This window comes from Hymenobacter cyanobacteriorum (assembly GCF_022631375.1).
Taxonomy (GTDB): Bacteria; Bacteroidota; Bacteroidia; order Cytophagales; family Hymenobacteraceae; genus Hymenobacter; species Hymenobacter cyanobacteriorum.
This window is the reverse complement of sequence record NZ_JALBGC010000001.1, coordinates 1151364-1207669: the sequence shown is the minus strand read 5'-3', so window position 1 is coordinate 1207669 and position 56306 is coordinate 1151364. Positions and strand designations below refer to the sequence as shown.

Below are 56306 nucleotides of genomic sequence, written 5' to 3'. Positions count from 1 at the left end.
GGGCCACGGAGGCCACGTAGCGCACGTCGGCCATGTTGTCGAGGCCGGCGTACACGTCGTAGCCCAGGTGACCAAACAGCTTGTTGCGCACGCCGATTTTGCTGTTGAGCAGCCAGTAGGCCGCCGCGTAGCGGGCGTTGTTGTCGGTCATCGGGGTGCGGTCGGTGTACTGGGCCGTCAGGTTGAGGTAGGCGCCGAACCGGGTATCCACATCGAGCCCGCCCGTGAACAGGTTTTTGAACGAGCCCGTCACTTGCTTGCCAGCGAAGTCCCCCAAAATGCCCTTGTAATCCTTGAATTCGGCATCGGTGTACGAATAGCGTACAAACGGCCGGAGCTGCCGCAGCTGGCCGGCGGCCTCCGCCCGCACGAGGTTGCCCGATAAAGCCAATTCCAACCCTTTATACTCCGATGCCCCCGAGTTTACGTAATAGGTAACCCCGCCGCTGGTTTGCGCCACGAGGCCGTTTTTCACCCGCATGTAGAACAGTGTCAGGTCGTAGTCGATGAGGTTGCGTAGCGCCCGACCCCGCGAGCCCAGTTCGAAATTGTCGTTGGTTTCGGGCTTCAAGTCGGGATTAACGGGGCCGGTTGGGAGCGAAAGCTGGCTGCTGATGGGCGGCGAAAACCCCGTGCTGTACTGCGCGAACACTGAAACCAGGTTGCTGAATGAGTGCAGCACCGCCACGCGTGGCGTGTAGGTGGGTTTAAATTGCCGGTAGCCGGTCAGGCTCTGCGCTGGATTATTTCTGACGAGCAGGTCCTGAATGTCGTAGGTTACCACGTTGTAGCTCACGCCGGCCGTTACGGTCGTGTGCGCAGTTACGTTAGCTTCGGCCTGCGCAAACACGTTGGTTTGGGTCGACCTCACTTCCTGGTCCACGTTGGGAGCACCAGTTTCATTGCCCACGGTTTTCGAGAAGGTGTAGCGCTTATTCACGTCCTGGTTGGCCAGGTATTCGGTGCCCACGGCAAAGTGGGTGGCGATGCTGCCCAGCGTAGGCGAGTAGGTGAACAAGCTGCGCACGCCGCGCTTGCCGCGCTGGGTGTGGGTGTAACCGGGCTCCGCTGGGCTCAGCGAGTAGGAGTTGGATGTAAACAGCGTCGTCGTATTGGCGAAGTTGTTGGCGAAGCGGTAGGTGTGCGTGAGCCCCAGGCGAGTGATTTCGGCGTCCACGCCGATGTCGCGGTTTGTGTAGGCCGGGGCCGTTTTGGTGTAGCTGGTGAAGAAATCGGTGCTGTCCAGCTCGCCCGCGAAGTTGTCGTGCACGTTGGTGTAGGTGCCCAGGATGCTCACTGTCTGCTTGTCGCTCACGTAAAAGTCGCCAGCCACGGTCACGTAGTCCTTGCGGGTGTTGCTGTGCGCGTCGCGGAAGCCGCGGCTTTCCTGGTGGCCGTAGTTCACCAGCAGGTTCACCTTGTCGGTGCCCACACCGATGCCGGTATTGGTCCGGAACAGGCCGTATTCGCCCACCGTGGTGCCCAGCTGAATGCTGGTGCCCGGCGCCGCCTTGCGCGTCTGGAACGACACCACGCCGCCCAGCGTAGCCCCGTAAATCGTCGAGGCCGGCCCTTTAATCACCTCAATACGGCCTAGCGTGGTGTAGTCCAAATCATCGAGCGAAGTCGTGCCATCGGCTTCCGACAGCGGAATCCCATTCTGGTACAGCTTGATGCCGCGGATGCCAAAACGCCCATACGTGCCGCCAATGCCCCGAATCACGAGGTTCGACTGTGAGGCCACGCTGCGCACGTTCATGCGCACGCCGGGCACTTGGTTCAAGGTGTTTTGCAGGAAAATCGTGTTGTTGCGCCGCAATTCCGGCTCCGTCACGATGCTGAGCGCGGCGGGCGTTTCGAGCAGCTTACGCTCGGTGCCCGTGCCGTAGCCAATCACCTGCACTTCGCTCAGGCCGGTGTTGGAGGGCTCCAGGGTAATATTCAGCGGCGTGCCGGCGGCTTTCAGGGCCACTTCCTGCGGGCGGTAGCCCAGCAGCTGCACGCGCACGGCGCGGAATTCGGTGGGCGCGCTCAGCGAGAAACGGCCCTCGGCATCGGTAGCGACGGAAGTGGTTTGACCGGGTACAATAACCACGGCCCCCACCAAGGGCTGGCGGCTCTGCTGGTCGAGCACGGTGCCAGTGGCGGTGAATTGCGCCCAGGCGGGCACGCTCAGCAAGACGATTGCCGCCAGCAGCAGCAACCGGGTATAGAAAAATTTCATATCCAGAAAAAAACGGTTAGAACGCCCTGGCCGCCGGCCGTTTCGCATCGAAACAGTTGGTGGTGGGCATCAGCATTAATAAAAGGGGAGAGAAGCGCGTGCGGAAAGCACTCGCCCAAGGCAGCATCCGCTGGACGCATTGTTCCACGGGTGCCCATGCCGGAATAATAACGGCATAGCTAATGCCCGAAAATAGTCAATCAGTCAGTCGGTTAGGCGACTGTCACTTGCCGTGGTGGCGCGAAGGGTGCGCTGAGCGGGCGCGAACACGGCACAGCTGTGTACTCAGGGTAAAGCCGTTGGGCCCTCGTGAGCGCACGAGTGCTTGCCGGCGTTTCCGCGGCGGGCAACAGGTATAGTTTGGCCAGGTAATCCAGCACTTTCTGAGCCGACTTGCGGGTGCCGGCATCGGGCTGCGCAAACTCGCGCACGTGCTCGGCCAGGCTGGCCAGCAGGTGCTCTTCGCCGCGGTCGGGCCAACAGAAGTAAATGGTAGAATCGGGGCGGGCGTGCTGCCGCACCACGTCGAACAAGTGGCCCCGGTATGAAAACTCCCCGGCCTCGTGCCACACCAAATCGGTTGCTTCCGCGTGTTGCGCCACCGCCACGCGCACCAGCGCCCGGTCAGGCAGGGCCGCCCGTCGCCGGGCCTCGGCCACGCGCCGAAACTCGTGCTGCCGCCACAGCGCAACCGGGTACACCCCCACCAGATTGTAGAGGAACACGGCCAACAACGCAAAAACGGAAAGCTGCTTCAAGAAGAAATATTTGGGCCGTTAAAAATACAGCATAAATGGCGGCCTCGCACCAAAGCCCAGCCGCCAGCCGCCGAAATTGGCCGTTTCGGGCCGTACTTTTGGCCGGTTGATGGTCTTCTTGAAACCCGTTGTGATGTCTAAACTTTATCTGCTGTGCCTGCTGCTGGGTACGCTGCTGGCCCGCCCGGCCGCCGCCCAGCTCTACGACGTGCGCCCCGGCGACGTGAGCTATAATAAAAACCCGCGCCCGGCCTTCAAGGTGCAGGTCGATGGCACGGCCACCGACGTGCGCGACTTTTTCCAGAGCTGGATGAAGAGCAGCTACAACGTCAAATTCAAAAGCGGCGGCGTGCTGGGCTTCATGAAAAGCGACGTGCTGACGGCCCGCCAGACGCCCGCCAGCAGCATTTCGGGCAAGCTTGTCGACCTCTACGCCACCATCACGGCGCCGTCCGACTCGGTGGCTGAAGTATCGGTATTCGGTGGGTTCGACGATAACACGTTCTTCTCGCCCGACAAAACCAAAACCGAGTACGAGGCCTTGCGCACCATGGTGCAGAGCTACGCCGGGGCTGCCCGCCTGAATGCCTACCGCGCCATGGTGGCCGAGGGCGAGAAGAAAGTGAAAGCCTCCGAAAAGGAAAAGGAGCGCCTCGAAAAGGAGCGCCTGAGCCTGCAAAGCAACACCACGGCCAACCTCAAGCGCATTGAGGAACTGAAGAAGAAAAACGCCGAAAACCTCACGCAGTCGCGCGCCGACTCGGTCACGCTCATCGGCACCAACACGGTGCTGGAGCAGAACCGCCTGCGCCTGCAGCGCCGCCGCGACCGCCTCACCGCCCTCGACCGCAAAAACTAGCCCCGCGCCCGGCCGTATTGCCTCTTAATGGAAAACTCCTCGTCGCCCCTCGATACCCTGCGCCAGCTCAAGGAAATGCTCGACTCCGGGGCCCTCACGCCCACCGAGTTTGAGGCCCTGAAGCAGCGTCTGGTATTCACGTCTGCCGCGCCCGAACCGGCTGCCCCGAACACGCTGCCCACCGCAATTACTGCCCCGCCCGCGGCCCCGGCTCCACTGGCCAGCAACGCGCCGGTCCCGCCGCTGCCTGTTGAAACGCCACCTTTTGCTAATCTTCACTCAGCCAATGTGCCCGCTGTTTCGCCGGAAGCCAAAGCGGATGAGTGGGTCTTTGAACCCGCGCCCGAACCGGCCTTGACGCCTGAAGCGCCGGCGGCTTTTCCTGACCGCTCCGGCTACCCCGAGCCTGGCCCATTCTTCGACGATAGTACTCCCGATGTTGCCGGCCCGCCCGCCGAGCGTAATTCTTCGCTGGGCCTGGTGCTGGCCATCGGGGCCGTGCTGGTGTTTCTGGCGGTAGTGGCTTACCTGGGCTTCACGCGTCCCGCCTCCGAGCACATTTCCAGTACCAGCCAAACGGCCGCCGACTCAGTAGCCACCCCCATCGAAACCGGCCCGCAGGTGGCTCCACTGTCCACTACCACCGCCGCACCCGAAACCGTACGCGTCGCGCCCACCAATCCGGCTCCCGTCATTCAGCCCCGCGCAGCGGCTCCTGTAGCCGACTCGGTAGCCCCGGCCGTCAAATCACCGGTTGCTGATTCTGCTGGCAATCAATAGCCCGCCGCCAATAATGGCCGTGCTTGTCGGCTTATGGGCTAACGCCCAGCTGTTTCGGCCGTATGCAATACCCCCGCCTCGCTAGGCGGGGGTATTTTTTTGCTCTTTCTCCCCATACACCATGCTTTCTTCTCGTCCTTTTGCCGCTGGCAGCGCCGTGCTGCTGGCTACTACTGGCCTGCTGTTGGGCAGCTGCTCGTCGCCGGCCAGCAACGCTGATACCGCTGCCCCGCCCGCCGCGGCCGATTCTACGGCTACTGCCGCCAACCCCACTGCCCCGGCCAACTCGCCTCTGCAAGTGGTGGCCGAATTTACCGACCCGCAGATGGTGGGCGTGGCCGTGGAGCCGGGCGGCAAAATCTTCGCCTGCTTCCCGCGCTGGGACTACAACCCCGCGTACCCCATTGCCGAAGTCGGCCCCAACAACACCCTCAAGCCCTATCCCAATGCCGGCTGGTGCATGTGGAACGACTCGGTAAAATCGGAGCCCCTCAAGCACTGGATTTGCCCCCAGACTGTGCAAACCGACAAGCAGGGCATGCTCTGGATTCTGGACCCCGCCGCGCCCGGCCTCAAGTTCACCGTGCCCGGCGGCCCCAAGTTGGTAAAAACAGACCCCAAAACCGGCCAGGTCCTGCTCACCATTCCCTTCTCCGAAGCCGTGGCCCCGCGCAAGTCCTACCTCAACGACGTGCGCATCGACCTGCAGAACAACTACGCCTACATGACCGAATCGGGCATGGGCGCGCTGGTGGTTACCGATTTGAAAACGCTGAAATCGCGCCGCCTGCTGGCTTCGCATCCGTCGATGAAGGCCGAGAAAGGCCTGGTAGTGAAAGCCGCTGGCCACCCGATGCTCGATTTGCAGGGCAAGCCTGCGCAGTTCAACGTCGATGGCATTGCCCTGAGCACCGACAATAGCTACCTGTATTACTGCCCGCTCACTGGCCACAAGCTCTACCGTATCAAAACCGCCGCCCTGCGCGATGCCGCCCTCACCGACGCACAGCTGGCTCAGCAGGTCGAAACCGTGGGCGAAATTCCGGCCACCGACGGCCTCGAAATCGACGCGGCCAACAACGTTTACCTCACCTCCTTCGAAAACAGCGCCCTTATGCGCCGCACGCCCGCCGGCAAAATCGAAACCTTGGTGCAGGACGACCGCCTGCAGTGGCCTGATACCTACAGCCTCACCGCCGACGGCACGCTCTACGTCGCCACGTCTGCCATCCACAAAACGCCCACCTGGAACAAAGGCGTGGGCCAGCCCCGTGCCCCGTTCCGCATCTTCAAAATGGCGCTGCCGAAATAACGGGCGCATTTTGACCAACGAAAAAGCCCCGCGCTGCCTGAAGCAGCGCGGGGCTTTTTATATTGATAGTGAATAGTTTATCGGCTGGCGAAGGCGGGCCGCTCTTCTACCTTCTGAATCTTGACCCCCTTCTGAAAAATATCGAACTTCTCGCTCACGTGCGTCAGCACGTCCATGCAATGGCGGTGGCGGCGGTTCATGGTATCGTGGATGGTGTAAATGCCATCGAGCTCGGGCGAGATGCCGCGCACGCGCACCTTATCGCCGAAGTTAAACTTACCGCCCCAGGGCTTTAGCAAATCGCGCGACAGAGCCATCCAGCGCTTTTTGCTCCCATAGTGCGGTTTGATGCGGGAATTGTCGGCCGTCACAAACGGCTCGCTGTCGGTTTGGCCCGGTACGGCCTGGTAAGCAGTGGCCGTTACGGTGTAGGTCGGGCTGCGCACTACCAGCTTATTGACACGAGCTAAGCGGCGGCTTTTGAGGCGGGTAGTGCCTGCCGGGGCAAAAAATCGGGTGATGCTGGTGCTGGCCCGGGCCGCTGGTGCGGTGTGAAATAAGGGCGCGGCCAAGGCGGCGGCAGCCAGGACGATATCTATAAGTAGTCGTGCATTATTCATTAAAATAAGGTTCGTTCGTGCGCCATTGAGCCCGGCGTTATGGGTACTGCCCGGCCGTTTCAGGCTGGGCAGAAAGGTCTTAACGAATAACTATCCACATTAGTTTTAACTAAATAAATTATCCAATTGAAAACGCGCTTGCTAGGCCGTTTAGCTATAACATAGGCAAAAGTTTATATTGTGTCACTCCCTACGATGCAATTGTTCTGATAGGGTAAGGCCAACGGATTTGCTGCCGGCCCGTAACATCATGGCTAAGCAAACGGGCTATTTTCGATAACTTGACGCAGCAAGCAAAGCACACAGCAATAGATTTGGACATTCATGAAATTGACTGTCAGATTTATTCGTGTACCCGGGTGTAGGTTTTTGCCTGATTGTTAGGCGTAATACCTTTACGCCACCTTACTTAAGCTGAATTCCCAATGGACGCCTATTCCTATATCGCCAACGCCGACGCGGCGGCCATCGAAACCTTGTACCAAGCCTACCAGCAGAACCCGGAATCGGTAGATTTCGGCTGGCGCAAGTTTTTCGAAGGTTTCGATTTCTCGCAGCAGTTCCCCGAAGGCGCTTCGGTATTGCCCGGTGCGGCTCCGGCTGCCAATGGCACACCTGCTGCTAACGGCACTGCCGCTGCGCCCAAAGCTGCTCCGGCTGCTCCGCAGGCCGATGATTACGGCGTACTCAATACGTTGGCCTCGACCAACAATGCTCCCGAAGGCTTGAGCAGCGGCGAAGTTTCCTCCGATAAGGAAACGGGCGTGCGCAACCTCATCCACGCCTTCCGCAGCCGCGGCCACCTGCGCGCCAAAACCAACCCGGTGCGCGAGCGCAAAGACCGCAAGCCCCGCCTCGACCTCGCCGATTTTGGCCTGAGCGAAGCCGATTTGGATACAGTGTTTAAGAACGGGGAAGTGCTGGGCCTTGGCGGCCAGGCCAAGCTGCGCGACATTGTGGCGGCGCTGGAGAAGATTTATACCGGCGCCATCGGCTTCGAGTACATGTACATCCGCGACCCGCAGGTGCTCGATTGGTTCCGCGCCAAAGTGGAGCGCGACTCGTTGGCCTTCAACCCCGGCGTGGAGTACAAGAAGCGCATTCTCAAGAAGCTGAACGAAGCCGTCGTGTTCGAGAACTTCCTGCACACCAAATTCTTGGGGCAGAAGCGGTTCTCGCTCGAAGGGGGCGAAACGACCATTCCGGCCCTCGATGCCATCATTGGCAAAGGCGCGGAGCTGGGTGTAAAGGAAGTGATGATTGGCATGGCTCACCGCGGCCGTCTCAACGTGCTGGCCAACATCATGGGCAAAACGTACGAGCAGATTTTCTCGGAGTTTGAAGGCACTGCCGTGCCCGACCTGACCATGGGCGACGGCGACGTGAAGTACCACATGGGCTACTCGTCGGAAGTGGAAGCCAGCGGCGGCCAGAAGGTGAACCTGAAGCTGGCCCCCAACCCCTCGCACCTTGAGGCCGTGAACCCGGTGGTGGAAGGCTTCGTGCGGGCCAAAATCGAGCACCAGTACGGCGGCGACTACCACCAGATTCTACCCATCCTCATCCACGGCGATGCAGCACTGGCCGGCCAGGGCATTGGCTATGAGGTGACGCAGATGTCACAGCTCGAAGGCTATAAAACGGGCGGCACCATCCACTTCGTGATTAACAATCAGGTTGGTTTTACGACTGATTTTGAAGACGCGCGCTCGTCGATTTACTCGACTGATTTGGCTAAAATCATCGATGCGCCGGTGGTGCACGTGAACGGCGACGACCCCGAGGCCGTGGTATTTGCCGTGCAGCTGGCCACCGAATACCGCCAGCAGTTCCACGCCGACATCTTTATTGATATGGTGTGCTACCGCCGCCACGGCCACAACGAGTCGGACGAGCCCAAGTTCACCCAGCCCACGCTCTACAACCTCATCTCGAAGCACCAGAACCCGCGCGAAGTGTACAACGCCATGCTGGTGCAGCGCGGCGACGTAGATGCCGAACTGGCCAACCAGATGGACAAGGAGTTCCGCGATACCCTGCAGGCCCGCCTCGACATGGTGAAGCAGAAGCCGCTGCCTTATAAGTATCAGGCCCTCGAAAACGAGTGGCGCAGCCTGCGCCGCAGTACGGCCGAGGATTTTGAGCAGTCGCCCGAAACCGGTATTCCGGCTGAAGTGGTGGACAAGGTGGCCAAGGCCCTGACTACGATTCCCGACGGTTTCAAGCCCATCAAGCAGATTGATAACCTGCTGAAGGAGCGCCGCAACATGTTCTTCGAGAACTACGGCACCTGGTCGCGCATGCCCGAGGGCTGGATGCGCGACTACACCAAGAAATACGACGGTACCCGCGTGCTGAACTGGGCCGCCGGCGAGTTGCTAGCCTACGGCTCGCTCCTTACCGAGCAGCACATTGTGCGCGTGAGCGGCCAGGACGTGCAGCGTGGCACCTTTTCGCACCGCCATGCGGTGCTGCACGATGCCGAAACGTCGGCCCCGTACAACTCGCTCAACTTCATGGAGGGCAACAATGAGAAGCTGAGCATCTACAACTCGCTGCTGAGCGAGTACGCGGTGCTGGGCTTTGAATTTGGCTACGCCATGGCCAACCCCACGGCGCTGGTGGTGTGGGAAGCCCAGTTCGGCGACTTCGCCAACGGTGCCCAGACCATGATTGACCAGTTCATCGTGTCGTCGGAAAGCAAGTGGCAGCGCATGAACGGCGTGGTGCTGCAGCTGCCCCACGGCTACGAAGGCCAGGGCCCCGAGCACTCCAACGCCCGTCCCGAGCGATTCCTGCAGCTGGCCGCCGAGAACAACATCATCGTGGCCAACATCACCACGCCGGCCAACTTCTTCCACGCCCTGCGCCGCCAACTCACGTGGAGCTTCCGCAAGCCGCTGGTGGTGATGTCGCCGAAATCGATGCTGCGCCACCCGCTGTGCATTTCGCCCATCGAGGAGTTCACCGGCGGCCGTTTCCGTGAGGTTCTCGGCGATGATTTCGCCGAAGCCAAGAAGGTGAAGCGTGTGCTGCTGTGCTCGGGTAAGGTGTACTACGACCTGCTCGACGAGCAGCGCAACTCCAACCGCACCGATGTGGCCATCGTGCGCCTCGAGCAGCTGCACCCCTTCCCCAAAAAGCAGCTTGACGCCGAGCTGGCCAAGTACGGCAAAGCCAAAATCTATTGGGTGCAGGAAGAGCCCGAAAACATGGGCTACTGGAACTACCTGCTGCGCTTTATGCGCCGCGAGCTGGAGGACGTGGTGGCCCGCAAGCCCTCAGCCTCGCCGGCTACCGGCTACAACAAAATCCATGTGAAGGAACAGAAGGAACTGGTCGCCCGCGCCTTCGACAAGCCCAAGGAAGCCGTGGCCGACGATAACATCAAAGCCACTGCCGAAGCCGCCAAGAAGCAGGATTAAGAACTGCAGTAAGCTGCTTGCCACCTCTGGCTTCCTATTCTCATTCATTTTCAGAAAGACACCCTTTTCCGCCACCCTAGTTTATGGCCCTCGAAATCAAAATTCCCGCCGTTGGCGAATCCATCACCGAAGTCACCATTGCCAAGTGGCTCAAGCAAGACGGCGACGCCGTGAAACGCGACGAGGTTATCGCCGAACTCGAATCGGACAAAGCCACTTTTGAGCTGCCCGCCGAAGCCGACGGCGTGCTGAAAATCCGTGTGGCCGAGGGCGAAACCATTGGCATCGGCACCGTGATTGCCGACCTGGATGGTGCTGCCGCTGGTGCCGCGCCAGCGCCCGCCGCGGCTCCCGCCGCCAGCGCCCCAGCCGCCGCACCCGCAGCCGCCCCGGCTGCCGACCCCATCGCCAAGGGTGAAGAAAACCCCGCCGCCAGCGACCAAGCTGGCTACGGCGGCAAGCCCGAAGGTGGGGCTGCCCCAGCCGATGCCGCTCCGGCCACCATGCCCGCCGCTGGCGGTGGTTCGGTCGAAATGAAAATTCCTGCCGTGGGCGAATCCATCACGGAAGTGACGGTAGCCAAGTGGCTGAAAGAAGACGGCGCGCAAGTGAGCCGCGACGAGGTAATTGCCGAACTCGAATCGGACAAGGCCACCTTCGAGCTGCCCGCCGAAGCCGCCGGTACCCTGCGCCACGCCGTGAAGGAAGGCGAAACCATCAGCATCGGCGCCGTGATTGCGCGCATCGAGGGCGGTAGCGGCGCGGCTGCTCCGGCTCCGGCGGCAGCGGCTCCGGCCGCTGCTGCGCCGGTAGCGGCAATGGCTACCGCTCCCGCTGCTGGGGGTGCGGCTACCTACGCTACGGGTGTGCCTTCGCCGGCCGCCGGCAAGATTCTCGATGAAAAAGGTGTGGCCGCTGCCGACGTAGCCGGCACCGGCCGCGATGGCCGCATCACCAAGGAGGACGCGCAAAACGCGCAGGCTAAGCCGGCCGCGCCCGCACCGGTAGCGGCTCCGGCCGCTGCTGCTCCGGTGGCTTCGGCCCCGGCTGCTGCGCCCGCTGCGGGTGGCAGCCGCGAGGTGCGCCGCGAGCGCATGAGCAACCTGCGCAAAACGGTGGCCCGCCGCCTCGTAACGGTGAAGAACGAGACGGCCATGCTCACCACCTTCAACGAGGTGAACATGCAGCCCATTATGGACCTGCGCAACAAGTTCAAAGACAAGTTCAAGGAGAAGAATGGCGTGGGCCTGGGCTTCATGTCCTTCTTCACCAAAGCCGTGTGCATTGCCCTGAAAGAGTGGCCCGCCGTGAACGCGCAGATTGACGGCACCGACATCGTGTATTCGGATTTTGCCGACATCAGCATTGCCGTATCGGCCCCGAAAGGGCTGGTGGTGCCCGTCATTCGCAACGCCGAGCAGCTCAGCTTCGAGGGCATCGAGAAGGAAGTGGTGCGGCTGGCCGGCCTGGCCCGCGACAACAAGCTCACCATCGAGCAGATGAGCGGCGGCACGTTCACCATCACCAACGGCGGCGTGTTTGGCTCCATGCTCAGCACTCCGATTATTAATGCGCCGCAGTCGGCTATTCTGGGCATGCACAACATCATTCAGCGGCCCATCGCTGAGAACGGGCAGGTGGTGATTCGGCCCATGATGTACCTGGCCCTGAGCTACGACCACCGCATCATCGACGGCCGCGAATCGGTGTCGTTCCTGGTGCGGGTGAAGGAGCTGCTGGAAGACCCAACGCGGATGATGTTCGGCGTATAGTCAAAGCCGGTTTAGAATATTTCAAAGACCTGTTCTCTTATTGGGAACAGGTCTTTTCCGTTTTTGGGACTGTTTCCAAGATATAAAACGGGTTTGGAGTGTATTTTGTGCAAAAACAAGCCAATACAGTAATTGAATTATTATTAGAACCTGTACCTTTGTTCTCTTTCTACAAGAGTTGCTTTATCGATTATGGGAAAATTCATTACGCCGAATTGCCAGGAATGCCCAAATCGCAAGGGCCCCCTGATGGGCTGCTGCCAGTTGGAGGAACTGGACCTTATTTCGAGCAGCAAAGTGTCGCAGAGCTACCAGAAAGGGCAGCGCATTTTTCAGGAAGGCAGCCCGGTGCTGGGGCTGCACTGCGTGAACCAGGGCAAAATAAAGGTGACCAAAGCGAGCGGCGACGGCAAGGAGCAAATTACCCAACTGGCCAAGGGCGGCGACGTGCTCGGCTTCCAGGCGGTGCTGACCGAAACGCGGTACACCACCTCGGCCGTGGCGATGGATGACTGCGTGGTGTGCTTCATCCCGCGCTCCGACTTTTTCCGGGTGTGGCAGTCCAACACCCAATTTTCGGCCTCGCTGATGCAGATAATGGCCAAAGCCCTGGGCGCGGCCGAAGTGCAGATGCTGCACCTGGCCTACAAGCCCGTGCGCGAGCGGCTGGCGGGCGCGTTGCTGCTGCTGGCCCAAACGTTTCGGCGGGATGACGACGTGGAGCCCTTCAGCATCTCGATTGCGCGCGATGACCTGGCCTCGCTGGTGGGTACTGCCAAGGAAACGGCCATCCGGCTTTTGTCCGAGTTCAAGGAGGCTGGGCTGATTGCCGCCCGGGGCAGCGAAATCACTATCCTGAACCTACGCGAGTTAAGCCAAATAGCCTCGCGCTACGATTAGCGCACCAGCGCCGCAACTTTATTAAGGCCCCAGTGGAGCACAGTTGTGCTGCGCTGGGGCTTTCTGTTTTTTACAAGCATTTATCGGAATATTAAAATTTAAAATAAAATTAGTTTAGTTATATTAATTGCAAAGTGTATTGATGCGAAATTGACTTAAATCATAACGAAAAATGACCTAAGTCATTTTTATGAGGGCCGGATGAGTGGGAGCTTTGTGATAATAAAAACACGCAATTATTATTACGTAACTGCTGAATAAAACGGATTTAGAGTCGGAGACATTTTTTATCTGAATTACGGTTTAATCGATTTACAGCAAAGAAACAGTGGCCCTGCTGCTGCGCGAAAGCCCGACTGACATAAATGGGGCGGTAACTAAAAAATTATATTTCATAGGCCAGTTGAAATTTCTGTTTTCAACGGTTGATGCGCCTTTCAATCTCTGTTGGCAAATACAGTTTTAACTCGTGGTCAGGCGTTCACTGGCGAAGAATCCACCCCGGAAACCGCAATTTTTTAAGCAGCCGTTACCTAATTCGGTCAGCTCATTCTCAAGCATTTCAACTCAACCCATTTTCCTAATCCACCCAATTCTTATGGCTTACTCCACCAATTCGCCCGCCGGCAAAGTAGTACAAGATGTGTTGAACGACCTGCCAGGCCTGCTGGCTGTGGCCGTGGTCGACATTAACTCGGGCATGGCCCTGGCCTCGCACTCGAACTCGCCGAGCCTGAACCCCGAAACCGCCGCTGCTTACAACACCGAAGTGGTGAAGCAGAAGCAGAAGGCCATGTCGGCCCTCAAGCTCACCGGCGAAAACATCGAGGACATCCTCATCACGCTGTCCAACCAGCTGCACCTCATTAAGTTGGCCGGTACCAAGTTTATCTACCTGGCCGTGAATTCGCGCGACACCAACCTGGCCATTGCCCGCGAGGTGCTGCGCAGCTCCGCCGAGCAACTCAACTAATTCTGCCTGAAGGCCGGCGCGGGCCCGCGCCAATTGGCGTAACCGCGCCCGCTGCGCCCTATGAAAATACCCTTTCTCAAGCAGCTGCAGCGCTTGACGGGGCCCACCGCCCAGGAAGTGGAGCTGGCCGCCCCCGGCCCGGCCCGCGAACCCATCGAGCGCGCCATGCGGCACCTGCTGGCCGAGCTGCCCGACCTGCTGATGGCCGCCGTGGTAGAGGTGAGCACCGGCAAACCGCTGGCTACCTACACCGCCGAGCGCAGCCTGCGCCCGGCGGCCGTGGCCGGCTTCAACGCCGAGGCGGTGCGGCAGGTGCAGGCCTCGCTGCGGGCCATGGGCGCCACGGCCGAGCGGCTCGACGAAATGCTGTTTACGCTACCCTCGCAGCTGCATTTGTTGCATCTGGCCCCGAGCGGGCGGGTGTTTGTGTACCTCGCCGTGGAAAGCCGCGATACCAACCTGGGCATTGCCCGCGCCGTGATGCGCGGGGCCATTGCGCTGGTGGAGCCGGCGGCCACAACGGAGTAGTTAGGCCCGTGGCTGGCCGGTGAAGCCACAATATTTCTTTCACCTTTTTTCCTTAACCCACATGAAGCTTACCGCTACTCCCTTCGACCCGCAGACCGGCGAATTGCTGCCGGTGTACCGCGACGCCTACCTGCGCGGCGACCTCGCCCGGTCGTCGGCCCGCGCCGTGGAAGACTACCTGCGCAAGGATGCCACCCAGGCCCACAGCACCGTGACGCGCTGGCACGAAATGGCCACCCAGGAGGCCGAAGCCGCTGCGCCCACTACCTGGGTGCAGAAGCAGCTGCTGTTCATCCGGGAGCAGCCGCAGCGTTTCCGCCGCCGGGCTTTCTCGATGGTGGGCATGGCCGCACTGGTGGCCGGCGTATCAATGGCGGGCACGCGCCTGCCGTCGCACAATGCGGTGGTGCCGCCCGTATCGGCCGGCGAGCTGCTGAAGCTGGAGACGGCCAGCGCCGCCGCCGCCGAAGCCAGCGTGACGCGCATGGTGACGGTGAGCGGCCGCATTCTGAACGAAAAAGGCCAGCCGCTGGTGGGCGCTACCGTGTTGCGCAAAGGCACGCACTTTGGCGCCAGCACCGATGCCAACGGCAACTATGCCCTGCGCGTGCCCGCCGCTGAGGCCGCCACGGCCACCCTGCAATACGGCTACGCCGGCTATAACGACCGCGAAGTAGCCGCCAGCGAAGCTGCCCAAACCGGCGTGAGCCTGCAGCCCCGCGCCGAGAAGCGCAAGCACTGGCTGTTTTTCTAAATCGTTGTTTTTTAGTTGCCTAGTCGTGTTAATCCTCCGTGAAAGCAAGGACCTACCGGAAGCACGTTGCCAATAAGCTCAAAGAATCTTCTTTATCCCTTTCCCCTCCCTCCGCCACTATGGCCTATTCTAAAAACAGTCCGGCTGGTAAAGCCGTCGATGCCATCATCACCGATTTGCCCAGCCTGGTGGCTGTGGCCGTAGTCGACATCAATTCGGGCATGGCGCTGGCTTCGCACTCGAACTCGCCGAGCCTGAACCCCGAAACGGCCGCCGCCTACAACACCGAAGTGGTGAAGCAGAAGCAGAAAGCCATGGCGGCCCTGAAACTGACGGGAGAAAAGATTGAGGACATTCTCATCACGCTCAGCAACCAGTCGCACCTGCTCAAGCTGAACTCGGCCGGCAACAAATTTATCTACCTGGTAGTGAACTCGCGCGAAACCAACCTGGCCATTGCCCGCGAGGTGCTGCGCACGCACGTGGAGGAAATTAACTAGCCTCGATAACGGTTTTATTACCGCATAAAAAAGGCCCGCTCGGTGTTGAGCGGGCCTTTTTTTGCGCTTTTCCCGTCCATATCTGGTCGTGGTGAGGAGTTGCCGTCAGCGGGTGGGGGACGCGTGTTCAACCCTGCCGCCGGAGCTGCGTTAAGCCGACTTCACTTCCGAATTTTATGAAACGAGCTAAATCCAAACCCCAGCCCCGCCCGGCCAAGTTCTGGCCCACCATCGGCTTTTCGGCCCTCGCCGGCATGCGCAGCATGAGCGCGCCGGCTTTTCTGAGCCACTACCTCAGCAATAATCCGTCGTGGCTGCTGCTCAACTCGCCGCTGCGGGCGCTGCAAAAGCCGCTGGTGGCGCGGGGCTTCAAGCTGGCCGCTGCCGGCGAGATGGTGATGGATAAGCTGCCCGGCACCCCCGACCGCATTGCGCCGCCGGTGCTGCTGGGCCGGCTGCTGGCGGGCGCGCTGGTGGGGGCCACGGTGTACAAGTCGCGGGAAGGCAGCAGTGCCGCCGGCGCGGTGGTGGGCGGCCTGGGGGCCGTGGCGGCCACGTTCATCAGCTACGCGCTGCGCATGGGCATCAGCAAGCAGGCCAGCTGGCCGGTGGCGGCCGTGGGCGTGGGCGAAGATGCGCTGGTGCTGGGCAGCGGCGCGGCGCTGCTGCGGGCGCAGCCGGGTCAGCGGGGCCGGTAGTTCAGCTTCGGTTAAAACAAAAACGCCCCCGGACGGCTCGTTGGATGACGGCCGGCCCGGGGGCGTTGGTGTTGGGTGGGAATCGGGAAATCGGGGATTAATCGACGGGCAGGGGGTGGTAGTGGGGCATGCCTTCGACCAGCGCGGCGGCCACCTGACGGGCCACCGATTTGGCGCGGCCGGCGCAGCGGCCGGCAAACTGCTCTTCCACAGCGGCATCGAACAGCTGCACCCAGCGGTTGTGATGCGACGTAGAGCGCGGCAGGGCTAGGTGCGCGGGCACCGGCCGGGGCGCGGAGGTGGGCCGCGCCGACAGCAGTTCCGTCGACCAGAACTCGTAGAAGCTGGTGAGGTGGCGGGGCCAATGCACGTGCGCCGCTGCCCGGAAGGCCGGAGCCAGCAGCTCGTCGTGGTTGGCTTTGTGGTAGAAGGCATCTACCAGGGCCTGCACATCGCGCGCAGACTGAATATCGGGCAGGGGAGTAGTGATGTCGGACATGGCAATATGGTGGGAGTAGGAACCTAAGGTACGCCCATACGCAATGTCCGAGCAAACGGTTGCACAATTATTTTGGTGCAATTTTTTTACCGCCCAGTACCACCAGGCCCACGGCCAGTACAATGAGGGCCGCACCGCCCAGCATTTGCGGGTTCAGCACTTCGCCGGCAAAGGCCCAGCCCAGCAGCACGGCCACCACGGGGTTCACGAAGGCGTAGGTGCCGGCCAGGGCGGGCTCGACGGCCCGCAGCAGCCAGATGTAGGCCGAGAAGGCCACGATGGACCCGAACGTGACCAGATAGGCAAACGCCAGCCACGATTTGGTCGTCACCTGCGCCAACGTGAAGCCGTCGGCCTCGCCGCGCACCAGGCCCACCACCAGCATGGCTGCGCCGCCGCACAACATCTGCATGCCGCCCGAGGTGAAGGGCGACTGCGCCGGCTGGTGGTTTTTAGCATAGAGCGAGCCGATGGACCACACCAGCGAGGCCAGCAACACCACGCCAATGCCCAGGCCCTGGTGGCCCGGCACTTTCACGGGCGTGGCCGTGGGGTGGGCCGCCAGCAGGTACATGCCCGCCATGCCCGCGCCCAGGCCCAGCGACACCCACTTGGTGGGCCGCGGCGAAATGCCGCTCAGCCACCCCAGCACCGCCAGAAACATGGGCACCGTGGCCACCAGCAGCGCCGTGATGCCGCTGGGCAAATACATGACTCCCAGCGTGGTGCCGCCATTGCCGAAACCCAGTAGGCACACGCCGATAAAGGCCCCGTAGGCCCAGCCGCGCCGCGTGGGCGCCGGCTCACCCCGCCAGCGCATGAAGCCGTAGAGCAGCCCGCCGGCCAGCCCGTAGCGCGTGCCGGCCATGAGCAGCGGCGGCATGCTGGCCACGGCGAACTTCATCACCAGATAAGTAGAGCCCCAGATGAGGTAGACGAGGGCAAAGGCGGTAAGGAGGGCCGCTTTTGAGGGCGCGGCGGTAGCAGTAGAATCGGGCATGGTATGGCGTAAGGCCGCCGTAAAAGTACGGCTGGGTGCTAGCGCGAACTTTGTCGTTCGCGTTTCTGCGCAGCAATTGCTGGCGGTGCGTGAGATACGAGCTGCAAAGTTCGCGCTACGAACCGGCCTTGTGGATTGGTGTTGTTGCTTTGCAGAATGAAAAGGAAAACCCTGCTACCAACGCTGTTGCTACTGGCGAGCTTCGGGCCGGCCGCGGCCCAGCTGCTCCAGCCCAAACCGGCTGCCTACACCCGTGCCGATTCGCTGCGCGGCAGCCTCACTACGCCGCTGCGCACCTGCTACGACCTGAACTACTACCACCTTGATGTGAAGCTGGACCCGGCCAAGCGGTTCATCAGCGGCTCCAACCTGTTTCGCTTCACTGCCACCCAGGATTTTACGCGGCTGCAGTTCGACCTCTTTGCCAATTTGCAGGTTGATAAGGTGCTGTACAAGGGGAAAGACGTGCCTTTCACCCGCGAGGCCAATGCGGTGTTTGTCACCTTCCCGAAGCCCATTGCCAAAGGCAGCCGCGACGAGTTCACGGTCCAGTATTCCGGTAACCCCACAGTGGCCAAAAAAGCGCCCTGGGACGGCGGTATGGTCTTCACCCAGGATGCTGCCGGCAAGCCCTGGGTGGCCACCGCCTGCCAGGGCACGGGCGCCAGCATCTGGTGGCCCACCAAAGACCAGCAGGCCGACGAAGTGGACAGCATGCTCATTAGTATCAGCGTACCCAACGGCCTGAAAGACGTTTCGAATGGCCGCCTGCGCAAAACCACCAAGCTTAAGGATGGCTACACGCGCTTCGACTGGGCCGTGCGCAATCCCATCAACAACTACGACGTGGCCCTGAACGTGGGCGACTACCAGCATTTTTCGGACTCGTACCAAGGCGAAAAAGGTCCTTTGACGCTTGACTACTGGGTGCTGCCCGAAAACGTGGCGAAGGCCAAAACGCAGTTTGCCGCCAACGTGAAGCCCATGCTGAAATCGATGGAAGCATGGTTTGGCCCTTACCCGTGGTACCAGGACGGCTACAAATTGGTGGATGCCCCGCACCTCGGCATGGAGCACCAGAGCGCCGTGGCCTATGGCAACAAGTACCAGAACGGCTACCTCGGCCGCGACCGCAGCAACACCGGCTGGGGCACCAAGTGGGACTTCATCATCATCCACGAAAGCGGGCACGAGTGGTTCGGTAACAACATCACCACCAAGGATATTGCCGACATGTGGGTGCACGAAAGCTTCACCACCTACTCCGAAGCCTTGTTCGTGGAAACCCAGTTTGGCAAGCCGGCTGGTCAGGAATACATCCACGGCCAGCGCCGCAACATTTCGAACGATGAACCCATCATCGGTCCCTACGGCGTAAACAAGGAAGGCTCGGGCGACATGTACGACAAGGGCAGCGCCATGCTCAATACCCTGCGCACCGTGCTGAACGACGACGCCAAGTGGCGGCAGCTGCTGCGCGGCCTCTCGGCCAAGTTCTACCACCAGACCGTGACCGGCCAGCAGGTTATCGACTATTTCAACCAGGAAAGCGGCCGCGACTTCACCAAAGTATTCGACCAGTACCTGCGCCACGCCAGCCTGCCCATCCTGGAAATCCGCTTCGAGGACGGCAAAACCCTGGCCCGCTGGGTGAGCGAAGTAGAGAAGTTCGACATGCCGGTGCGCGTGCGGCTGAAGGGTGGCGAGTACCAGTTTATCAAGCCCACCGCCCGTTGGGCAGAGATAAAAGAGCTGGCTGGTGCCAACAAGGAAACGCTGGAGGTGGATACGTTCAACTTCTACATCGGCGTGCTGGTTGATTAGGGCAGAACCAACAATAAGCACGTCACGCTAAGCGCCGCCGAAGCATCTCTACCGTGCAACCAATTCCAATTGATAGGAATAGTATTGCGGTAGAGATGCTTCGGTGGCGCTCAGCATGACGTGCTTTTATTCCCGGCTTAGCCTCAAAACCGCCGCGCCCGCCGCTGCTGTGCCGTACCTTCGCCCGAGCGTACAATCATCGAATACTTCCTCATGAATCAATACGACGTCACCGTCATCGGCTCCGGCCCGGGCGGCTATGTAGCGGCCATCCGCTGCGCCCAACTGGGCCTCAAAACGGCCCTCATCGAGAAATACCCCACCCTGGGCGGCACCTGCCTCAACGTGGGCTGCATCCCCAGCAAGGCCCTGCTCGACTCCTCCGAGCACTACCACAACGCTCATTCGGTGTTTGCCGAGCACGGCATCGGCCTCGAAAACCTGACGGTGGACATGAACCGCATGATTGACCGCAAGGCCGGCGTGGTGAAGGCCAACGTGGACGGCATTGCCTACCTGATGAAGAAAAACAAAATCGACGTGCTCACCGGCGTCGGCTCTTTTGTTGACAAAACGCACATCAGCATCGCGCCCACCGAAGGCGGCGAGGCCCAGCAGATTGAAACCAAAAACGTCATCATCGCCACCGGCTCCAAGCCCACGGTGCTGCCGTTCATCGCCCAGGACAAGGAGCGCATCATCACCAGCACCGAGGCCCTGAACATCCGCGAAGTGCCTAAGCACATGATTGTGATTGGCGGCGGCGTGATTGGCCTCGAAATGGCCTCCGTGTACGCCCGCCTCGGCGCGAAAGTATCGGTGGTGGAGTTCATGGATTCGCTCATCCCGACCATGGACCGCGGCCTGGGCAAGGAGCTGAAGCGCGTGCTGGGCAAAATAGGCATCGAGTTTTTCCTAAGCCACAAAGTGACCGGCGCCACCCGCGAGGGCGACAGCGTGACCGTGACCGCCCTCAACCCGAAAGGGGAGGAGGTGAAATTTGAAGGCGACTACTGCCTGGTGGCCGTGGGCCGCGTGCCCTACACCGCCGGCCTCAACCTCGAAGCCGCGGGCGTGGAAATGGAAGAGCGCGGCCGCATCAAGGTCGATACCCACCTGCAAACCAACGTGCCCGGCATCTACGCCATCGGCGACGTGATTCGGGGCGCCATGCTGGCCCACAAGGCCGAGGAAGAAGGCGTGTTCGTGGCCGAAACCATCGTGGGCCAGAAGCCGCACATCAACTACCTGCTCATCCCCGGCGTGGTGTACACCTGGCCCGAAGTAGCCGGCGTGGGCTACACCGAGGAGCAGCTCAAGGAGCAGGGCAAGGCCTACAAAATCGGCAGCTTCCCCTTCAAAGCCAGCGGCCGCGCCCGCGCCAGCGGCGACACCGACGGCTTCGTGAAGGTGCTGGCCGACAAAACCACCGACGAAATCCTGGGCGTGCACATGATTGGCCCGCGCATCGCCGACCTCATCGCCGAAGCCGTGACCGCCATGGAGTTCCGCGCCTCTGCCGAGGACGTGGCGCGCATGAGCCACTCGCACCCCACCTACGCCGAGGCCATGAAAGAAGCCTGCCTGGCCGCCACGGAGAACCGGGCCATTCACATGTAATTGCGCCCGGTGCGCAGAACCACTATGTGGCTTCTCAACCTCCCTGCCTGCGGCCGCTTCCTGATGGGAGCGGCCGTATTGCTTTCGCTGGACGCTTGCAAACACAACTCTGCGAAAACAACGGAAGCAGCCACTTCTGCCACCGGTAGCGCGCTGGATACCAGCCGGGCGGTGAGGCCGACCGCCCAACTGCCACCAGCCGCGCAAGCCAGCCAACCCACCCAGGCAGTCGGCGACAGCATCAGCCCGGTTATCCTCCGAACCTGGCCCTTGAGCAGGCCGCAATGGGACAGCCTCAACACGGAATGGAACGATACTACCCGGCTGGTGCGTAGCCAAGTCGTGAACTTCGCCGGATTCCGGCTCGTCCAGGAATCCGGCGAACGGCCCCGCCTGTTCCACCGCGTTGCCAGTGGCGGGGCCGAATGGATGGAAATAGACCTGTCATTAGTCGCTTCCGATACGGAGGATGCGCCCCAATGGGGCGCGGAATCGGGCGACCACTCGATTGATACAGTTAACCTGGACGGTCGCGGGGCTGCGGAACTCGTGCTGCGGCTGCATCCGGCGTCGTACGGTACGGGCAGTGGCACCGCATGGGACCAGGTAAGTGTGCTCGATGTGACGTCGACCCCAACGCCAACCCTGATTTTCCAGGCCTTATTGGCGGCCGAAGACGAAGCATTGGGCGGGTATGCCATGATGCACGGCTACAAAATTGAGCCGGGAGAACAGTTCACGGGTTGCAAGCGCAGTTTCAGGGTGCAGCACCGGGAACTGCTGCTCGGGCCGGTCAAAACCATCGGCAATACGAAACCCGGGGATTGCACCCTAACCAAGCTTTCTGCCGGCCGCTACCGCTACCAGCACGGCAAGGTGCTTCGGGTTGGGAAGTAACTGCTGAAACGGCAAGCGGCTAAAGCTACGGGAGCTTCAGCCGCTTTTTGCTGATAAACTGTTTCAGGCAGCTTACGCCAGCGCAGTATTCGGCCGGGTCAGGTCCAGTACGTCGCCGATACCGTATTCATCGAACCGGTCGAGCAACGCGTCCACGCCCTGTTCCATTTTTAGGTTCATCTCCTCGTGGTAGATGGGGTAGAGCGTGTAGAAATGCACCTTTTTGTAGGGGCTGATTTCCAGCGTTTGAAACTCTTCGGGCAGGCTCAGCGCCGTGAGCACCAGCATGCAGCCCAACTCGGTGTCGTTGGCGAAAGGCTCGGCCTCTTCGCCGTTGGGGATGGTGTGGCCGAAGCCCAGCCAGGTGCCGTACTCGTGTGGCAGGCGGGCTAGCATTTTCAGCCAGCGAATGGGCCAGTACACGTTTTCGTCTTCGAAAGCGGCCGCGGTTTCTGCCGAGTCGGTAGGGATGTTCCAAGTGCTGGGCAGCAGGATGCACAGCTCGGCAAATGGCGGAGCTTCGTCGAGGGGAGCGCCGGGCGGCACCTGCATGGGCCGGTCGCTCATTCCGGAAGTGACGAGCGTGAAAAAGGGAAAGTCGGCGCTGGGCGGCACGATGTGCACGTCGAGGTGCACCTTATCCGAAAGGAGCTCGTGGTACACGCCGCTCACCGGTCCCAGATGGCGCTCGATGTGGTCAGAGATGGCCGCGATGGTTGCTTCGTCGCCGCCGGCCAGTTCGAACGGGGCCGGTGCCTGGCCCTCGTAGCGGTAGATGGGCGAGCCCGAAGGCGACAGCTCCGGCTCGTCCTGGCCGGGGCTGGTGGGGGAGGTTGGCGTGTCAGGCATGTGTTACGCTTAGGTTTGAGTTTTACGTCAGGTTACGGCCGGTTTACGATTGAGGCAATGTTGAGAACCAAGATAGGGCAGCAGAGGCCGGAACCAGCTTCTTAATCAGCAGCCCTGCTCCCATGGAACGCATCGCCCGACGCCGCACCGCCAAGGCTGCTGTAGCACCACCAGTAGCTTTTGAAGGCCCACCAATTGGCCCTGACGCTAACCCATCAATCAATGGTCGTAGCTCACGACGCGGGTGATGCGCCAGGTGCCGGCCTGCTGCTGCCACACCATCACGAACTTGGAGTTGCCGCAGTCCTGGCGGCCGTTTTCCAAGTGGCAGAACCGTTGGGTGGCGATGTGCATGGCCCCGTAGTTTTTCACGGGGTATACTTCGAGGGTGCCCGCCACCAGCGTGCGGGTGATGTCGGGGCTTTGGGCGAAGAGGCGCGCGAAGCCTTCTTTGGTCTGGGCGAAGTTGCTCAGGCCGCCTTTGTCGTGGTAAAACTCCACGTTGTCGGCGAAGTAGGCCATGAGCTTATTTACGTCGTGGGCATTGAAGGCGGCAAACATTTCCGTATCCAGCCGGGCAACCGTTTGGTAGAGCTCATCCTTGGTTGTCGGCTTCGGGGCAGCCGCCGGTGGTGGGCTAGCCGGCCCGGCTTTGCGCGGCGTGCTTTGGGCGCGGGCGGTGGTGGCTGAAAGAGCCGAAAGCATCAGGAGCAAGAGGATACGACGCATAACAAGGACGGTGGGTTTCGTGCTAATTTATGGCCGGGCGGGCCAGCTATAGACGGAAAATAGGCATCTTGCATTGCCTGCTGCAGCGGGCAATTCCCACTGAGACGCTACCCCATGCCCCGCCCCGACGCCCACCCCCAGTTCCAGCCCGCCAGCCGCGCCGAGTGGCGGCAGTGGCTGGCCGCGCACCACGCCCAGCTGCCCGGCGTGTGGCTGGTGTACTGCAAAAAAGCCAGCGGCTTGCCCAGCCTGAGCTACGCCGAAGCTGTGGAAGAAGCCCTCTGTTTCGGCTGGATAGACTCGCACCCGCGCAAGCTTGACGCCGAGCGGTCGCAGCAGCTCTACACGCCGCGCCGGGCCCGCAGCGGCTGGAGCAAGGTGAACAAGGAGCGGCTGGCGCGTCTCGAAGATGCTGGCCAGCTCATGCCCGCCGGCCTCGCCGCCATTGCCCGTGCCAAAGCCAACGGCGCCTGGGAAACCCTCGATGCCGCCGAAGCCGGCCTCGTGCCCGAGGATTTAGCCGCCGCCCTGGCTACTGATGAAGCCGCCGCCCGGCACTTTGCCGCCTTCGCGCCTTCGTCCCGTAAAGCTATTCTAACCTGGGTGCTGAGCGCCAAACAGCCCGAAACCCGCGCCCGCCGCGTGGCCGAAACGGTGCGTCTGGCGGCCTTGGGCAAGCGGGTGAATTTCGATAAGGGGTAGGAGAGAAGCAGGAAAAAAACAGTCATGCGGAGCGCAGCGAAGCATCTCGCGGGCAGCAGTAAATCAAAACACTCGCACGATTGGTTTGCTGCTGGCCGCGAGATGCTTCGCTGCGCTCTGCATGACGTTCTGCCCGTCCCCATCTTTGCCCCATGCTCTCCGAACCCACATACCTTACGGCCCGCATGGCGGCCCCCATGGTCGAAGCCCACTTTGCGCGGCACCGCGCCGCCAGCATGGAGGACGAAAAGCGCCTCGCCTCGCCGCCCGAAGCGCAGTGGATTGAAGCCGTGATTGACGTAGCCTTCTGGGCCAGCCTGGGGCGTGAGGAGGGCTACTCGCCGCGCATCTCGCTGGCGCTGCTGCCGCTGGAGCAGGCTCGGCAGCCGCTGGTATTCGGCCAGCGCCGCCGCCTCACGCCCGCCAACCTGCTGAAGCTGGCGCCGGCCGTGGAGCAGCCCGGCCTGCACCTGGGCGTGTGGCACGATGTCGACGGCCTCTACGTGTGGGGCACGGCCACGCGGGTGCCGCCGCTGTGCTTCGTGCTCGAAGTGGTAGAGCCCGGCCTGCTGGTGGTGAAGCACCGCCGCGCCGGCGGCTTCGGCAAGTTTGTGAACGTGGCCGTGCTGCGCGGCGACCACCTGCAGCTCATCGACGAAACCGACGGCGGCCTGAGCGACTGCGCGGCCCTGCGCGCCTTTTTGCCCGGCCGCAGCCTGCCCGCGCCCGACACCGGCGAAACCGACAACGTGCTGCTGGAGCTGGCCGCCGCCATGCGCGCCCACGGTCGCGGCGGGCTGGTGCTGGTGGTGCCGCCCGGCTCCGGGCAGTGGCAGCAGTCCATTGTGCAGCCTCTGAATTACCCCGTGGCCCCGGCCTATACCGGCATCCGGGCTGTGCAGCGGCCGGGGCAGTCGAAGCGCAAGTGGCAGGCCAGTTTGCGGCGCAACATCGGCATTGTGGGCGGCTTCACGGCCGTGGACGGGGCCACGGTCATCACCCGCGAATACACGCTGCTGGCCTTTGGGGCCAAGGTGGCGCGGGCCAAAACCAGCACGCCCGTCGAGACAATGGTGCTGACCGAGCCGGTGGTGGGCAGCGAGCCCCGCCACCTGCACCCGGCCCAGAACGGCGGCACCCGCCACTTGGCCGCTGCTCAATTCGTGCACGACCAGCACGATGCCATTGCCCTGGTAGCGTCGGTAGACGGGTTTTTCACGGTCTTCGCGTGGTCGGATGACTTGCAGCAGGTGCACGCGCACCGCATTGATGTGCTGCTGCTGTGAGAACAAACAATGAGAAGGTGGAGCGTAATAGCAAACCCGGTCTGGCGCGCTATTATCTGGCCTGTATTTTTGGCTGGGGCACAGTAGTTTCGTGAGTTGTTCTTCCTCTCCTAAAAAACGCCAATGCCTTATTCTCTACGCTGCTGTCTGCTTGCAGCGCTGTTGCTTTTGCTGTCCGGGCCGGCAATGAGCCAACCCGTTACCCCAGCGGCCGCGCTGGCGCAGGGCGCCCAGCTGGAAACGGAGAAAAAATACGAATCGGCCTATCAGGCACTCGATAAAGTCGACCCCAAAAACCAGCAGCCCGACGTGGTGCTCCAAAAGGAAAAGGTGTTGCTTCGGTACTACCTGATTGCGCTGAATTTCCAGGGCTTTGGGCTGAAGGACCTGGCGCCCGGCGAAACGATAGGGCGCTTGCGCGGCAAACCCGGCCAGTACAGCATGCACCTGCTCGACATTCCCAAAACCCTGAAGCAGCTGCAAAAGCAATTTCCCCAAAACTACCGCCTCAGCCAAGGCCTGGGCGACTATTACTACCAGGCCGTGCTCTGCCACTGCGGCGAGCAAGACAAAACCGAAGCGCAGCTGCTGGATTTGGTGATTGAGCATTACGGTCAGGCGCATGCGCATCAGCTCGGCGATTTTATGACCTACTACGCCGTGGGCTATGCGCACCTGGCCCAGGGGCGCGCCGAGGCGAGTATTGCCCCGTTCGAAAAGGCCATTGCCCTGAATTCGCAGTATCCCGATTCGCCCTACAACCTGGCTTTTGCGCTGATGCAGCTGAAGCGGCCGGCCGAGGCCATTCCGTACGCGCAGACCTCGTTGCGGCTGTACACCGACCCCGAAATGAAAGCCGATGCCGCCCGGATGCTTGGCACCCTGCACCAGCGCACGCAGCAGCCCAACGAGGCGAAAAAGGCCCTGCTGCAAAGCCTGGAGCTGCAGCCGCAGAACTATGCCACCCTCCGCAACCTGCTGGAGCTGGCCGTGACGACCCACGCGCCGGATGCCGCCGCCTGGGCCAACCGGCTGTACCAGCTCAATCCGGCCGATGACCAGATGTTTTCCGACATCATGGACATTTATCAGGCCCAGAACCAGTGGGCCGAAGCCGAAGCTTTTTTCAGCGGCCAACTGCCCAAAGCCCCCGCCACCCCTACGGCGCAGGGCCTACTGCACTTTTATGTGGCGGTGCTCAACATGCAGCTCAAGCGGCCGCAGGCGGCGCGGCCCCATTTTGTGGCGGCCCAGGCGGCGCTCAAGAAAGTAGCGAAACCTGATAATCCGCTGTTTCAGGCCATTGCCAAAGGGCTGGCCGAAACCAAACCCTAGGAGTATGCTGAGGTACGTAGCCGGATGACATGCTACATCTCCAGTCGCCGCGCTTTATTCGATGAGGTTGCCTGTATCAGCAGCGAATTGTAGGCGGAGCGGTAATGAATCCGGCCATTGGCCGGTAGTGGTGATATTCGTTGCTGCCACGGCCAGCTGTTTGCGCAGCAGTAGCGCGCGGCAGCACTTGTCTTTCCCTTTCCTAACCTCACTCACCAGATGCTGCAAAAAGCCCTGTTACCAGCCCTGTTCGCCGCCCTGGCGCCCGCCCTCGCGCAGGCCCAGGTGCCCGCACCCACCGATAGCGCCACTTTTCTGCTGCACAAGTTCGAGCAGCGCATCGGCCAGGAAACCTACCACCTCACCCGCACCGCGCAGGCCCACACCTACGACGTCAACTTCCGGTTTGTGGACCGCAGCTCGCCGGTAGCGTTGCGCGCAAACATCGCCGTGACGCCCGCCGGTGAGCCGCTGCGCCTAGCCGTGAAGGGCCAGACCTCGCGCTTCAGCACCATCAACGACACCATTACCATCAGCAACGGGCAGGCCCGTATTCGCGTCGATGACGCGGTGCGGACCGAAAAGCGGGCGGGCCTGAGCTTCCCGGTGGCGGGGTACTCGCCCGGCACGGGGCAGCTGCTGCTGCTGCGCTACTGGCAGCAGCACGGCCGCCCGGCCAGCCTGGCGCTGCTGCCGGGCGGCACGGTGCACATTCGGGAAGATGGCCGCGACACCGTGCAGTTCCAGAACCGGCCGCTGGTGCTGCGCCGCTACGTGCTGAAAGGCCTGGTGTGGGGCAACGAGCTGCTCTGGACCGACCAACAGAACAACCTGCTGTGCATCATCACCAACGACGCCGAGGGCGACAAGCTGGAAATGATGTGGCAGCCGTATGAAAGCCTGCTGCCCGCCCTCATCGGCAAGGCGGCCGGGCACGGCATGCGGCTGTTCCGGCAGGAAATCGGCGCGGCGGCTAAGCCCGGGGCTAAGCCGCAGCTGCTGGCCATTGCCGGCGGCACGGTGGTGGATGTAGTGCAGGGGCGTACCATTCCGAATGCGGTGGTTGTGCTGGAAGGCGGCAAGATTCTGAAAGTTGGGCCGGCTTCCTCCACGCCCATTCCCAAAGGAGCCCGCGTGATTCGGGCCGAGGGCAAAACCGTGCTGCCGGGCCTGTGGGACATGCACGCCCACTTCCAGCAGGCCGAGTGGGGGCCGGCCTACCTGGCGGCCGGCGTGACCACCGTGCGCGACTGCGGCAACGAGTTCAGCTACATCAACGCCATCCAGCAGGCCATTGATGGGGGCCGGGGCGTGGGCCCACGCATCCTCAAAGCCGGGCTGATTGACGGCGAGGGGCCGGCCGCGCTGGGCATTGTGCGGGCCAGCACGCCCGCTGAGGCCGCCGCCGTAGTGCAGCGCTACAAGGCCAACGGCTTCGCTCAAATCAAGCTCTACAGCTCGGTGAAGCCCGAAATGGTGCCCGTCATCTGCGCCGAAGCGCACCGCGTGGGCCTGCCCGTCACGGGCCACATTCCGGAGGGCATGACCATCACGCAGGGCGTGAATGCGGGCATGGACCAGGTGAACCACATCAGCTACGTGGTGCGGGCCCTGCGCCGCAACCCCGACCGTTCGCTCATCCTCGACGACACGGCCAGCACGCGGGTGTTCAATTTTCTCAAGGCCCACCACACCGTCATCGACCCTACCGTGGGCGTGTACGAGCTGATGTTTCGCTCGACCAAGGACGACATCACGGCCATCGAGCCGGCCTACGCGCGGCTGCCGCAGTCGCTCCAGGCGCTGTTTCGCACCATGGGCACCGAGCCCGACAACGCCGCCAAATACGCGCCCTACTTCGCCAGCTTCGCCCGCCTCGTGAAGGCCCTCTACGACCACGGCATTCCCGTGGTAGCGGGCACCGACATGGGCTTCCCCGGAACCAGCCTGGCCCGCGAGCTGGAACTGTACGTGCAGGGTGGTCTCACGCCCATGCAGGCCCTGCAAACGGCCACCATTGCCCCGGCCCGCGCCATGCAGGCCGAAGCACGCGCCGGCTCGCTCGATGCCGGCAAGCAGGCTGATGTGCTCATCATCGACGGCAACCCGCTGCAGCAAATCCGCGACCTGCGCCGGGTGCAGCTGGTGGTGAAAAACGGGCAGGTGTACGAGCCGGCGCAAATGCGCAAGCTGGCCGATTATCAGCAGTAGCCGGCTACTTCTTGAACCAGGCCAGCAGCTCGGGCTTATAGGACTGGCCGATGGGAATCAGGCTGCCATCCGTCAGCTCGACCTGCTCGGGCTGCAGCCGCCGGATGTGGGCCGCGTTCACGATAAACGAGCGGTGCAACCGTCCGAAGGCCGCGCCCAGTTGGTCGGCCATGGCCTGCATGGTGGCGTGGTGCAGATGGGTTTTGGCGGTCGTCACGACCTTCACGTAGTCCTTGCAGCCCTCCACGTACAGAATATCGCGGTAGGGCACCTTGAACAGGCTGCCCTGGTCTTTCAGCAGCAGCGACTTTTCCTCCTCGGGCGCGGCGGCGGGCTGCAGTCGGCCGGTGGCCTTGCGGAAACGCTCGTAGCTAAAGGGCTTGAGCAGGTAGTCGAGCACGTCGAGCTCGTAGCCGTCGTAGGCGTATTCGCGGTAGGCGGTGGTGATGATGGTTTTGGGCGGATTCTTGAGTGTACGCAGAAAGGCCAGGCCGTTCATCAGCGGCATTTCGATGTCGAGAAACAGCAAATCAACGGGCTGGCTGCTGAGGTACTCGTGGGCTTCCATGGCGTTGCGGCAGGTGCCGGCCAGCACCAGGCCGGGCGTTTGGGCAATGAACTGGGTGAGCACCTGATGGGCCAGCGGCTCATCATCAACAATCAGGCAGCGAGTAGGGGAGGACATGAGTGGAAATGGGATTGAAACCCCAAAAGAACGTCATGCAGAGCGTAGCGAAGCATCGTTACCGCGCAACGCAATCCAATCGACTGAGTTAGTGGTGGCGGGCAAGATGCTTCGCTTCGCTCTGCATGACGTTCGTTTACACCTGCAACGTCAGCTCAGCCCGGTACCGGCCATCCCGCTCCGAAAGCACCAGCTCGTGCGCGTTGGGGTAATACAGCTGCAGCCGCTGCCGGATATTCACCAGCCCGATGCCGCCGCTGCGCTTGCCGCTGGGCGCGGCCGCAGGCATCTCGGGCAGCATGTCGTTTTCGATGACGAAATGCAGCCGGCCGGACGTGGCCGTGAGCGAGGCTTCCACACTGGCCTTGTCGGAAAAGTGGTGGCGGCCGTGCTTGAAGCTGTTTTCGACCAGCGGCAGCAGCAGCAGCGGCGGCACCTGCAACCCGCCCGCTTCGGCCGCGCCGGTGGCAGTGAAATGGATGCGGGCCCCGGCGTACTTGCGCTGCTCCATCTCGAAGTAGTTTTCGAGAAACGTGATTTCCTCCGGCAGCGCAATGTATTCGCGGCCGCTGTCGTAGAGCACGTAGCGCATCAGCTCCGACAGCAGCAGGATGAAGCGCGGCGTTTCGGGCGAGCCGGTCAGGCTTAGGCCGTAGATGCTGTTGAGGGTGTTGAAGAGGAAATGGGGTTGCAGCTGGCTTTTGAGCTGCGTGAGCTGCAGGGCCAGGTGGTCGCGCTCCAGAAGGCGGCGGCGCGCTTCCTGCTCGAACGCGGCCCGCACGAAGGCCACACAGCCAAACGCCAGCATGTCGGTGAGCAACAGCCCCAGCACCGGGTTTTGAATGCCCAGCAGTTGCGCTGGCGTGAGGGCGGCGTAGAAGTGGTAGAAATCGGCCAGCACCGGCGGTACTGCCACCGGGCTGAACAGCAGCGCCGCCAGCCAGGTATTCAGCTTGATGCCCCACCACAGATACAGCAGCGAGCCCACCGCCAGCAGCGCGTAGCGGCGCTGGCGCAGCAGGTGCGGCACCAGCCAGCGGTACCAGGGCAGCACGTAGAGCGTGGCCAGCAGCGCAAACAGCATCAGCTGCGGGAAGGGGAAATTGGCCTTAGCCGGCCGGTGCTGCCGGGCAGCCTCCTCCAGGTAAAAGCTGTACTTGTAAACGCTCACGTAGAGCCCCCAGATGAGGACTTCGAAGATGAGCGGGAAGCGGCTGGGGCGGTCGGCGGGCGCGGTGGGTTGCATGGGGCGAAGGTGGCAGGTTTTGAGCGGCGGGGCGGCGTGCGGCGGATGGTTTTTCGACTAAAGCGGGGATTTTTTCGACTAAAAAACCGCCCGGCGCTTTTCGTCGGAAAGTGGCTGGGGATGGTCGAAAAAGCTGAAAAAAGGGGTTGGGGCCGTCGTTGCTTTGTCCCATTCCCAGCCGGTTAGCGGCTCGGGGCACTCCTTCAGCAACCGCTTTTTCTCTGCACCATGAAAACCTCCGCCACCTCTTTTCTGCTCCTTTCGGCCCTGGCCGCCGTGCCCGCTGCCGCCCTTGCCCAAACGCCCGCTGCCGCCGCTCCAAAGTCGCTGAGCCGCACCGCTACGCAGTCGCTCTCCGGCACGGTGGCCGACAGCCTGAGCCAGCAGGCGCTGCCCTTCGCCACCGTGCTGCTGCAAGCCGCCGATGATGCGAAAAACGTGCTCAGCACCATCACCAACGAGCAGGGCGCGTACCGCTTCGAGGCCGTGCCGGCCGGGCGCTACGAGCTGCGGGTGCGCTACCTGGGCTATAAAACCGGTGCGCCCGTGGCCGTAACCGTGGCCGCCGACCAGGCCACCACGCTGCCCCAGCTGCGCCTCGCCGCCGACCGCCACCTACTAAAAGGCGTGACCGTGACGGCCACCAAGCCCTTCGTAGAGCAGCGGGCCGACAAGCTGGTGCTGAACGTGGCCGCCAGCCCTATTGCCGCCGGCGGCACGGCCTACGACGTGCTGGGCCGTGCCCCGGGCGTGGTCGAAAACGGCGCGGGCTTCCAGCTGCGCGGCAAGGCCGTGACGGTGCTGCTCGACGGCCGGGCCACCAACCTGCGCGGCGAGGAGTTGAAAAACATGCTCGGCGCGATGGCTGGCAATAGCCTCGACCAGGTTGAAGTCATCGCCAACCCCTCGGCCCGCTACGATGCCAACGGCGCGGCCATCATCAACCTCATCACGGCCAAAAGCCTCAAGCTGGGCACCAACGGCACCGCCACCGTGGGGGTGGGCAGCGGGCAGTACGGCCGCTACAACGCTGGCCTGAACCTGAACCACCGCACCGCCAAGCTGAATGTGTACGGCGGCCTCGACCGCCTCGAAAACCAGACATACAGCACCACCAGCGCCGTGCGCACGGCCGAAAACGGCCCCCGCATCAGCGAAAACGGGCGCGAGGTGCGCCACAACCAGAACAACAGCGCCCGCGTGGGCCTCGACTACCAGCTGAGTGCCAACACCTCGATGGGCTTCCTGCTGAAGGGCAGCCTGAACAACCGCATCCGCAGCGGCAGCAATCTGGCCGAGCTCGACGAAGCTGCCAGCGGCCGGCCCCTGATGGGCTCGCTGGTGAACAGCGTGGGCAGCAGCCAGGTGCTGAACCCTGCCCTGAACCTGTACTACAAAACCACCCTCGACACTACCGGCCGCACCCTGAGCCTGAACGCCGACTACTTCGGCTACCGCAAAGACACGCACTCCGACTATTACACCCAGCTGCTGAACAACCAGCTGGAAAATGCCGGCCCGCTGGCTCTGCTGCGCGACAACTCGCCGGCCCGCAACTCGGTGCGCTCGCTGTCGGCCGATTTTGCCCAGCCGCTGCGCCACGGCTCGCTGGAGGCCGGCCTGAAAACCACCTTCACCACCACCGACAACGACATTCGCTGGGAGCAGGCCGCCGAAGGCCAGCCCTGGACCGTGGACGCCGGCAAAACCAACCACTTCATCTACCGCGAAAACATCAACGCCGCCTACGGCACCCTCAACCGCCAGGGCCGCAACATGGACGTGCAGCTGGGCCTGCGCATCGAGCAAACCAACACCACCGGCACCTCGCTCACCACCGGCCAGACCACTAACCGCCACTACCTCGACTTTTTCCCGACGGTGGGGGGCCACTACAAGCTGTCGGAAAAATCGCAGCTCGGCCTCTCGTACAGCCGCAAAATCGACCGGTTTCAGTTCGGCATCGTCAATCCTTTCGTCACCTACGTCAGCCAGTACCGCTACCTGCAGGGCAACCCCAACATCCGCCCGTCCTACTCGCACAACTTCGAGCTCACTCATTCGTTCGGCGACCTGCTCTCGACATCCATCAGCTACGGACACCACGGCGATGTGCTGGTCGAAAGCTACCAGAAGAATGACGCCACGCAGGTAGTGGTCAGCTCGTACCAGAATTTCGGCAGCGCCGAATCCATCTCGGCCAGCACCACGCTCATGAAGCCGCTGTGGGGTGGCAAGTGGAACACCGTGACGACCCTGGGCCTGGAGTATGCCCGCGTGAACAGCGGCACGGTGGGCCTGAGCGCGGCCCGGCCCTCGGGCTACCTCTCCAGCAACCACACCATTCGGCTGCCCCACGGCTTTAAGGCTGAATTCTCGGCCATGTACATGTCGCCAATGACGTTCGGCGGCGTGGCCTTCCACTCGCGCCTCAGCAGCAGCTTCGGCATCTCGAAGTCCTTGTTCCGCGAGGCCGCTACGCTCACGCTCAACGTCACCGACCCCTTCAACGCGCAGCAGATGCGCTACGAGGTGCTGGCCAACGGCGTCAACTCCACCAACCTCGATAAAATCGAAAGCCGCTTCGTGAAGCTCAACTTCAGCTACAAGTTTGGCAACCAGCGCGTGAAAGCCAGCCAGCGCCGCCGCACCGGCATCGAGGCCGAGCAGGGCCGCATGGAGAACTAGCGCCGCCCACGCGCTGCCAACAGCGGCGGCCGCGCTGCTCTAACCACCCCGTTGCGGGTGCAGCCGGCCGCCAGGGCCGCAGCTCGGTGGAGGCTGCGGCCTTTTGGTGCGTTAGGCCGGGCGGCTGGCCGTGGGCACCGCCGCCCGCTCGTGGGCCAGCAGCCCGGCCACGATGCAGCCCTGCGCCGCGCAGTAGGTGAGCATAATCCAGAAATCCGCGTTGGGCAGCGGCTCCAGAAACTTGTTGATGGCCAGCACTGAATCGGAAGCCATGAACAGGCCCGCGCCGACCGCCACCGCCGCGAAGCTGCCTGCCGTGGTGCGCCCGGCGCGGTACACGCCCGCCAGCACCATCAGCACGAGCACGGCAGCGTAAAGCATCACCGGCAGCCGCAGCGGCCCCAGGCCGGGCGACAACGCTGCCAGCAGCGCCACGCCGGCCACCACCACGGGCAGGCCCACGCCCAGCCGCCAGCCCAGCGGCCGCCCCGGCCCGGCCCACTGGTGCTGCTGGTAGGCCCCGATGTAGCAGGCGTGCGCCGCCAGAAACGCCAGCAGCCCACCGATGAAAAACAGCTCCTGCCGCTCCTGGAACAGCAGCAGCCCATCGCCGAGCCACGATAGCGCCAAGGCGGCCAGCACCAGCCGGCTGGGGTTTGGAGACGCCCGGTAGTAATACAGCCCCAGGCTGAGCAGCAGCAGCGGCTTGCAGGCGTAGGCCAGGCCGGCCCAGGCGGGCACGCTCACGGCCAGCAAGTCGCCAGCAGTAGCGAGCAGAAACAAAAGCAGCAGCAGGTTTTTCATGGGGCGCATCGAAACGGGCTGCAAAGAACCATCATGCCCGCCAAACCGGCCCGGTACTGGCCAGCAACAAAAGAAGGCTGCCCAAACGGGCAGCCTTCAGCAATGCAGGGAAAAGGAACTGTGCCGGCTGCTACTTCACGAACCGGCGGGTGACGGTAGGCTGGCCCGGTACGGACACGACCAGCGTGTACACCCCAGTTGGCAGCGCCGCCACGTCGACCGGGCCTGTGCTGAGCGCCCCGCTGCCCACAGCTTTGCCGTAGGTATTCAGAATGCGGTATTGCGCATCAGTCGCAACCGTTTCGGTGTGAATGTAGAGTTTATCGGCCACTGGGTTGGGGTAGAGCTCCAGCTGCTTCGGTGAGCTGCTGGCGAGAATTTCGGCGTTGGCTGAGGCCATGCGGTTGGCGCCTTGTTTGGTGATGCGGACCCAGTTGAGGTTGTAGCCGCCGGTTTGGGCGTAGATGCCGAAATTGTAGGTGCCGGCGTTGATGGTAACGGTTTTCGAGACGGTGGTCCAGTTCTGCCAGCCGCCGGTGGCGGGAATAGCGGTGTTGCCGAACTGGATGGAGCCCGCGTTGAGGTCGGCGGAGATAGTACCGCCGCTGGCGCCGCTGGCCACGCGGTACTCGATGAGGTAGGTGCCGGTGGTGGGAAAGTTAATGCCGTTCCAGACCAGGTAGTCGCCGGCATCGATGTAGCCCATGTCCTGCCCGCCGCCGGCATCGGAGCAGGCTTCGACGGTCATGCCGTTGTTGACGTTGGCCAGCTCCGCCTCTAGTTGCCGGCTGAAGCTGGCCGTGGCGGTTTGCACGCGCAGGGAGGTGGTTTTGTCGTTCCAGTTGCCGGTGCCGAGCGGGTTATTCACCAGGCAGGAGTTGCTGGCCGTCACCGTCAGCGCGCCGCCGCTGAAGTTGTCATTCTCATACAGCACCACCTGGTAGCCGCCGTTCACGGTCAGCGACGAAACGTCGTCGTTGAGAATGCCGCGGGCTTGCAGGGCGGCCAGGTTGTAGTCGCCCACGGGCAGCGCCACGGCCGTGCCGGTGTAGTTGCAGTCGCGGTACATGGTCGCCACGCCACCGCTCGGGGCCGGGGCCGAGCCCGAGATGCTGAACGTGCCCAGCGAGCCGTAGTCGGAGTAGCCATCGGTGGCGGGGTTGCCCGAGCTGGTGCCGTCAATCTGGAGATAATAAGTGCCCGCGCCCAAGCTGGCACTGAACGACACGTTCAGGTTGCCGCCGCCCTGGGTGTCGTAGGTGCCAATCAGCCCGCCGCCGCTGTTGAAGAGGCGCGCCACGATATCGAGGTCGCCGTAGCGGCCCACGGTGTTCACGTTGAAGCTCACCGTGCCGCCGGCCGTTGAAAAGGCGAAATAGTCCTGGTCGGCGGTGCGCTCGATGATGCCGTTGGCCGACAGGCCATTGCCGTTGCGGGCCAGGTTGGTGGCCCCGCTAATGGCGTTGCTGTGGTCGTCGGGCCGGTAGCCCACGTTGTAGGTCGTGCCCGACATGATGGCGAGGTCATCTTCCTGGTTGTTGGCCGAGTTGTATTCGCCGCGGCTCCAGTGCGTGACGGGCTTGTAGTAGCCTGCGCCCATAATTGGGGCCCACGCGCCGGAATTGTCCTGGCCCGTGTAGTAGCCCTCGCTGGGACTAATGCGGCCGTCGTGGCTCAGGCCCAGGGTGTGGCCTACTTCGTGCGAAGCCGCCTCGCCGCCCGATTTCGGGTCGCTCATAAACACCCAGCAGGGCGTGTCGTCGTTGGTTTTGAAGGAAGTGAGGAAAGCCACGCCACCCGCGCCGTTGGCAATGGTGCTGCCGCTGCCGGGCGAAATCACGCAGCGCATCCGCATGTTCTTGGGGTAGGCGTTGAACACGTTCTCGTCGGTGGTCACGTTCAGGCTGAAGGGGCGGAAATCCTCGCTCACCAGCTCCCACATGGCCTGCACGTTGGCATCGGTCATGCTGGCCGAGGGGGCGTTGTAGGCGTTGCCGTTGTTCCAGCCGGTGCCGGCGGGCAGGGCGTAGCCATCGGTATCGAGCAAAATGCAGCCGCGCGCGCCCGGGTAGCTCTGCAGCGACACCACGGCGGCGCGGTTAGCCGCACCAGCCGCTGGGGCAACTTCGCGGTAGCCCACCGGCTTGTTGTAATCAATGCAGACTACTTTGTTGATGTCCACGGCCCGCACCAAAACGTGGCCCCGCGCATCGGCCGAGTAGCGGTAGGCCTGCCGGCTGGCCCGCAGAATGATGTTGCCTTCCACCGTTTCGCCGACGATGCGCAGCTGAAACGACGCGCCGGGCACACCCGCCAGGTCGCCCACCACGTACTCGCCGGTTTTGGTCAGGTCCTCGCGGTAGTTCACCCGGCCGCTAAAGGCTTGGCTTGCGGCCACGCGCAGCGTCACGGTAGGAGCGGTGCGTTGGGCTAGGCCGGCAGCCACCTGCGTTTCGAGCTGCTGCACCAGCTCCTGGCGGGTGCCGAGGTCGTAGCCGGGGCCATCGGCCGGGCGCTGGCCTTGGGCGTGCGCGGCACTCAGCCCCACGAGTAAGAGGGCTGCAGTCAGCCCGTTTGCATACAGTTTGTTCATAGTTCAGAAAGAAGTGAGGGAGGAAAAACGCGCGGCCGGAGCCAAAAAAAACGAGGAGCCGGGGTCGCCGGCTCCTCGTCAGGAAATTACTCTTTGCTGAAGCGGCTCACCAGCTTGGGCTGGTCTTTGGCCGTGAGCACCAGCGTGTAGAGGCCGGGCCGCAGGGCCGACACATCCACGCTTTCGCCGCGATGGGTGCCGCGCCACACCGTGCGCCCATCCAGGCTCAGGATGCTGACTTCGCCGCCTAAGAATTCCGGGGCCGCGTCCAGCGTCAGGCGGTCGCGCACCGGGTTGGGGTACACGGTGGCCACCACTTTGGCTTCGGCATCGGCAGTGGCCAAAGCGCGGTTGGCGCCCTGCTTGGTGATGCGCACCCAGTTGAGGTTGTAGCCACCGGTTTGGGCATACACGCCGAAGTTGTAGGTGCCCGCGTTCACATTCACGGTTTTCGACACGGTGGTCCAGTTCTGCCAGCCGCCGGTGCCGGGGATGGCGGTGTTGCCGAACTGGATGGAGCCGGCGTTCAAATCCGACGAAATGGTGCCGCCGCTGGCGCCGCTGGCCACGCGGTATTCGATGAGGTAGCTGCCGCTGGTGGGGAAGTTCACGTTGTTCCACACCAGGTAGTCGCCGGCATCGATGTAGCCCATGTCCTGGCCGCCGCCCGCATCCGAGCAGGCTTCCACCACCATACCGTTGTTCACGTTGGCGGCTTCGGCCTGCAGCGTCACCGACGAGGTTGCCGGCGGCGTGCTCGTGAGCTGATACACCCGCACGTAGTCCACGTTCATAGAGGCGGGCAGCTTGCTTTCGTCCACGGTCTGGCCGGGCCAGTCGCCGGCCACGGCCAGGTTCAGCAGAAAGAAGAAGGGCTTCTGGAACTCCTCGGTACCGCCTACGCCGTTGGCAATGTTGATTTCGTTGTACTTAGCGCCGTCCACAAACCAGCGGATGTAGCTCGGCGTCCATTCGATGCTGTACACGTGGTAGGTGTTGGCCGACATGGCCACGTTGCCGCCGTACTGGGCGTGGCCGTTGCTGTCCCAGTGCACGGTGCCGTAGCAGCGGCTGTCGGCGTTCACCTGCTCCATAATGTCGATTTCACCGCACCTGGGCCAGCTCACGGTGCTGATGTTGCTGCCCAGCATCCAGAAGGCCGGCCACAGCCCCTGGCCCAGCGGCACCTTGATGCGCGCCTCCATCTTGCCATAAGTGAACTGCTTCAGCCCCTGCGTTTTCAGGCGCGACGACGTGTAGGGCATGCCGCCCACGCTCTGCTTGCGCGCCGTAATCACCAGCTCGCCATTGGCTACGGTGGTATTGGCGGCCTGATAGTACTGCTTCTCGTTGTTGCCCCAGCCGCCGCCGCCGGTTTCAAACACCCAGTTGGAAGTGTTCACGGCCGTGCCGTTGAATTCGTCGGCCCATACCTGCTGGTAGGTTTGGGCGTGGGCTCCGGCGGCGCAGGTCAGGGCCAGCGCGGCCGTTTGGAGTAGCCGGGTAAAAGTTCGTTTCATGAAGTTGGGGTGGGTTTGTGAATGGATGAGAAATGATTGTGCGGGCGGTTCGCCTCACCCCCGGCCCCTCTCCCGAGGGAGAGGGGAGCCGGACGACATCTTACGGTCAGGCCGCCGTGGCTCCCCTCTCCCTTGGGAGAGGGGCCGGGGGTGAGGCGAACGTTACTCCTTGCTAAAGCGGCTCAGCACCTTGCGGCCATCGGTCGTTTGGGCCAGCAGCGTGTAGAGGCCGGGGCGCAGGGCCGACACGTCCACGGTTTCGCCGCGGTAGGTGCCGCGCCACACCGTGCGGCCGTCGATGCTGAGAATGCTGAGCTGGCTGCCGGCAAACTCGGGCCCGGCGTCCAGCGTCAGGCGGTCGCGCACCGGGTTGGGGTAGAGGGCCAGGGCCGTTTCGGCCGCGCCGGTGGTGGCCAAAGCGCGGTTGGCGCCCTGTTTGGTGATGCGGACCCAATTGAGGTTGTAGCCGCCGGTCTGGGCGTAGATGCCGAAATTGTAGGTGCCGGCGTTGATGGTGACGGTCTTGGAAACGGTGGTCCAGTTCTGCCAGCCGCCGGTGCCGGGAATGGTGGTGTTGCCGAACTGGATGGAGCCCGCGTTGAGGTCGGCGGAGATGGTGCCGCCGCTGGCGCCGCTAGCTACGCGGTACTCGATGAGGTAGGTGCCGGTGGTGGGAAAGTTGATGCCGTTCCAGACCAAGTAGTCGGCCGGGTCGATGTAGCCCATGTCCTGGCCGCCTTCTGAACACGTTTCGACGGTCATGCCGTTGTTGACGTTGGCGGCTTCGGCCTCCAGCTGCCGGCTGAAAGCGGCCGTGGCGCTGGCGAAATTCAGCCAGTTCAGGTTGCAGCCCGTCGAGGCCGAAGCGAACACGCGGAGCGTTTGCTTACCGGCGGGCAGCGTCACGGTGGCGTTGATGGTCTGCCAGTTCTGCCAGCCGCCGGTGTTGCCCACGTTCACGCTGCCGAGCACGCCGCCGCCGCTGTTGCGCAGCTGCAGCGTAGCGCCGCCGTTGGCGCTGGCCACCCGGAAGCCCACGGTGTAGGAGCCGGCCGTAGCCACGTTCACCGAGTAATCGAGCCAGTCGTTGGTTTCAAAGTAGTCCACGTTCAGGCCGCCGCCGGTGTCGGTGGTGGTTTCCGTTTGGGTGCCCGACTGCGCGCTAAAGCTCTCGCCCTCAATCTTGCCGGGTATTGCCTGCGCCGTGGCACCCTGCCCCGCAAAACCGCCAAACGTGGCCACCACTTTGGTTGGTTGCGGCGTTTGCAGCGTTGCCGACTGGTCGGCCACGTCATCATAAGCGAAGCCGTACGACAGATTATCCACGCTAATGCCCGGCAGGTGCCAGAAACGGGCGTAGTAGTTCATCGGAGCCGCGCCGTAGAAGCTGGCCACGTCGTACCAGTTCTGCTGGCCGGGGGTGGCGGCCGTCGTGTTCACAATGTGGCGGTTGATGGCGGCCGTCATCTGGGCCTGCACCACGAGGTCGACGGTCACGTCGCTCACGCCGGTGGCCAGCACGCCCTTGCCCTCAAAAGCCTCCTGCGTAGTCGGCCGGCGCGAAATAATGCCCGTGCGGCCCGTGAAGGCGCCCGACTGGCCCACCACCGTCAGCCGGTCGTTGGCATCGACGCGGCCTTTGAACACGCCCGCGTTGCCGGCGTAAAAAATCAAATCCACCGACTTGTACTTGTTCCAAATCGCATCGATGTACGACTTAAAGTAGTTGCCGTAGGGCCCGGCCGTGGTGCCGTTGGTGCCGTCATAAAAAGCCGGTGTTTTGCTCGGGAAGCTGATAACGCCCGTCGAATTATTCACCGTGCCCTGGAATTCGGTGGGCACGTTGGCCTTGTAGGCAGCCACAATTTCAGACGCCGTTTTCAGCTCGCCGGTTTTCTTGTAGTAGCCGTTGCCGTACAGCTCCAGGCCCATCGGATAGGCGAAGGCATCGACGCGCGTCGTATTGCCGAAGAAGCCGCCGCTGTTGTTGGCCAGCTCAATGGTTTCGTAGAGGATGCCCGTGTTGGGGTCCGTCGGGCTCTGCGGGTTGGGCGCGGTGTAGCCCGAAGGCGCGCCGTTGGCCCCAAAAAAGTAGAAGTACAGCTGCTGCCCACGCGAGATGTACACCCGGCAGCCGGCAATGTAGGGCAGCGTAAACGTGCGGTTCGGAATGGCGCTGAGCTTGGTGAAGCAGGCCGCGTACTTCGAGTTCTGCCCCGGCCCGGTATTGCCGTTGATGGTGGGGCCGGTGACGGTGTTGTAGCTGCTGCTCATGGGCAGCACCTGGCCGTTGGCCGCGTTTATCCAGACGTGGTTGTTGCTGGGGTCGATGCCCACGATGGCCACGTACAAATCGGTGTCGGCAAACGGCGACGTGTTGTTGATGGTGAACGGAATAGACCCCTGGGCGTGGCTGTGCCGCGGCAGCAGCACACCAGTTAAGAGGACCAGAAAGGCAAGCAGCGTAAGTTTTTTCATAGAAGTGGGAATTGGGAAAAAGGTGAAGAGAAAAGCCGGAAGTCAAAGGGCCGCACGAGGCGGTGGCCGAAACCAAATCAGAGGCGGGGCAGGGTGCGGCGCGGCCGCTTTGCCACCCCGCCCGAGGCCGGAGCAAAGCGGCGCGAATGCCGCCAAAACCCCCGTCGTTTTGGGCTGATTTCTGCCGCAAGCTAGAGGCGTTTTCGCCGGAAGTAAAGCGCGGTTTACGGGCCGGTTAGCGGTTTCTCAGAGGAGCTGCACGCTTACGACACACGCTAGGCATTAGCATCTTAGGAGGCTTGCCGAAGCGTTAATTCGGCCTTTTAACCTCCGCGCTATTCGCAATTGGGCCCGCTGGCCACTTAAAAAACAAGTGGTGTTCGGATAAAAAACAATCCGGCTTCGGGCAAAATTTTTTGGCTTTCCAAAAGCGTATTCGATGGGTTAAAATCAGCCTTGAAATTGTGCCGGAATTTTCCGCAAAGGTTTGCGGCGATTTCAGGACGCTTAGCGCCGACCGTTCGGCCTTTTAATCAGGCCACATGGTGCCGGTTTTGGCTGCGTTCGACAACCTTGGGAGCCCGCCTTGCGAATACCGTGTTGCGCAGTCGCGCCGGTTCAACTCCTTGGCCGCCAAAGCCCCGTTTGCCATGGCCTTCCCGCTCCAGTTCCTGCTCGAAACCCTCGTCAGCTCCACGCTCATGCCCTCCGCCAAGAAAAAGCACTCGAAAAAAGACGCGGCCTCGGAAGACCTCCTGGACCTGGCCCACGCTTCGGTAAAGAAATTCCGGAAGGTGACCCGCGAAATCGGCAAGCTCAGCACCGGCCAGAAAGTGGTGGGCGGCTTGGCGCTGGCCGCCGCTGGCCTGGCCTACCTCGCCGCCCGCGACAGTGGCGACGAGGCTGCCACGCCCGGCGCCGAAGCGCCCCGCGCCATCGCCGCCGAAACGGCAGCTCCGGCTGCCGCACCACGCAAGCACCCCAAGCGTCCCCGGTTTGCCGCCGAAGAATAAGGCCGCCCTGTCAACGCATCATCCAACTCCAATGCTCCCATGAAAAAGACCAAGGACAAGACCAAAAAGAACAAAGCCGGCAAGAAGGCCACCCTGCTGGGCGGGGCCGCCAAGTCCATAAAGGGCCTGCGCAAGCGCAAGCTCAGCACCACCCAGAAGGTGTTGGGCGGGGCCGCCCTTCTGGCCCTGGGTGTGGGCTACCTGGCCAAGCGCCTCGGCGGCACCGACCTGCCCGCCCGCCCCGACGCCACCACCACTGCCGACATTGCCGGCGCCGAAAGCAACTTGGCGGCCATGGAAGTCGACGCCTAGCATCAGGCGAAGCAGCCCCGCGTAAAACCAGAAAAGCCCCGCCCCAGCTGCTGAAGCTGCGGGGCGGGGCTTTTTAGTGGGTGGCCGGGAGGGCTTACTCGGCGGCCGGAGCAGCGGGCGCAGCGGCTGGGGGCGGCGTAGCGCCGCCCATGCGCACGCGCACGGCGTTGGGACCTTTGGGGCCCATCTCGACTTCAAACGTCACCTTGTCGTTCTCGTTGATGGTGAGGCCGCCCAAGGCGTTGGCGTGCACAAAAATGCTTTCCTGCGTCTGCGAGTCGCGGATGAAGCCGTAGCCTTTCGACGAGTTGAAGAACGTGACGCTGCCGGTGCGCTGCGTGTCTTCGGGCTCGCGGTCTTCCTGCTTGGCCACGCTGATGCGGATGTCCTCGTCCTTAATGACGCGCTTCTTGGTGGGGTCGGGCGGGGTAGAGGTGATGTTGCCGTTTTCGTCAACGTAGGCAAACATTTCCTCTAAGGCCGCGCCGGATTTGGCGTTGGCCTGGCGCTCGGCTTTGCGCTCTTCCTTCTCGGTTTTCTTTTTCGCGCGCTTCTTCTCGTTGTCTTTCTTACCAAATGTCTCTTGAGACCTACCCATAGTTTGTTGTTGCTAAATCGTTGTGGCTGGCGGTTCTGGTGGCAAACACAGCCCCGCCAACGGAGTGGATTGCTACGAAGATACGCAATATATCAGGCCGCCCGTCAGGTTGGCCCCAAGGCTCGTTGAATAGACTGAAATTTGTCATTCCGACGCAGGCGGAATCGGAAGGGAAGTCCGACAATCGGTTTTACCCAGATTCCGCCTACGTCGGAATGACAAACTGCCTATTGGGCTGTGGACCAGCGGGTTTTGCGCCAGGCTTCGCGCTGCGCGGGCGTGAGGAATGTCCAGGCCACGAGGCGGCTTTTCTTCTGGCCCTGGGCCATTTCGATGGTTTTTACTTCGGTGGCCCCCGCCGTTTGCAGGGCGCGGTATACGCCGGGCAGCGTTTCTTTTTTCGACACCAGCGACGTGAACCAGTAGGCGGTGCGGGGCCGCCGGCCGCTTTCCTGCACCATGCGCCGGATGAAGCCGGCCTCGCCGCCCTCGCACCACAGCTCGTTGTTCTGGCCGCCGAAATTAAGGACTGGCCGCGCGCCGCGCCCGGTGCCCAGGCTGCTTGTTTTGCGCTGCGAGCCGGCCGCCGCGGCCGCCGCCGAAGCGTGGAATGGCGGGTTGCACATCGTGAGGTCGAACACTTCGCCGCTCTGAATCAGGCCATCAAAAATGCGGGTGCGGGCCGGTTGTAGGCGAGCTTCGATGGCGCCGGCCAGGCCGGGGTTGGCAGCTTCAATCTGCTGGGCGGCGCGTACGGCCGTGCCGTCCACATCGGAGCCCACGAAGTGCCAGCCGTAGGCGCGCCGGCCGATGATGGGGTAGATGCAATTGGCGCCCACGCCCACGTCGAGCACCGTGATTTCTTCGCCGGGCGGGAGCACGCCGCCGTTGCTTTCGGCCAGCAAATCGGCCAGGTAGTGCACGTAGTCGGCCCGGCCGGGGATGGGCGGGCACAGGTAGCCCTTCGGAATATCCCAGTGCTCGATTCCGTAGAAATGCTTCAGCAGCGCGCGGTTCAGGGCTTTCACGGCGGCCGGGTCGGCGAAATCAATCGAGAGGCTGCCGTAGGGGTTGGGCCGCACAAAAGGGGCCAGCGCCGGGCTTTCCTTGCTCAGCAGCGGGAAGTCGTAGGGCGCGCGGTGCGGGTTGCGCGGGTGCAGCTGGTCTTTTTCGGCCGGCGCGACGGAAGCGGCGGGCAGGGAGGCAGGTTTTTTCATTCAGAACCGTTTGCAGGTTGGTTTGCGAAATGTAGAGACGCGACACTTCGCGTCTCCTCGCGTGGAAATCGTTCGACGCCGAGACGCGAAGTGTCGCGTCTCTACATCCAGTATAGATAGTTAATATGCGCTACGAAGTTTTATACAGATACCAGCCCTCGCCCAACGGCCGCAGCACGATGAGCCCGTTGGGCGACATAGCCGGCAGGCTGGCCGCTTCGGGCTGATAGAGCAGGCCCACCGAACTGTTGGTTTTGCCGCCAATCACGAAGGCCAGGCAGCTGCCGCAGGCCGTGGCCCGGCGCGTGACGCGGCCCAAAAACAGCCGCCGCAGCAGCGCGTGCACGGCTGGGTCGGCGTTGGCGGCCTGCTCGGCGGCGGGCTCATTGGGGCCGAGCGCAGCGGCGAAGAATTTGCCGGCCTGCACCCGGCGCAGCAGCTTCTGGAAATCGGGACGGTGGCGCTGGAAGTGCGCGGCAATGTCGGCGTCGGCGCTGGTCCAGAGGCGCAGGTTGCCCACCGTGAAAGCGTGGCTGGCGTCGGGGTGCTTGCGGTCGTAGTCGGCAATTTCGGCCTTGGGCAGGCCGGTGAGCAGCGCCACCATGGGCGGCCCGAGGTGCGTCATGGCCAGCGAGCGGATGGCGCCCAGCTTCCAGCCCGTGCTGTCGTGCCGGAAGTGCAGGTAGAAGTCGCGCCGGCTGGCCGAGTCGCGCAGCTCCACGGCCACTACCGCCGTGGCCGAATCCTGCTGAATCAGCTCGCAGCGGCGGCCCTGGCGCACCGGAATCTGCTGGCCCAGGGTCTGCTTTTTGGCCTGGCCGGCCACTTCGCAACAGAGGTAATCCTTCATTTCGGGCCAGCCGATGGGGGCTACAAACTGCTCGGCAATTTGCAGGGGCGGCAGCGCGGGCGGGGACCAAAAGGCCCCGGTCAGCCACGGCAAAAGCAGCAGGAGTAGGTAATTCATTCAGAAGCTAACGGCAAAACAGCCGGCTTAAATTCCGGAATGCTGCGCAATATGCGCCCGATTCCCATTTCTTTACGCCATGCAAAAGTGGCATTCCCGGTATGTGCAATGGGTTCTGATTCTGGTGCTATCGGCTCCCGTGCTGGCGGCCGTAAAACCGCCGCTCACGCACCAGCAGTATCTGGAAGACTTCGACTTTTTCTGGGAAACCATCCGGGATAGCTACGGCTATTTCAACCAGAAGCAAACCGACTGGCCGCGCGTCCGCACCATCTACCGCGCCCAGGCCGATACCGTAAACAGTCGTCGGGCCTTCGTCCGTCTGCTCGGAAATGCGCTGGCCGAGCTCTACGACAACCACGCCAGTCTGGGCACCAACCGGCCCGATTCGCGCCGCCTCGTGCCCACGGGTACCGACGTGTGGGCCACGTTCGTGCAGGGACGCGCCGTGGTGCAGCAGGTGCGCGCCGGCTACGGGGCCGAGCGCGCGGGCCTGCGTCCCGGGGCCGTCATCGAAACCGTGAACGGTGTGCCCGTATCCGAAGCCATTCGGCCATTTCTGCCCTAAGCCCTGCGCGCACCCGACCCGGCAGCCCGCGATTTTGCCTTGGGTGTGCTGCTGGCCGGCGACCACCGCACCCCACGGGTGTGGACCGGGCAGACGGGTGGCCGCCCGTTCAGTACCCAGCCCGATGCGCCTACCTTGCTGCTCGAAACCAACCGCTACGCAACCCGGCTCGAAGTGCGCCGGCTGGACGCTGCCGGCCGCATCGGCTACCTGAAAATCAACAACAGCCTCGGCGATAATCGCCTGATTGCCCAATTCGACAGCGCCCTGACGAGCGTGCAAAACACCCAGAGCCTGGTGCTCGACCTGCGCGAAACGCCCAGTGGCGGCAACAGCACCGTGGCCCGCGCCATCATAGGCCGTTTCATCGAGCGCGAAGCCCCGTACCAGCGCCACGAGCTGCCCGGTGAGGAAGCCCAGACCGGCGTGCCCCGCCGCTGGCTGGAACTAGTAGCCCCGCGCGGCCCACGCTACGTGAAGCCGTTGGCGGTGCTGGTAGGCCGCTGGACCGGCAGCATGGGCGAGGGCCTGGCTATTGGGTTCGACGCGCTGGGCCGGGCCGCCGTGGTGGGCACCGAAATGGCGCAACTGCGCGGGGCCATCTATTCCTACAAATTACCGCATTCCGGCATCGGCTTCAACTTCCCCGTCGAGCGGCTATACCACGTCAATGGCCAGCCGCGCGAGGCGTACCGGCCAAAAGTGTACGTCGACCTGATGCAAACCAGCAAAACGTCTCCGCCCAGCGCCGACCCGGTGTTGCAGACGGCGCTGGCGGGGCTTAAGAAGCAATAGTTGCCGAAGGCATAGCCGCTCAGCGAAAGCCCGCCTAGCGACGCGGAGCCGGGCCTTTGCCGCGCCCGGCAGGCCGGCTGCCAGTGCCACCGCTTTTGGGGCGCGCCGAACCGCCGGCACTCTTCGGCCGCGCCGAACCACCCGTACCCGCGCTTTTGGGCCGGGAAGTTCCGCCCGCGCCGGGGCCTTTGGGCCGCGTACCGAGGCTGCCAGCACGGCTCGGGCCGGTCCCCGGGCCGGCTTTGGCCGGGCGCTTGCTGCCGGGCGTGGCTTTACCGCCGGCTGCGTCTTTCTCGGGGCGCGGACCCCACCAGCCGGTGCCCGAGGGGTTGAACATGGTGGGCGGGCCGGGCTTGCGCGGGCGCGGCTTGCCGGCCGGGGCCTTGCTGCTGCGGCGGCCACCCGAAGCTTCTTCGGTGCCGCTCGATTTGGCCACCATTTTCATGATGCCGGCCAGCTCGTCGGGCGTGAGTTCGCGCCAGTCGCCCACGGGCAGGCCTTTGAGGCTCACGTTCATGATGCGGACGCGTTCGAGCTTGAGGACTTCGTAGCCGAAGTGCTCCACCATGCGCCGAATCTGGCGGTTAAGGCCCTGCACCAGCGTGATGCGGAAGATGTAGGGCGTTTCCTTCTGAATGACGCACTTTTTCGTGACGGTGCCCAGCATGGGGATGCCGGCGGCCATTTCGTCTAGCATGCGGTCGGTAAGGATGCGGTCGACGGTCACCACGTACTCCTTTTCGTGCTGGTTGCCGGCCCGCAGAATCTTGTTCACGATGTCGCCGTCGCTGGTCAGGAAAATCAGGCCCGACGAATCCTTATCCAGCCGGCCGATGGGGAACACGCGGGCGGCGTGGTTCACGTAGTCCACAATGTTGCCGCGCACGCCGGGCTCGCTCGTGCTCGTGATGCCGACCGGTTTGTTGAAGGCCAGGTACACGGCGTCCTCCACTTGGCGCGGCTCCAGCTTGTGGCCGTTCACGCTCACGCGGTCGCGCGGGCCCACCTGGTCGCCAATCTGGGCGGGCTTGCCGTTCAGCGTCACGGCTCCTTCGGCAATGTAGCGGTCGGCCTCGCGGCGCGAGCACAGGCCGCTTTCGCTGATGAATTTGTTGAGACGAATGGAGGAGCTGGCAGGCATAAGGCGCGGCGAATGAAGAAAAAGAAAACGCTGAAACCGAAGCAACCCGGGACGCGGATGCCGCAAAGGTACGCCCGGGGTGTAGCGCGAAGGTGGCGTGCGGCGGTAGGGGCGGGGCTTGCCCCCGCCCGGGCGCTCGCACCGTTGCACTGATTCCGTCCGATGCGCACAAACGTCCGGGCGGGGGCAAGCCCCGCCCCTACATCATTGCGGAGTCCCGACAACCCCTGCCCGCCCCGCCCGTTAGCCCAGACAGCATTTCCAACCAATTATGATTACTGATGTCTGATAAACCCACGATTTTCCCGCCCCAGAGCCAGGACGCGGGCGCCGGCAAGCCCGGCCTCGAATACAAGATGACGCCCGAGCCCGAATACATCCGCGAAGGCTACAAGGGGGCCGACAAGCTCAAGGGCAAAGTGGCCCTCATCACCGGCGGCGACTCGGGCATTGGCCGGGCCGTGGCCGTGCACTTTGCTGTCGAAGGGGCCGACGTGGCCATCTGCTACTTCCCCACCGAGCAGCAGGATGCCGAAAAGGTGCAGGAACTGGTGCAGGCCCACGGCCGCCGCTGCCTGCTGCTGCCCGGCGACCTGAAATCGCCCGCTTTCTGCCAGGAAATTGTAGACCGTACGGTAGCCGAGCTGGGCGGCCTGAATATTCTCGTGAACAACGCGGCCGAGCAGAACTGGCACGATTCGCTCGAAGAAATCAAGGACGAGGAACTTGACAGCATCTTTAACCTGAACATCATCGCCCAGTTCCGCATTGCGCGGGCCGCCGTGAAGCACCTCAAGGAAGGAGACTCCATTATCAACACGGCTTCGGTGAACGGCTTCAAGGGCAACGAGATGCTGCTTGATTATACCTCGACCAAAGGCGCCATCACGGCCTTCACACGGGCACTGTCGTTGCAACTCATTAAGAAGGGCATTCGGGTGAACTCGGTGGCGCCCGGGCCCATCTGGACGCCGTTCATCACCGGCATCGGCCTGCTGAAGCTGCCGCTGTTTGGCCACGACGTGCCCATGGGCCGCGCCGGCCAGCCCTCGGAAGTGGCCCCGGCCTACGTGTTTCTGGCGTCGGAAGATGCCTCCTACTTCTCGGGCCAGACGCTGCACCCCAACGGCGGCTCGGTGGTAAATGCCTAGCGGCGATAACCCCGTAACAAGCCCCGCCGTATCAGGCCCTAAAAATGGCTGTATCGCCGTTTTACATTCCTTCAACACCCTGCACATGAACACCAAACTCCTCGGCCTGATGGCCGCCGCCGCGCTGGCTACCGCTTCCTGCACCCAGGATAAAAAAGTGGAAACCACCACGACCACCACGCCCGAAACCGTGACCACCACGACCACCACCACCGTGGATACCGTAGCCGTGCACGACGAAGCCCGCCGCCTTGCCGCCCGGATGGCCGAAGACCTGAAGCTGACCGACCCGGCCGTGGTGACTCGCATCGAGCGTACTTACTACACCCGCGGCCAGCGCCTCGGCGAAGCCAACAACCGCTACGTAAGCGACACCACCGGCCGCTATGCCACCCTGCGCCAGATTAACGACGATGCCGACAACGAAATCCGTACCGACCTCGGCAACGACACTTACTACAACACGTACTCGGCCAACCGCGCCAACTACGGCGACGGCCCTTACTCGCTGGCTCCCGCTACAGTAACCACCACGTCTTCCTCGACTACCACGGTGCGCCGGGGCAGCGTGGGCCAGGGCTCGGGCGTGAAAAAAGTGGACAACGAGAAAGACGGCGACCACAAAACCAAGTATATGAACGGCGCGAAAGTGAAGCGCGACGACGATGGCTCGGTGAAAATCAAGATGGCCGACGGCACGAAAGTGAAAATCGACGAAAACGGTAACCGTACCGTGAAGAAGGGCTTGTTTAAATAAGCATTCTTCTAAATAGTAAAAAGCCCGTTTCTGTTATCAGGAACGGGCTTTTTTGTGAGATGCAAATGGGCTGGTATCATGCTGTAGAGACGCGATACTTCGCGTCTCCTCGTTGAACGAGGCTTCTTGTATCATGCAAACGTCAAGACGCGAAGTGTCGCGTCTCTACATCGTGCAACTTGTTTAGTCGCCGTGGATAATCTGCCAGACGTGGTGCTCGAGGTGCAGCGCGTAGTCGCTGATGAGCCAGTGCAGGGTGGTGGGGTTGCCGTTGAGGGTGAGGTACTCGTGCTCGAGCAGGTGCGGCGGCAGGCGGTCGATGAGGTGCAGGATGAGGGTGTTCAAGCTGGTCCAGAGCGCGAGCAGGTCGGCGCAGGGCAGGTGCTGGTAGTCGGCCACGCGCACCCAGGCATCTTGGTCGTAGGGGCGCAGCTGGTGGGGCGGCGGCGCGAGGCAGGCCCCCACAATGCGGCGGTGGTTGTTCAGGGCCGAATCGATGAGGTGGCCCAGAATTTCCTTGCGGCTCCAGCGGCCGGGGCCGGGATGAATACTTAGCTCCAGCTCAGAACAGCCATTCCAGAAATCGGTCAACAAATCGAGCTGCTGACGCAGCTGGGCCTGGCTTTCGGCCAGGGGCGGGGTAGCAACGGTCGGGGAGTAGACGGCCATAACGGTAACGATAAGGCGGCACGGGCCGCGGGTTCCGGTGCACTCAGGATACTAATATAGCTTCCGAGCCGGATTTGTTATCAACGAAATCCACTATCCGGCGGATTTTGGTGATTTACAGCCGAATTGACCAGCTGGCCCCCGTAAACGGGCCGTAGGTGTAGGGCGCAAACTGGCCGCGCCGGAACCAGGGCTTGGGCCGCGGCATCACCCGAAAACCGGTACCATTGGCCGTGCTGCTGTCGGCCGGAGCTTCCACGCGGGTGCGGCCGTTGCGCACGGCAATTTTGGCGAAGGCATACCCCAGCGCGATGCCCACCGGGTAGTCGCTGGCCCAGTGCACGCCATTGTTCAGCATGGCATAGCCCAGCAGGCCCATCAGCGAGTAGCCCACGGGGCGCACGAAGCGGTATTCGGGGTAGTTTTCGGCGATGACCGTGACCGTGGCCATGGCCGTGGCCAGGTGGCCGGTGGGGAAGGCGTCGTAGTTGGGTACGTAGCTCTGGTAGGTGCTGTACGAAGGAAAGAAATTCCACTCGCCGCGGGGCTGCGTCGCCACGTAGGGGCTCTGGCGGCCGGTGAGGCGCTTCATGGTTTGCACCACCAAGCCGGTGCTGAAAATGGCTTCGCCGAGTTGGCTGGAGGTGCGCAGCGCGCGGTTGTCCTTCTTGATGCCGCCGTAAATCCAGAAGCTGCTGGCTACGGCCAGGTGCGTCCAGCCATCGCCGAGGTAGTAGAACGTGCTGTTGAGGTTGTCGGGCACGTTGAACTCGAACGGCAGGTTGGCCGAGCCGATGCGGAACGGAATGTACACCAGCGTTTTCTGGGTGCTGGCGGCTTTCAGGTTGATGGACCGCCCAAACCGCTGCGCGCCGTCCAGAATCACCTGGTCGAAAGCCCACAGGGCCACCGAGCCGGCCGCGATGCCCAGCAGCGTTTCTTTGTTTTTGGACTGAAACGCGAACTTCGGAAACTGCCCCAAATCGCGCGGAATGTGGTAGGCCCACTCGAAGGGCTTGGGCTTGTCGTAGTGCCACGTCACGCCCGGAGCCACGGTGTAGTCGGTGATGCGGCCGTTGGCGTCGCGCGGGTGGATGTGCGGCTCGGTTGCGATGCGGCCCGTAACCACTGCCTTGTGGGCAGCAATGGACCCGGCCATCGGCACAGCGGCGCGGGTGGTATCGGGAGGGGAGGCCGTGAAAATAGTATCGACAGCCGCGGGCGCGGCCAGGGCCGTACGGGCGCTGCTGATGATTAAACCTAAAAACAGCGGGGCAAACAGCCGCTGGGAGCGGCAAAGGGTAAAGAACGACACGTAACGGACAACTAATTAATAATGAGCACGCCGCGGGAATAAATGCGGCCGGCCGGGATAGCAACGGAATCAGCTAGCGAGGTCGAAATCTGCGAACAAGGCCGCAAAGGTAACACCAAGCTCGCGTAGCAGACCCATTGGGGTAACAAGCCGAGTGCGCAGACGGATGAGCGGCCGCAATGTTGTGCAAGCCGCGTATCTTTCTGGCAAGCCGTCTTTGGTGCCCGCTCTTTCCGCCCTTTCCCGCCCATGCAACCAACCGTTTTCACGCCTGCCGTCGCGCCCGCCGCCATGCCGGCTCCCGCGCCTAACCCGTTTCAGGCGCAGTTCGAAGCGGTGCGACAGCGCGCGCCGCAGCTGCGCAGCGAGGGCGTGGCCGAGCGCCGGGCCCGGCTGGCCAAGCTGTCCGACTGGCTGCACGCGCACCGGACGGACATTCAGCAGGCCCTGCTGGCCGATTTCCGCAAGCCCGCGACCGAGTCGGACCTCACCGAAATCTGGACTTCGCTGGTTGAGCTCAAGCACACGAGCAAGTACCTGAAAAAGTGGATGGCCCCGCGCGCAGTAGGCGCGAGCATGGCGCTGCTGGGCACCCGCTCGTGGGTGCAGGTCGAGCCCAAGGGCGTGGTGCTGATTATCTCGCCCTGGAACTACCCGTTTTACCTGGCCGTGGGCCCGCTCATTTCGGCCATCGCGGCCGGCAATGCCGTGGTCATCAAGCCCGCCGAGCAAACGCCGGCCACCTCGGCGCTGCTGCAAAAGCTGTGCGAAGACCTGTTCCGGCCCGACGAGGTGCTGCTGCTGCAGGGCGGCAAAGAAGTTGCCACCGACCTGCTGAAGCTGCCCTGGGACCATATTTTCTTCACCGGCAGCCCCGAAGTGGGCAAGATTGTGATGCGCGCCGCCGCCGAGCACCTCTGCGGCCTCACGCTGGAGCTGGGCGGCAAAAACCCCACCGTGGTGGACGAAACCGCCAACCTACGCGACGCGGCCGAGAAAATCGTGTGGGGCAAGTTCCTGAATAACGGTCAGACCTGCGTGGCCCCCGACTACCTGCTGGTACAGGAAAGCGTACAGCCGGCGCTGCTCACGGAGCTGAAAGCCGCCATCGAGCGGGCCTACAACCCCGGCGGCGCGGGCATCGAAGCGTCCGACTCGCTGGCCCGCATCGTGAACGAGCACCACTTCGCCCGCCTCGCTGGCCTGCTAGAGGATGCCCAGACCAAGGGTGCCACCGTGGCCGTGGGCGGGGTGGTCGACGCCAGCCAGAACTACATCGCGCCTACCATTCTCACTGACGTGCCGGCCGACGCTCGCGTGCTGGAGGAGGAGATTTTCGGCCCGCTGCTGCCCGTGCTCACCTTCAAAAACCTGAGCGAAACGGCTGCTTACGTGAACGCCCGCCTTAAGCCGTTGGCGCAGTACGTGTTCAGCACCAGCGCCGAAAACCGCCGCTACCTGCTCGACAACATCTCGGCCGGCGGCGCGGGGCTAAACGAAACCGTGCTGCATTTTGCGCACCCCGAGTTGCCCACTGGCGGCGTGGGCAACTCGGGGCTGGGCAAGGCCCACGGTCACGCGGGTTTCCTGGCGTTCAGCAACGAGAAGGGCGTGATGCGGCAGCGCGTGGGCTTCACCGGCATCAAGGCCATGTACCCGCCCTATACCGGCCGCGTGCAGAAACTGGTGGGGCTATTGGTGAAGTATTTGTAAATGACCTGCTGGACGCGGGGTGACGCTGAATACTAAGGTTACCTTTTCATCGGTTGCGGCATGAAATGCCATGAAAATCGATGGTCGGTTGCGCGTATTGGGATTAGGGTTTTGCAGCTCGTTGCTCGTGAGCTGCGACGGCGGCTGGGCCGTGACTTTTGCCGGGCCTTTTCCGGCGCAGGCGGCCGATATGGCGGAGTTTCCGGCCCGGCACCGCGGCGTGTACACGGCGGATGATTCTACCAGTTCGGTGTGCATCGGGCGCACGGCGGTTTGGGTGCAGGAGCTGGAAACGCAGCGCCACAGCCGGCACGAGTTCGACTCGCTCGGCTTCCGGCTTCGGGCCGACAGCACGTACCTGGCCGGCGGCAAGCTTCATTACCTGCACCAAATCGGCCGCGACTCAGTGCGCGACAGCTGGTTGCGCACCGACACGATTTTCACAATCGGCGACAGCTTCGGAACGGGGCATCTGCGCCGTTTTCAGGGCCGTTACTACCTAAGTATTTACGACGGCACGGCCGCGCACCGCGTTGATATGTGGGATGTCGAGCGGCTGGAAATAAAAGGCCGCCACCTGCTTCGGCAGCGGCTCGGCACCGATACGCTGCGCCTGCGGGCACTGGCCCCGGCCACCGTGCGCTACACCCGTTACGACGGCACTTCCTACTTTCAGATTGCGCCCGGCACGCCCGCCGAAACCCGCCGCGTGGGCCGCTACGCCGGGCTATGGGAAACCACGGGTGACTACGAGCGGCGGTACTGACCGCGGGTGCAAACTATCGACGGCGGCTTGTTCGCCCGGGTTTATCTTTGGAAATAATCATTCTGCCAAAGCCCATGGGCCAGCCCAACCAACAGCGTCGCTACACGCCCGAAGAATATTTCGCGCTGGAAGCCCAAAGTGAAGAGCGCCACGAGTATTTCGATGGCGAAATTTTCGCGATGGCCGGTGGTACCAAGTCGCACAATCTAATTAAAGGCAACATCATGGCGGGGGTGCGCCAGTCTGGTTGTCGGGCTTATGATGCGTCGGTACGCCTGGCGGTGCAGGACGACTTCCACTACACGTACCCCGATGTGGTGGTAACCTGCGACCCCGCCGACCGGCGCGACCCTTACCTCATTCGGCAGCCCGTGCTGATTATCGAAGTGCTGTCGCCCTCTACAGCCGACTACGACCGCAGCCGCAAGTTCACGCAGTACCAGAAAATTGCCTCCCTACGTCACTACATTCTGGTTTCGCAGACGGCCTGGGTGCTGGAGTGGTTCCGGCGCGACGAGGCCGGGCAGTGGATTTACACCGTGTTCAGCGACCCGGCCGATGTGCTGGAAATCCCGGAGTTAAGCTTGCGCCTGCCGCTGGCCGATGTGTACGACGACACCGACGTAGCCCCGCTGGCGCTGGTGGAGGAGCCAAGCGGCCCGCGCTGGTAGCCAGTGGGCCGGTCGTTATTGCTTCTGCTGCATGTCGGCGGCAATTTTCTGCTGTACTGATTTGGTTTGCAGAAGCTTAAATTTCTCGGGGCCAATCACGGCGCGTAGTTCCTTTTGCGAGTTGATGTTGATGCGCTTGAGCTCGGCCATGAGCTGCGGCGACTGCGCGGGCAGCTTCTCCTTGGCAGCGTTCGATTCTTTGAGCGTGCCGTTGAGCACGGTGCGGACGCGGGTGGTTTGGTCGGCAGTGAGTTTGAGCTCGGTGCTCATCACATCCGCCAGGTCGCGGGCGGCGGTGGGCGGCGCGGGCGAGCTTTCCGTGCGCACGGTTTCGACCACTGGGGTCGGCTTGTCGCGGTGAAAGATGGAGCAGCTGGCGGCGGTTACACTCAACGACAACCACAGGGCAAAACGAACTGGACGCATAGGAAGCGGGAATAGCAATATTGCAACCAGTACGGGAGAAGTTGCTGCCAGGTACAATCAGCGGCAAAAAACGCGGTCCACTACCTCGCGCCGGCCGACGGATTACGGCTTGGCCAACGAGCTGGGCGGCATGCGCAACAGCTGCCGCTCCACCTTATTGCGGCGGTTGCGGAATTTCTTGCTGCCATGCACCAAGCTGTCGAAACGGGCATCAATCTGTTGTTCGATACGCCAATAGGCCTCTTGGCGGGCGCGGCCTCGCAGCTGCTGACGGGCCGCCGCCCGTTGCTGAAGGCGGAGCACCACCAGCGCCCGCATGCGTTCGCGGTTTTCGGGCCGACTTTTATTTAGAAAGCCCCGCACGCCCCCGCCACAGTTGCCAAATAGCAGCACCGCCAGCAGCGGCAGCAACAGCAGGCAGGACAGCGGCGGGCGTTTCATAAAGGCGAATGTAGTGTGGACGCTGCGAGTCCGCGCATTGTCTGAGTCGTTGGCCCGGGCGCGGACTCGCAGCCTCCACGCTACACCGCTACCGCCTGCTTTTCCACGGCCCGGCTGGCTTTCATGCCTTGCGCCGTGAAGTGGGCCAGCGCCATAATGGTCAGCATGGGGTTCACGCCGCTGCAGGCCGGGAAGGCCGAGCCGTCAGCCACGAAGAGGTTCTGCACCTCCACGGTTTCGCCGTTGAGCTTGAGCGGGTGGGTGGCCGCGTCGCCACCCATGCGGCAGGTGCTCATCTGGTGGGCACTATAGAGGCCGAACTGGTTGGGCTTCCAGCTCAGGTGGGGCAGCTGGTCGAGCAGGGCGGCGTTGATAATCTGGCCGTTTTCGACTTTGAGCGTAGGCAGCGTGCCGTGGGGCAGGTAAATGGTGTGCGCCCCTGCGGCGGCGTGGATGTGGGCGGCGGCGCGCACGCCCTCCAGCATGTTGGCGCGGTCGAAGTCCGACAGCACGTAGTCAATCAGCGGCGCGCCGTTTTTGTCGATGGTCACCCGGCCACCCTCACGGTCGCGGGTGAGCACGATGAACGAGCCGAGGTGGCTGGCGTCGCGCATCATTTCGTGGTGCTGCTTGCCCGAGCGCCAGGGCAGCACCATGCTCAGCAGGCCGGGGTGGGTGGGGGGCGTTTCGAGCTTGGCCCCGAAGTTGGTGCCGTGC

General features: G+C 62.7%; 50 protein-coding genes (2 of these 50 cut by a window edge). 28 read left to right on the top strand and 22 right to left on the bottom strand.

The features are described from left to right. Both MON38_RS05080 and MON38_RS05075 read right to left on the bottom strand, forming a co-directional pair. Nucleotides 1-2224, bottom strand: the 5' portion of a protein-coding gene (locus MON38_RS05080) for a TonB-dependent receptor (RefSeq protein ID WP_241935048.1). It extends 95 nt beyond the left edge of the window; only the first 2224 of its 2319 coding nucleotides appear in the window; it begins with the start codon at nt 2222-2224; its stop codon lies off the left edge, out of view. Nucleotides 2225-2436: 212 nt separating this feature from the next. After that, a complete protein-coding gene (locus MON38_RS05075) occupies nt 2437-2982 on the bottom strand; it encodes a hypothetical protein (RefSeq protein ID WP_241935047.1) in 546 nt (181 codons plus the stop codon). 133 nt (nt 2983-3115) lie between these two features. Here MON38_RS05075 and MON38_RS05070 point away from each other — a divergent pair, with 133 nt between their 5' ends. The 3 genes from MON38_RS05070 (at nt 3116) to MON38_RS05060 (ending at nt 5933) form a co-directional block, all read left to right on the top strand. Continuing rightward, nucleotides 3116-3841 carry a hypothetical protein gene (locus MON38_RS05070; RefSeq protein ID WP_241935046.1) on the top strand — a complete coding sequence of 242 codons (726 nt, stop codon included), beginning with the start codon at nt 3116-3118 and terminating at the stop codon, nt 3839-3841. Between the two features lie 27 nt (nt 3842-3868). Further along, nucleotides 3869-4621, top strand: a complete 753-nt coding sequence (locus tag MON38_RS05065) for an SHOCT domain-containing protein (protein WP_241935045.1) — start codon at nt 3869-3871, stop codon at nt 4619-4621. 121 nt (nt 4622-4742) lie between these two features. After that, a complete protein-coding gene (locus tag MON38_RS05060) occupies nt 4743-5933 on the top strand; it encodes an SMP-30/gluconolactonase/LRE family protein (RefSeq protein ID WP_241935044.1) in 1191 nt (396 codons plus the stop codon). Between the two features lie 77 nt (nt 5934-6010). Here the strand turns inward: MON38_RS05060 and MON38_RS05055 are convergent, their stop codons facing one another. Beyond that, nucleotides 6011-6553 carry an RlpA-like double-psi beta-barrel domain-containing protein gene (locus MON38_RS05055; RefSeq protein ID WP_241935043.1) on the bottom strand — a complete coding sequence of 181 codons (543 nt, stop codon included), beginning with the start codon at nt 6551-6553 and terminating at the stop codon, nt 6011-6013. A gap of 425 nt (nt 6554-6978) precedes the next feature. Between MON38_RS05055 and MON38_RS05050 the strand changes: the two genes are divergently transcribed. The 8 genes from MON38_RS05050 (at nt 6979) to MON38_RS05015 (ending at nt 16103) form a co-directional block, all read left to right on the top strand. Further along, nucleotides 6979-9978, top strand: a complete 3000-nt coding sequence (locus MON38_RS05050; RefSeq protein ID WP_241935042.1) for a 2-oxoglutarate dehydrogenase E1 component — start codon at nt 6979-6981, stop codon at nt 9976-9978. 83 nt (nt 9979-10061) lie between these two features. After that, nucleotides 10062-11750: a 2-oxoglutarate dehydrogenase complex dihydrolipoyllysine-residue succinyltransferase gene (gene odhB, locus MON38_RS05045; RefSeq protein ID WP_241935041.1), complete on the top strand. Its 1689-nt coding sequence runs from the start codon at nt 10062-10064 to the stop codon at nt 11748-11750. A gap of 192 nt (nt 11751-11942) precedes the next feature. Then, nucleotides 11943-12650 carry a Crp/Fnr family transcriptional regulator gene (locus MON38_RS05040; protein WP_241935040.1) on the top strand — a complete coding sequence of 236 codons (708 nt, stop codon included), beginning with the start codon at nt 11943-11945 and terminating at the stop codon, nt 12648-12650. A gap of 598 nt (nt 12651-13248) precedes the next feature. Further along, a complete protein-coding gene (locus MON38_RS05035; protein ID WP_241935039.1) occupies nt 13249-13623 on the top strand; it encodes a roadblock/LC7 domain-containing protein in 375 nt (124 codons plus the stop codon). A gap of 60 nt (nt 13624-13683) precedes the next feature. Next, the gene (locus MON38_RS05030) at nt 13684-14151 is read left to right on the top strand and encodes a hypothetical protein (RefSeq protein ID WP_241935038.1); all 468 of its coding nucleotides are present in this window, start codon (nt 13684-13686) and stop codon (nt 14149-14151) included. Between the two features lie 61 nt (nt 14152-14212). Further along, a complete protein-coding gene (locus MON38_RS05025; protein ID WP_241935037.1) occupies nt 14213-14905 on the top strand; it encodes a carboxypeptidase-like regulatory domain-containing protein in 693 nt (230 codons plus the stop codon). Nucleotides 14906-15024: 119 nt separating this feature from the next. Beyond that, nucleotides 15025-15405, top strand: a complete 381-nt coding sequence (locus MON38_RS05020; protein WP_241935036.1) for a hypothetical protein — start codon at nt 15025-15027, stop codon at nt 15403-15405. 176 nt (nt 15406-15581) lie between these two features. Continuing rightward, complete coding sequence (locus MON38_RS05015; RefSeq protein WP_241935035.1) at nt 15582-16103, top strand: DUF4126 family protein; 522 nt, start codon at nt 15582-15584, stop codon at nt 16101-16103. A 97-nt stretch (nt 16104-16200) separates the two neighbouring features. Here MON38_RS05015 and MON38_RS05010 read toward each other — a convergent pair whose 3' ends face one another. Together MON38_RS05010 and MON38_RS05005 are read right to left on the bottom strand one after the other, a co-directional pair. After that, nucleotides 16201-16602, bottom strand: a complete 402-nt coding sequence (locus MON38_RS05010; RefSeq protein ID WP_241935034.1) for a group III truncated hemoglobin — start codon at nt 16600-16602, stop codon at nt 16201-16203. 67 nt (nt 16603-16669) lie between these two features. Next, a complete protein-coding gene (locus MON38_RS05005; RefSeq protein WP_241935033.1) occupies nt 16670-17602 on the bottom strand; it encodes an EamA family transporter in 933 nt (310 codons plus the stop codon). Nucleotides 17603-17758: 156 nt separating this feature from the next. On the opposite strand from MON38_RS05005, the gene MON38_RS05000 reads away from it, so the two are divergent. The 3 genes from MON38_RS05000 (at nt 17759) to MON38_RS04990 (ending at nt 21943) form a co-directional block, all read left to right on the top strand. After that, nucleotides 17759-19426: a M1 family metallopeptidase gene (locus MON38_RS05000; protein WP_241935032.1), complete on the top strand. Its 1668-nt coding sequence runs from the start codon at nt 17759-17761 to the stop codon at nt 19424-19426. A 213-nt stretch (nt 19427-19639) separates the two neighbouring features. Next, complete coding sequence (gene lpdA, locus MON38_RS04995) at nt 19640-21046, top strand: dihydrolipoyl dehydrogenase (protein WP_241935031.1); 1407 nt, start codon at nt 19640-19642, stop codon at nt 21044-21046. A gap of 24 nt (nt 21047-21070) precedes the next feature. Beyond that, the gene (locus tag MON38_RS04990; protein ID WP_241935030.1) at nt 21071-21943 is read left to right on the top strand and encodes a hypothetical protein; all 873 of its coding nucleotides are present in this window, start codon (nt 21071-21073) and stop codon (nt 21941-21943) included. A 72-nt stretch (nt 21944-22015) separates the two neighbouring features. On the opposite strand, the gene MON38_RS04985 is transcribed toward MON38_RS04990, so the two are convergent. Next, complete coding sequence (locus MON38_RS04985; RefSeq protein ID WP_241935029.1) at nt 22016-22792, bottom strand: suppressor of fused domain protein; 777 nt, start codon at nt 22790-22792, stop codon at nt 22016-22018. A gap of 219 nt (nt 22793-23011) precedes the next feature. Further along, nucleotides 23012-23521, bottom strand: coding sequence for a nuclear transport factor 2 family protein (locus tag MON38_RS04980; protein WP_241935028.1), 510 nt, complete (start codon nt 23519-23521; stop codon nt 23012-23014). Nucleotides 23522-23635: 114 nt separating this feature from the next. On the opposite strand from MON38_RS04980, the gene MON38_RS04975 reads away from it, so the two are divergent. The 4 genes from MON38_RS04975 (at nt 23636) to MON38_RS04960 (ending at nt 29055) form a co-directional block, all read left to right on the top strand. Then, entirely contained in the window at nt 23636-24223 is a 588-nt protein-coding gene (locus MON38_RS04975; RefSeq protein WP_241935027.1) for a YdeI/OmpD-associated family protein, read from the top strand. A 152-nt stretch (nt 24224-24375) separates the two neighbouring features. Next, the gene (locus MON38_RS04970) at nt 24376-25509 is read left to right on the top strand and encodes a putative sensor domain DACNV-containing protein (protein WP_241935026.1); all 1134 of its coding nucleotides are present in this window, start codon (nt 24376-24378) and stop codon (nt 25507-25509) included. A gap of 186 nt (nt 25510-25695) precedes the next feature. Continuing rightward, nucleotides 25696-26844 carry a tetratricopeptide repeat protein gene (locus MON38_RS04965; RefSeq protein ID WP_241935025.1) on the top strand — a complete coding sequence of 383 codons (1149 nt, stop codon included), beginning with the start codon at nt 25696-25698 and terminating at the stop codon, nt 26842-26844. Between the two features lie 219 nt (nt 26845-27063). Next, nucleotides 27064-29055 carry an amidohydrolase family protein gene (locus MON38_RS04960; RefSeq protein ID WP_241935024.1) on the top strand — a complete coding sequence of 664 codons (1992 nt, stop codon included), beginning with the start codon at nt 27064-27066 and terminating at the stop codon, nt 29053-29055. Nucleotides 29056-29059: 4 nt separating this feature from the next. Here the strand turns inward: MON38_RS04960 and MON38_RS04955 are convergent, their stop codons facing one another. Together MON38_RS04955 and MON38_RS04950 are read right to left on the bottom strand one after the other, a co-directional pair. Next, a complete protein-coding gene (locus MON38_RS04955; RefSeq protein ID WP_241935023.1) occupies nt 29060-29740 on the bottom strand; it encodes a LytR/AlgR family response regulator transcription factor in 681 nt (226 codons plus the stop codon). A gap of 136 nt (nt 29741-29876) precedes the next feature. Continuing rightward, entirely contained in the window at nt 29877-30986 is a 1110-nt protein-coding gene (locus tag MON38_RS04950; RefSeq protein WP_241935022.1) for a sensor histidine kinase, read from the bottom strand. Between the two features lie 228 nt (nt 30987-31214). Here MON38_RS04950 and MON38_RS04945 point away from each other — a divergent pair, with 228 nt between their 5' ends. Further along, the gene (locus MON38_RS04945) at nt 31215-33674 is read left to right on the top strand and encodes an outer membrane beta-barrel protein (protein ID WP_241935021.1); all 2460 of its coding nucleotides are present in this window, start codon (nt 31215-31217) and stop codon (nt 33672-33674) included. 111 nt (nt 33675-33785) lie between these two features. On the opposite strand, the gene MON38_RS04940 is transcribed toward MON38_RS04945, so the two are convergent. From MON38_RS04940 to MON38_RS04925, 4 genes are all read right to left on the bottom strand, one after another. Further along, entirely contained in the window at nt 33786-34478 is a 693-nt protein-coding gene (locus MON38_RS04940) for a lysoplasmalogenase (RefSeq protein WP_241935020.1), read from the bottom strand. Between the two features lie 130 nt (nt 34479-34608). Continuing rightward, nucleotides 34609-37071 (bottom strand): carbohydrate-binding protein, encoded by a 2463-nt coding sequence (locus MON38_RS04935; RefSeq protein ID WP_241935019.1) that lies wholly within the window; start codon nt 37069-37071, stop codon nt 34609-34611. An 86-nt stretch (nt 37072-37157) separates the two neighbouring features. Beyond that, nucleotides 37158-38591, bottom strand: coding sequence for a carbohydrate-binding protein (locus MON38_RS04930; protein WP_241935018.1), 1434 nt, complete (start codon nt 38589-38591; stop codon nt 37158-37160). Between the two features lie 162 nt (nt 38592-38753). Beyond that, nucleotides 38754-41069 carry a beta-1,3-glucanase family protein gene (locus MON38_RS04925; protein ID WP_241935017.1) on the bottom strand — a complete coding sequence of 772 codons (2316 nt, stop codon included), beginning with the start codon at nt 41067-41069 and terminating at the stop codon, nt 38754-38756. 650 nt (nt 41070-41719) lie between these two features. On the opposite strand from MON38_RS04925, the gene MON38_RS04920 reads away from it, so the two are divergent. Further along, nucleotides 41720-42082, top strand: a complete 363-nt coding sequence (locus MON38_RS04920; protein WP_241935016.1) for a hypothetical protein — start codon at nt 41720-41722, stop codon at nt 42080-42082. A 39-nt stretch (nt 42083-42121) separates the two neighbouring features. Beyond that, the gene (locus MON38_RS04915) at nt 42122-42394 is read left to right on the top strand and encodes a hypothetical protein (protein ID WP_241935015.1); all 273 of its coding nucleotides are present in this window, start codon (nt 42122-42124) and stop codon (nt 42392-42394) included. A gap of 94 nt (nt 42395-42488) precedes the next feature. Here the strand turns inward: MON38_RS04915 and MON38_RS04910 are convergent, their stop codons facing one another. The 3 genes from MON38_RS04910 to MON38_RS04900 form a co-directional block, all read right to left on the bottom strand. Further along, a complete protein-coding gene (locus MON38_RS04910) occupies nt 42489-42992 on the bottom strand; it encodes a cold-shock protein (RefSeq protein WP_241935014.1) in 504 nt (167 codons plus the stop codon). A gap of 227 nt (nt 42993-43219) precedes the next feature. Continuing rightward, nucleotides 43220-44209, bottom strand: a complete 990-nt coding sequence (gene rlmF, locus MON38_RS04905) for a 23S rRNA (adenine(1618)-N(6))-methyltransferase RlmF (RefSeq protein ID WP_241935013.1) — start codon at nt 44207-44209, stop codon at nt 43220-43222. 130 nt (nt 44210-44339) lie between these two features. Continuing rightward, complete coding sequence (locus MON38_RS04900; RefSeq protein WP_241935012.1) at nt 44340-45176, bottom strand: hypothetical protein; 837 nt, start codon at nt 45174-45176, stop codon at nt 44340-44342. Between the two features lie 79 nt (nt 45177-45255). On the opposite strand from MON38_RS04900, the gene MON38_RS04895 reads away from it, so the two are divergent. Both MON38_RS04895 and MON38_RS04890 read left to right on the top strand, forming a co-directional pair. After that, nucleotides 45256-45744, top strand: coding sequence for a S41 family peptidase (locus MON38_RS04895; protein ID WP_241935011.1), 489 nt, complete (start codon nt 45256-45258; stop codon nt 45742-45744). 45 nt (nt 45745-45789) lie between these two features. Further along, the gene (locus MON38_RS04890) at nt 45790-46539 is read left to right on the top strand and encodes a S41 family peptidase (RefSeq protein ID WP_241935100.1); all 750 of its coding nucleotides are present in this window, start codon (nt 45790-45792) and stop codon (nt 46537-46539) included. A 34-nt stretch (nt 46540-46573) separates the two neighbouring features. On the opposite strand, the gene rluF is transcribed toward MON38_RS04890, so the two are convergent. Then, nucleotides 46574-47680, bottom strand: a complete 1107-nt coding sequence (gene rluF / locus MON38_RS04885; protein ID WP_241935010.1) for a 23S rRNA pseudouridine(2604) synthase RluF — start codon at nt 47678-47680, stop codon at nt 46574-46576. A 281-nt stretch (nt 47681-47961) separates the two neighbouring features. Between rluF and MON38_RS04880 the strand changes: the two genes are divergently transcribed. Together MON38_RS04880 and MON38_RS04875 are read left to right on the top strand one after the other, a co-directional pair. Further along, a complete protein-coding gene (locus tag MON38_RS04880; protein WP_241935009.1) occupies nt 47962-48831 on the top strand; it encodes an SDR family oxidoreductase in 870 nt (289 codons plus the stop codon). A gap of 85 nt (nt 48832-48916) precedes the next feature. Then, nucleotides 48917-49588 (top strand): hypothetical protein, encoded by a 672-nt coding sequence (locus MON38_RS04875; protein WP_241935008.1) that lies wholly within the window; start codon nt 48917-48919, stop codon nt 49586-49588. A gap of 183 nt (nt 49589-49771) precedes the next feature. On the opposite strand, the gene MON38_RS04870 is transcribed toward MON38_RS04875, so the two are convergent. Beyond that, nucleotides 49772-50257, bottom strand: a complete 486-nt coding sequence (locus MON38_RS04870; RefSeq protein WP_241935007.1) for a DinB family protein — start codon at nt 50255-50257, stop codon at nt 49772-49774. A 115-nt stretch (nt 50258-50372) separates the two neighbouring features. Next, nucleotides 50373-51572, bottom strand: a complete 1200-nt coding sequence (locus tag MON38_RS04865) for a phosphatase PAP2 family protein (RefSeq protein WP_241935006.1) — start codon at nt 51570-51572, stop codon at nt 50373-50375. 249 nt (nt 51573-51821) lie between these two features. On the opposite strand from MON38_RS04865, the gene MON38_RS04860 reads away from it, so the two are divergent. The 3 genes from MON38_RS04860 to MON38_RS04850 all read left to right on the top strand — a co-directional run bounded on the left by MON38_RS04860 (nt 51822) and on the right by MON38_RS04850 (nt 54722). Next, nucleotides 51822-53285, top strand: a complete 1464-nt coding sequence (locus MON38_RS04860) for an aldehyde dehydrogenase family protein (protein WP_241935005.1) — start codon at nt 51822-51824, stop codon at nt 53283-53285. Between the two features lie 70 nt (nt 53286-53355). Continuing rightward, nucleotides 53356-54051: a hypothetical protein gene (locus MON38_RS04855; protein ID WP_241935004.1), complete on the top strand. Its 696-nt coding sequence runs from the start codon at nt 53356-53358 to the stop codon at nt 54049-54051. Between the two features lie 47 nt (nt 54052-54098). Beyond that, nucleotides 54099-54722 (top strand): Uma2 family endonuclease, encoded by a 624-nt coding sequence (locus tag MON38_RS04850; RefSeq protein WP_241935003.1) that lies wholly within the window; start codon nt 54099-54101, stop codon nt 54720-54722. A gap of 15 nt (nt 54723-54737) precedes the next feature. Here the strand turns inward: MON38_RS04850 and MON38_RS04845 are convergent, their stop codons facing one another. From MON38_RS04845 to MON38_RS04835, 3 genes are all read right to left on the bottom strand, one after another. Further along, complete coding sequence (locus MON38_RS04845) at nt 54738-55148, bottom strand: hypothetical protein (protein ID WP_241935002.1); 411 nt, start codon at nt 55146-55148, stop codon at nt 54738-54740. A 102-nt stretch (nt 55149-55250) separates the two neighbouring features. Further along, nucleotides 55251-55589, bottom strand: a complete 339-nt coding sequence (locus MON38_RS04840) for a hypothetical protein (RefSeq protein ID WP_241935001.1) — start codon at nt 55587-55589, stop codon at nt 55251-55253. An 80-nt stretch (nt 55590-55669) separates the two neighbouring features. Beyond that, nucleotides 55670-56306 carry the final stretch of an FAD-dependent oxidoreductase gene (locus MON38_RS04835; protein WP_241935000.1) on the bottom strand. 1367 nt of this gene lie beyond the right edge of the window, so the window shows 637 of its 2004 coding nt (coding positions 1368-2004); the start codon falls outside the window, past its right edge — the gene reads right to left on this strand; its stop codon occupies nt 55670-55672.

What these genes read in the sequence shown, in the direction of transcription:
- MON38_RS04970 (WP_241935026.1), top strand. Translation starts at nt 24,376, where the DNA reads ATGCTCTCCGAACCCACATACCTTACGGCCCGCATGGCGGCCCCCATG.
- MON38_RS04930 (WP_241935018.1), bottom strand. Translation starts at nt 38,591, where the DNA reads ATGAAACGAACTTTTACCCGGCTACTCCAAACGGCCGCGCTGGCCCTG.
- MON38_RS04860 (WP_241935005.1), top strand. Translation starts at nt 51,822, where the DNA reads ATGCAACCAACCGTTTTCACGCCTGCCGTCGCGCCCGCCGCCATGCCG.
- MON38_RS04870 (WP_241935007.1), bottom strand. Translation starts at nt 50,257, where the DNA reads ATGGCCGTCTACTCCCCGACCGTTGCTACCCCGCCCCTGGCCGAAAGC.
- MON38_RS04855 (WP_241935004.1), top strand. Translation starts at nt 53,356, where the DNA reads ATGAAAATCGATGGTCGGTTGCGCGTATTGGGATTAGGGTTTTGCAGC.
- rlmF (WP_241935013.1), bottom strand. Translation starts at nt 44,209, where the DNA reads ATGAAAAAACCTGCCTCCCTGCCCGCCGCTTCCGTCGCGCCGGCCGAA.
- odhB (WP_241935041.1), top strand. Translation starts at nt 10,062, where the DNA reads ATGGCCCTCGAAATCAAAATTCCCGCCGTTGGCGAATCCATCACCGAA.
- MON38_RS04975 (WP_241935027.1), top strand. Translation starts at nt 23,636, where the DNA reads ATGCCCCGCCCCGACGCCCACCCCCAGTTCCAGCCCGCCAGCCGCGCC.
- lpdA (WP_241935031.1), top strand. Translation starts at nt 19,640, where the DNA reads ATGAATCAATACGACGTCACCGTCATCGGCTCCGGCCCGGGCGGCTAT.
- MON38_RS04950 (WP_241935022.1), bottom strand. Translation starts at nt 30,986, where the DNA reads ATGCAACCCACCGCGCCCGCCGACCGCCCCAGCCGCTTCCCGCTCATC.
- MON38_RS04955 (WP_241935023.1), bottom strand. Translation starts at nt 29,740, where the DNA reads ATGTCCTCCCCTACTCGCTGCCTGATTGTTGATGATGAGCCGCTGGCC.
- MON38_RS05040 (WP_241935040.1), top strand. Translation starts at nt 11,943, where the DNA reads ATGGGAAAATTCATTACGCCGAATTGCCAGGAATGCCCAAATCGCAAG.
- MON38_RS04980 (WP_241935028.1), bottom strand. Translation starts at nt 23,521, where the DNA reads ATGCGTCGTATCCTCTTGCTCCTGATGCTTTCGGCTCTTTCAGCCACC.
- MON38_RS04965 (WP_241935025.1), top strand. Translation starts at nt 25,696, where the DNA reads ATGAGCCAACCCGTTACCCCAGCGGCCGCGCTGGCGCAGGGCGCCCAG.
- MON38_RS05025 (WP_241935037.1), top strand. Translation starts at nt 14,213, where the DNA reads ATGAAGCTTACCGCTACTCCCTTCGACCCGCAGACCGGCGAATTGCTG.
- MON38_RS04940 (WP_241935020.1), bottom strand. Translation starts at nt 34,478, where the DNA reads ATGAAAAACCTGCTGCTGCTTTTGTTTCTGCTCGCTACTGCTGGCGAC.
- MON38_RS05015 (WP_241935035.1), top strand. Translation starts at nt 15,582, where the DNA reads ATGAAACGAGCTAAATCCAAACCCCAGCCCCGCCCGGCCAAGTTCTGG.
- MON38_RS05060 (WP_241935044.1), top strand. Translation starts at nt 4,743, where the DNA reads ATGCTTTCTTCTCGTCCTTTTGCCGCTGGCAGCGCCGTGCTGCTGGCT.
- MON38_RS04840 (WP_241935001.1), bottom strand. Translation starts at nt 55,589, where the DNA reads ATGAAACGCCCGCCGCTGTCCTGCCTGCTGTTGCTGCCGCTGCTGGCG.
- MON38_RS05050 (WP_241935042.1), top strand. Translation starts at nt 6,979, where the DNA reads ATGGACGCCTATTCCTATATCGCCAACGCCGACGCGGCGGCCATCGAA.
- MON38_RS05000 (WP_241935032.1), top strand. Translation starts at nt 17,759, where the DNA reads ATGAAAAGGAAAACCCTGCTACCAACGCTGTTGCTACTGGCGAGCTTC.
- MON38_RS05020 (WP_241935036.1), top strand. Translation starts at nt 15,025, where the DNA reads ATGGCCTATTCTAAAAACAGTCCGGCTGGTAAAGCCGTCGATGCCATC.
- MON38_RS05055 (WP_241935043.1), bottom strand. Translation starts at nt 6,553, where the DNA reads ATGAATAATGCACGACTACTTATAGATATCGTCCTGGCTGCCGCCGCC.
- MON38_RS05030 (WP_241935038.1), top strand. Translation starts at nt 13,684, where the DNA reads ATGAAAATACCCTTTCTCAAGCAGCTGCAGCGCTTGACGGGGCCCACC.
- MON38_RS05010 (WP_241935034.1), bottom strand. Translation starts at nt 16,602, where the DNA reads ATGTCCGACATCACTACTCCCCTGCCCGATATTCAGTCTGCGCGCGAT.
- MON38_RS04880 (WP_241935009.1), top strand. Translation starts at nt 47,962, where the DNA reads ATGTCTGATAAACCCACGATTTTCCCGCCCCAGAGCCAGGACGCGGGC.
- MON38_RS04845 (WP_241935002.1), bottom strand. Translation starts at nt 55,148, where the DNA reads ATGCGTCCAGTTCGTTTTGCCCTGTGGTTGTCGTTGAGTGTAACCGCC.
- MON38_RS05065 (WP_241935045.1), top strand. Translation starts at nt 3,869, where the DNA reads ATGGAAAACTCCTCGTCGCCCCTCGATACCCTGCGCCAGCTCAAGGAA.
- MON38_RS05035 (WP_241935039.1), top strand. Translation starts at nt 13,249, where the DNA reads ATGGCTTACTCCACCAATTCGCCCGCCGGCAAAGTAGTACAAGATGTG.
- MON38_RS04945 (WP_241935021.1), top strand. Translation starts at nt 31,215, where the DNA reads ATGAAAACCTCCGCCACCTCTTTTCTGCTCCTTTCGGCCCTGGCCGCC.
- MON38_RS04960 (WP_241935024.1), top strand. Translation starts at nt 27,064, where the DNA reads ATGCTGCAAAAAGCCCTGTTACCAGCCCTGTTCGCCGCCCTGGCGCCC.
- MON38_RS04985 (WP_241935029.1), bottom strand. Translation starts at nt 22,792, where the DNA reads ATGCCTGACACGCCAACCTCCCCCACCAGCCCCGGCCAGGACGAGCCG.
- MON38_RS04875 (WP_241935008.1), top strand. Translation starts at nt 48,917, where the DNA reads ATGAACACCAAACTCCTCGGCCTGATGGCCGCCGCCGCGCTGGCTACC.
- MON38_RS04895 (WP_241935011.1), top strand. Translation starts at nt 45,256, where the DNA reads ATGCAAAAGTGGCATTCCCGGTATGTGCAATGGGTTCTGATTCTGGTG.
- MON38_RS04935 (WP_241935019.1), bottom strand. Translation starts at nt 37,071, where the DNA reads ATGAACAAACTGTATGCAAACGGGCTGACTGCAGCCCTCTTACTCGTG.
- MON38_RS04925 (WP_241935017.1), bottom strand. Translation starts at nt 41,069, where the DNA reads ATGAAAAAACTTACGCTGCTTGCCTTTCTGGTCCTCTTAACTGGTGTG.
- MON38_RS05005 (WP_241935033.1), bottom strand. Translation starts at nt 17,602, where the DNA reads ATGCCCGATTCTACTGCTACCGCCGCGCCCTCAAAAGCGGCCCTCCTT.
- MON38_RS04990 (WP_241935030.1), top strand. Translation starts at nt 21,071, where the DNA reads ATGTGGCTTCTCAACCTCCCTGCCTGCGGCCGCTTCCTGATGGGAGCG.
- MON38_RS04915 (WP_241935015.1), top strand. Translation starts at nt 42,122, where the DNA reads ATGAAAAAGACCAAGGACAAGACCAAAAAGAACAAAGCCGGCAAGAAG.
- MON38_RS04920 (WP_241935016.1), top strand. Translation starts at nt 41,720, where the DNA reads ATGGCCTTCCCGCTCCAGTTCCTGCTCGAAACCCTCGTCAGCTCCACG.
- rluF (WP_241935010.1), bottom strand. Translation starts at nt 47,680, where the DNA reads ATGCCTGCCAGCTCCTCCATTCGTCTCAACAAATTCATCAGCGAAAGC.
- MON38_RS05070 (WP_241935046.1), top strand. Translation starts at nt 3,116, where the DNA reads ATGTCTAAACTTTATCTGCTGTGCCTGCTGCTGGGTACGCTGCTGGCC.
- MON38_RS04900 (WP_241935012.1), bottom strand. Translation starts at nt 45,176, where the DNA reads ATGAATTACCTACTCCTGCTGCTTTTGCCGTGGCTGACCGGGGCCTTT.
- MON38_RS04910 (WP_241935014.1), bottom strand. Translation starts at nt 42,992, where the DNA reads ATGGGTAGGTCTCAAGAGACATTTGGTAAGAAAGACAACGAGAAGAAG.